At 66.1% G+C, this 57,671-nt stretch carries 44 protein-coding genes (1 of these 44 cut by a window edge); 31 read left to right on the forward strand and 13 right to left on the reverse strand.

Going from position 1 to position 57,671, the window contains the following annotated elements; translation table 11 throughout:
* The 3 genes from APT59_RS15980 to APT59_RS15990 form a co-directional block, all read left to right on the forward strand.
* On the forward strand, window positions 1-545 hold the 3' portion of the coding sequence (locus APT59_RS15980) for a heavy metal response regulator transcription factor (RefSeq protein WP_059315754.1). Its footprint begins 127 nt before the window's first position; only the last 545 of its 672 coding nucleotides appear in the window; its start codon lies beyond the left edge, outside the window; the stop codon is at window positions 543-545.
* A complete protein-coding gene (locus tag APT59_RS15985) occupies window positions 542-1,924 on the forward strand; it encodes a heavy metal sensor histidine kinase (RefSeq protein WP_059315755.1) in 1,383 nt (460 codons plus the stop codon). Before APT59_RS15980 ends, APT59_RS15985 begins: the two co-directional genes overlap by 4 nt.
* A gap of 140 nt (window positions 1,925-2,064) precedes the next feature.
* Complete coding sequence (locus APT59_RS15990) at window positions 2,065-7,197, forward strand: DUF4011 domain-containing protein (RefSeq protein ID WP_059315756.1); 5,133 nt, start codon at window positions 2,065-2,067, stop codon at window positions 7,195-7,197.
* A gap of 743 nt (window positions 7,198-7,940) precedes the next feature.
* Here APT59_RS15990 and APT59_RS15995 read toward each other — a convergent pair.
* Window positions 7,941-9,296: an OprD family porin gene (locus APT59_RS15995; protein ID WP_059315757.1), complete on the reverse strand. Its 1,356-nt coding sequence runs from the start codon at window positions 9,294-9,296 to the stop codon at window positions 7,941-7,943.
* 156 nt (window positions 9,297-9,452) lie between these two features.
* On the opposite strand from APT59_RS15995, the gene APT59_RS16000 reads away from it, so the two are divergent.
* Entirely contained in the window at window positions 9,453-10,388 is a 936-nt protein-coding gene (locus APT59_RS16000) for a DNA/RNA non-specific endonuclease (RefSeq protein WP_059315758.1), read from the forward strand.
* On the opposite strand, the gene APT59_RS16005 is transcribed toward APT59_RS16000, so the two are convergent.
* Complete coding sequence (locus APT59_RS16005; protein ID WP_059315759.1) at window positions 10,385-11,566, reverse strand: MFS transporter; 1,182 nt, start codon at window positions 11,564-11,566, stop codon at window positions 10,385-10,387. The two genes, APT59_RS16000 and APT59_RS16005, sit on opposite strands and share 4 nt — an antisense overlap.
* Window positions 11,567-11,661: 95 nt before the next feature.
* Between APT59_RS16005 and APT59_RS16010 the strand changes: the two genes are divergently transcribed.
* Window positions 11,662-12,219, forward strand: coding sequence for a TetR/AcrR family transcriptional regulator (locus tag APT59_RS16010; protein WP_059315760.1), 558 nt, complete (start codon window positions 11,662-11,664; stop codon window positions 12,217-12,219).
* Window positions 12,220-12,317: 98 nt separating this feature from the next.
* On the opposite strand, the gene APT59_RS16015 is transcribed toward APT59_RS16010, so the two are convergent.
* Together APT59_RS16015 and APT59_RS16020 are read right to left on the reverse strand one after the other, a co-directional pair.
* Window positions 12,318-13,325: a hypothetical protein gene (locus tag APT59_RS16015; protein WP_059315761.1), complete on the reverse strand. Its 1,008-nt coding sequence runs from the start codon at window positions 13,323-13,325 to the stop codon at window positions 12,318-12,320.
* Between the two features lie 125 nt (window positions 13,326-13,450).
* Entirely contained in the window at window positions 13,451-14,722 is a 1,272-nt protein-coding gene (locus tag APT59_RS16020; protein ID WP_237140620.1) for an Nramp family divalent metal transporter, read from the reverse strand.
* Between the two features lie 292 nt (window positions 14,723-15,014).
* Here APT59_RS16020 and mntR point away from each other — a divergent pair, with 292 nt between their 5' ends.
* Window positions 15,015-15,464: a manganese-binding transcriptional regulator MntR gene (gene mntR / locus APT59_RS16025; protein ID WP_059315763.1), complete on the forward strand. Its 450-nt coding sequence runs from the start codon at window positions 15,015-15,017 to the stop codon at window positions 15,462-15,464.
* A 100-nt stretch (window positions 15,465-15,564) separates the two neighbouring features.
* Window positions 15,565-16,878, forward strand: a complete 1,314-nt coding sequence (locus APT59_RS16030) for a methyl-accepting chemotaxis protein (protein WP_059315764.1) — start codon at window positions 15,565-15,567, stop codon at window positions 16,876-16,878.
* A gap of 20 nt (window positions 16,879-16,898) precedes the next feature.
* Here APT59_RS16030 and APT59_RS16035 read toward each other — a convergent pair whose 3' ends face one another.
* Together APT59_RS16035 and APT59_RS16040 are read right to left on the reverse strand one after the other, a co-directional pair.
* A complete protein-coding gene (locus tag APT59_RS16035; RefSeq protein ID WP_059315765.1) occupies window positions 16,899-18,059 on the reverse strand; it encodes an MFS transporter in 1,161 nt (386 codons plus the stop codon).
* Entirely contained in the window at window positions 18,059-18,592 is a 534-nt protein-coding gene (locus tag APT59_RS16040) for a GNAT family N-acetyltransferase (protein ID WP_059315766.1), read from the reverse strand. Before APT59_RS16040 ends, APT59_RS16035 begins: the two co-directional genes overlap by 1 nt.
* Before the next feature lie 234 nt (window positions 18,593-18,826).
* Here APT59_RS16040 and APT59_RS16050 point away from each other — a divergent pair, with 234 nt between their 5' ends.
* From APT59_RS16050 to APT59_RS16085, 9 genes are all read left to right on the forward strand, one after another.
* Window positions 18,827-19,150: an ArsR/SmtB family transcription factor gene (locus tag APT59_RS16050; protein ID WP_059315768.1), complete on the forward strand. Its 324-nt coding sequence runs from the start codon at window positions 18,827-18,829 to the stop codon at window positions 19,148-19,150.
* 95 nt (window positions 19,151-19,245) lie between these two features.
* A complete protein-coding gene (gene arsB, locus APT59_RS16055) occupies window positions 19,246-20,292 on the forward strand; it encodes an ACR3 family arsenite efflux transporter (protein ID WP_059315769.1) in 1,047 nt (348 codons plus the stop codon).
* Window positions 20,289-20,714: an arsenate reductase (glutaredoxin) gene (gene arsC, locus APT59_RS16060; protein WP_059315770.1), complete on the forward strand. Its 426-nt coding sequence runs from the start codon at window positions 20,289-20,291 to the stop codon at window positions 20,712-20,714. Before arsB ends, arsC begins: the two co-directional genes overlap by 4 nt.
* 11 nt (window positions 20,715-20,725) lie before the next feature.
* Window positions 20,726-21,901: a chromate efflux transporter gene (chrA, locus tag APT59_RS16065; RefSeq protein WP_059315771.1), complete on the forward strand. Its 1,176-nt coding sequence runs from the start codon at window positions 20,726-20,728 to the stop codon at window positions 21,899-21,901.
* Between the two features lie 177 nt (window positions 21,902-22,078).
* Window positions 22,079-23,329, forward strand: coding sequence for a hypothetical protein (locus tag APT59_RS16070; protein ID WP_059315772.1), 1,251 nt, complete (start codon window positions 22,079-22,081; stop codon window positions 23,327-23,329).
* Window positions 23,330-23,474: 145 nt separating this feature from the next.
* Window positions 23,475-24,152 carry a type 1 glutamine amidotransferase domain-containing protein gene (locus tag APT59_RS16075; protein WP_059315773.1) on the forward strand — a complete coding sequence of 226 codons (678 nt, stop codon included), beginning with the start codon at window positions 23,475-23,477 and terminating at the stop codon, window positions 24,150-24,152.
* A 416-nt stretch (window positions 24,153-24,568) separates the two neighbouring features.
* Window positions 24,569-26,515: a putative bifunctional diguanylate cyclase/phosphodiesterase gene (locus APT59_RS16080; RefSeq protein ID WP_059315774.1), complete on the forward strand. Its 1,947-nt coding sequence runs from the start codon at window positions 24,569-24,571 to the stop codon at window positions 26,513-26,515.
* Between the two features lie 195 nt (window positions 26,516-26,710).
* Complete coding sequence (locus tag APT59_RS22465; protein ID WP_156428968.1) at window positions 26,711-27,664, forward strand: DUF5677 domain-containing protein; 954 nt, start codon at window positions 26,711-26,713, stop codon at window positions 27,662-27,664.
* Between the two features lie 397 nt (window positions 27,665-28,061).
* Window positions 28,062-31,838 (forward strand): hypothetical protein, encoded by a 3,777-nt coding sequence (locus APT59_RS16085; RefSeq protein ID WP_059315775.1) that lies wholly within the window; start codon window positions 28,062-28,064, stop codon window positions 31,836-31,838.
* Between the two features lie 191 nt (window positions 31,839-32,029).
* Here the strand turns inward: APT59_RS16085 and guaA are convergent, their stop codons facing one another.
* Window positions 32,030-33,607, reverse strand: a complete 1,578-nt coding sequence (gene guaA / locus APT59_RS16090) for a glutamine-hydrolyzing GMP synthase (protein WP_059315776.1) — start codon at window positions 33,605-33,607, stop codon at window positions 32,030-32,032.
* A gap of 87 nt (window positions 33,608-33,694) precedes the next feature.
* On the reverse strand, window positions 33,695-35,164 hold the full coding sequence (gene guaB / locus APT59_RS16095; RefSeq protein ID WP_059315777.1) for an IMP dehydrogenase: 1,470 nt from the start codon (window positions 35,162-35,164) through the stop codon (window positions 33,695-33,697).
* A 164-nt stretch (window positions 35,165-35,328) separates the two neighbouring features.
* Here guaB and APT59_RS16100 point away from each other — a divergent pair, with 164 nt between their 5' ends.
* The 6 genes from APT59_RS16100 to APT59_RS16125 all read left to right on the forward strand — a co-directional run bounded on the left by APT59_RS16100 (window position 35,329) and on the right by APT59_RS16125 (window position 42,716).
* Window positions 35,329-37,455: a TonB-dependent siderophore receptor gene (locus APT59_RS16100; RefSeq protein WP_059315778.1), complete on the forward strand. Its 2,127-nt coding sequence runs from the start codon at window positions 35,329-35,331 to the stop codon at window positions 37,453-37,455.
* Between the two features lie 379 nt (window positions 37,456-37,834).
* Complete coding sequence (locus tag APT59_RS16105; protein WP_059315779.1) at window positions 37,835-38,779, forward strand: iron-siderophore ABC transporter substrate-binding protein; 945 nt, start codon at window positions 37,835-37,837, stop codon at window positions 38,777-38,779.
* 59 nt (window positions 38,780-38,838) lie between these two features.
* Complete coding sequence (locus tag APT59_RS16110; RefSeq protein WP_059316928.1) at window positions 38,839-39,816, forward strand: FecCD family ABC transporter permease; 978 nt, start codon at window positions 38,839-38,841, stop codon at window positions 39,814-39,816.
* Window positions 39,813-40,826, forward strand: coding sequence for a FecCD family ABC transporter permease (locus APT59_RS16115; protein WP_059315780.1), 1,014 nt, complete (start codon window positions 39,813-39,815; stop codon window positions 40,824-40,826). The genes APT59_RS16110 and APT59_RS16115 overlap by 4 nt, the downstream gene beginning before the upstream one ends.
* Complete coding sequence (locus tag APT59_RS16120) at window positions 40,808-41,614, forward strand: ABC transporter ATP-binding protein (RefSeq protein ID WP_059315781.1); 807 nt, start codon at window positions 40,808-40,810, stop codon at window positions 41,612-41,614. Before APT59_RS16115 ends, APT59_RS16120 begins: the two co-directional genes overlap by 19 nt.
* Before the next feature lie 130 nt (window positions 41,615-41,744).
* The gene (locus APT59_RS16125; protein WP_059315782.1) at window positions 41,745-42,716 is read left to right on the forward strand and encodes a D-2-hydroxyacid dehydrogenase family protein; all 972 of its coding nucleotides are present in this window, start codon (window positions 41,745-41,747) and stop codon (window positions 42,714-42,716) included.
* Between the two features lie 252 nt (window positions 42,717-42,968).
* Here the strand turns inward: APT59_RS16125 and APT59_RS16130 are convergent, their stop codons facing one another.
* From APT59_RS16130 to APT59_RS16140, 3 genes are all read right to left on the reverse strand, one after another.
* The gene (locus APT59_RS16130) at window positions 42,969-43,856 is read right to left on the reverse strand and encodes an alpha/beta fold hydrolase (protein WP_059315783.1); all 888 of its coding nucleotides are present in this window, start codon (window positions 43,854-43,856) and stop codon (window positions 42,969-42,971) included.
* A 340-nt stretch (window positions 43,857-44,196) separates the two neighbouring features.
* On the reverse strand, window positions 44,197-44,967 hold the full coding sequence (locus APT59_RS16135) for a sulfite exporter TauE/SafE family protein (protein WP_059315784.1): 771 nt from the start codon (window positions 44,965-44,967) through the stop codon (window positions 44,197-44,199).
* A gap of 101 nt (window positions 44,968-45,068) precedes the next feature.
* The gene (locus APT59_RS16140) at window positions 45,069-46,133 is read right to left on the reverse strand and encodes an SDR family oxidoreductase (protein WP_059315785.1); all 1,065 of its coding nucleotides are present in this window, start codon (window positions 46,131-46,133) and stop codon (window positions 45,069-45,071) included.
* Between the two features lie 165 nt (window positions 46,134-46,298).
* Between APT59_RS16140 and APT59_RS16145 the strand changes: the two genes are divergently transcribed.
* From APT59_RS16145 to APT59_RS16160, 4 genes are all read left to right on the forward strand, one after another.
* Window positions 46,299-47,231 (forward strand): LysR family transcriptional regulator, encoded by a 933-nt coding sequence (locus tag APT59_RS16145; RefSeq protein ID WP_059315786.1) that lies wholly within the window; start codon window positions 46,299-46,301, stop codon window positions 47,229-47,231.
* A 236-nt stretch (window positions 47,232-47,467) separates the two neighbouring features.
* Complete coding sequence (locus tag APT59_RS16150; RefSeq protein ID WP_059315787.1) at window positions 47,468-48,535, forward strand: NAD(P)-dependent alcohol dehydrogenase; 1,068 nt, start codon at window positions 47,468-47,470, stop codon at window positions 48,533-48,535.
* Window positions 48,536-48,653: 118 nt separating this feature from the next.
* Window positions 48,654-49,514, forward strand: coding sequence for a neutral zinc metallopeptidase (locus APT59_RS16155; RefSeq protein WP_059315788.1), 861 nt, complete (start codon window positions 48,654-48,656; stop codon window positions 49,512-49,514).
* Between the two features lie 18 nt (window positions 49,515-49,532).
* Complete coding sequence (locus APT59_RS16160) at window positions 49,533-50,534, forward strand: hypothetical protein (RefSeq protein WP_059315789.1); 1,002 nt, start codon at window positions 49,533-49,535, stop codon at window positions 50,532-50,534.
* Here APT59_RS16160 and APT59_RS16165 read toward each other — a convergent pair.
* On the reverse strand, window positions 50,531-52,726 hold the full coding sequence (locus APT59_RS16165) for an ATP-binding protein (RefSeq protein WP_059315790.1): 2,196 nt from the start codon (window positions 52,724-52,726) through the stop codon (window positions 50,531-50,533). The genes APT59_RS16160 and APT59_RS16165 overlap by 4 nt on opposite strands.
* Window positions 52,727-52,818: 92 nt before the next feature.
* Complete coding sequence (locus APT59_RS16170; protein WP_059315791.1) at window positions 52,819-53,406, reverse strand: HAD family hydrolase; 588 nt, start codon at window positions 53,404-53,406, stop codon at window positions 52,819-52,821.
* A 98-nt stretch (window positions 53,407-53,504) separates the two neighbouring features.
* Here APT59_RS16170 and APT59_RS16175 point away from each other — a divergent pair, with 98 nt between their 5' ends.
* The 5 genes from APT59_RS16175 (at window position 53,505) to ppnN (ending at window position 57,513) form a co-directional block, all read left to right on the forward strand.
* A complete protein-coding gene (locus tag APT59_RS16175; RefSeq protein ID WP_059315792.1) occupies window positions 53,505-54,254 on the forward strand; it encodes a haloacid dehalogenase type II in 750 nt (249 codons plus the stop codon).
* A 67-nt stretch (window positions 54,255-54,321) separates the two neighbouring features.
* The gene (locus APT59_RS16180) at window positions 54,322-54,948 is read left to right on the forward strand and encodes a CatB-related O-acetyltransferase (RefSeq protein WP_059315793.1); all 627 of its coding nucleotides are present in this window, start codon (window positions 54,322-54,324) and stop codon (window positions 54,946-54,948) included.
* 69 nt (window positions 54,949-55,017) lie between these two features.
* Window positions 55,018-55,290 carry a hypothetical protein gene (locus tag APT59_RS16185; RefSeq protein WP_059315794.1) on the forward strand — a complete coding sequence of 91 codons (273 nt, stop codon included), beginning with the start codon at window positions 55,018-55,020 and terminating at the stop codon, window positions 55,288-55,290.
* A gap of 31 nt (window positions 55,291-55,321) precedes the next feature.
* Window positions 55,322-56,017, forward strand: coding sequence for a tRNA (N6-threonylcarbamoyladenosine(37)-N6)-methyltransferase TrmO (tsaA, locus tag APT59_RS16190; protein WP_059315795.1), 696 nt, complete (start codon window positions 55,322-55,324; stop codon window positions 56,015-56,017).
* Between the two features lie 119 nt (window positions 56,018-56,136).
* Window positions 56,137-57,513, forward strand: a complete 1,377-nt coding sequence (gene ppnN, locus APT59_RS16195; RefSeq protein ID WP_059315796.1) for a nucleotide 5'-monophosphate nucleosidase PpnN — start codon at window positions 56,137-56,139, stop codon at window positions 57,511-57,513.
* Window positions 57,514-57,671 lie beyond the last annotated feature (158 nt).

The raw sequence follows: 57,671 nt of genomic DNA on the forward strand, positions 1-57,671 counted from the left end.
GCCGCTACGACCTGGTCATCCTCGACGTCATGCTGCCCGGCATTGACGGTTGGCAGATCATGGAAGTCCTGCGCAAGAAGCACGACGTGCCGGTGCTTTTCCTTACCGCCCGCGACGGCCTGCAGGATCGCATCCGCGGCCTGGAGCTGGGCGCCGACGACTACCTGGTCAAGCCTTTCTCCTTCGTCGAGCTACTGCTGCGCATCCGCACCCTGCTGCGCCGCGGCGTGGTGCGCGAGCCCGAGCACTTCCACCTGGCCGATCTGCAGCTGGATCTGCTGCGGCGGCGGGTGACCCGTGGCGACGATCTCATCGTCCTGACCAACAAGGAGTTCGCCCTGCTGCATTTGCTGCTGCGGCGCGAGGGCGAGGTGTTGTCGCGCACCCTGATCGCCGCCGAGGTCTGGGACATGAACTTCGACAGCGACACCAACGTGGTGGACGTAGCCATCAAGCGGTTGCGCGCCAAGGTCGACAACCCCTACCCGGTCAAGCTGATCCATACCGTGCGCGGCATCGGCTACGTCTGCGAGGTACGGCCTTGAGCGCGCGGTCACCCTCGCTGATCCTGCGCGCCACCCTGGGCTTCGCCCTGGTGGCGTTGCTCGCCGTGGGCGGCGCGGGCGCCTTTCTCTACCACAGCCTGGAACGTACCGTGCTGGAGCGCGCCGACTACGCCCTGCTCGGTCGCCTGGCGCACTTTCGCAGCCTGCTCAGTGCCGACCTGTCCCTGGAGACCCTGGGCCGCAGTCCGCAGCTGTTCGCCAATATGCTGGGCAACGAGCAGGACGTCTTTCTCATCGGCACGCCGGGCGCCAAGCCGGTGATCGCCTCCAACCCGCTGCAGATCGCCCTTCCCGACCTGATCGTCATCCCCCAGACCCGGCGGCCGACCCGGGCCGACCTGCGCGAAGGGCGGCTGGCCGACGGTACTCGCTGGCGTGCGGCCCGGGTCGCGGTGAATACCCCCGAGGGACCGGTGGAACTGACCGCCGCCCATGTGCTGCGCAACGAGGACACCACCCTGGCCGATTTCCGTCTGGGGCTGCTCGGCGCCGTGACCCTGGCCTTCCTGGCTACCGCCGGGCTCGGCTATCTGCTGCTGCGCCGGGGCCTGGCCCCCTTGCGGCGCATCGCCCGCCATGCCGGTGGCATCACTCCAACCCGGTTGGCCGCCCCCCTGGAACTGGCCGATGCTCCACGCGAGCTGCAACCGCTGGTGGAAAACTACAACGCCATGCTGGCGCGGCTGGCCGACGGCTATGGTCGGCTGGTGCAGTTTTCCGCTGACCTCGCCCACGAGATCCGCACCCCGATCAATGCCCTCATGGGCCATACCGAGGTCGCCCTGCGCCAGGTGCGTGGCACCGAGGAATACCAGACGCTGCTGGCCTCCAACCTGGAGGAGCTGGAGCGCATCTCGCGGCTGGTGGAAAGCATCCTCTTCCTCGCCCGCGCCGATGACGCCCAGGCGGTACTGACGCCGCAACCGCTGCAGCTGGCCGAGGAGCTGACGCGCATCGCCGATTATTTCGAAGGCCCGGCCGACGAGCGCAGCCTGCGCCTCGTCGTGGCAGGCGGCGGTGAGGTGATCGCCGATCCGCTCATGCTCCGCCGCGCCCTGAGCAACCTGGTGGCCAATGCCATCCGCTACGCCGAGCCAGATGGCGAGATCCAGCTGCAGGCGGACGGCGGGCGCATCCGCGTCAGCAATGCGGGGCCTGCCCTGGCGCCGGAACACCTGCAACGGTTGTTCGATCGCTTCTACCGCGCCGACCCGTCCCGCCATCAGCCCCATGATTCCAATGGCCTGGGCCTGGCCATCGTCGCCGCGATCATGCGTCTGCATGGTGGGCGCGCCGAGGTCGAGCAGGATGCGCGGGGTATTCATTTCAGGCTGGTCTTCCCGACCCCGGTCGCCTGAACCGCGACCTGCCGCTCAAACCACGCAACCGCCCGTCACCAAAGGACTTTTTCCGCTTGCCCAGCACGGCTATGGGCTGCATCGACCCGCCCACTACTGTACATTCATCTACCTTAGGCAATAAGCAAGGGTGGTAGGCGATGAGCGTGGATGTCGAACTGGTGCTGGCCGGCAAGATCGGCTTCGCGGCGCACCAGAACGCGGTGCCCGTGCTGCGTGAATTGCGCCTCACCCACAGCGGCCCCGAACCCCTGGCCGACCTCAGCCTCACGGTGACTGCCGAGCCGGCTTTCGTGGTGCCGCGTACCTGGCACCTGGAGCGCCTCGATCCCCAGGGCACCCTCTATCTCGATGATCGTGACCTCGAATTCGACGCCGCCCTGCTCGGCAGCCTCCAGGAAAGCCTGGTCGCCCAGCTGACCTTCACGGTGCGCCAAGGTGACGAGATCCTGCAGACGCGGCGCTATCCGGTCGAGCTGCTGGCCCGTAACCAGTGGGGCGGCGTGGACAGCATGCCGGAACTGGCGGCGGCCTTCGTCATGCCCAACGATCCGGCGGTGGATCGCCTGCTGGGCGCTGCCGCCGAGGTCCTGCGTCGCGCCGGCAAGTCCACGGCGCTGGATGGTTACGAGGGGGAGTCGCGCCGCCGGGTCTGGGAGCTCAGTTCGGCGCTCTGGTCGGCCCTGTGCGGCTTGCAGCTGACCTACGCAGTGCCGCCGGCCAGCTTCGAGCGCCAGGGCCAGAAGATCCGCACGCCCGGCGCCATCCTCGACGGTGGCCTGGCCACCTGCCTGGATCTCGCGCTGCTCGCCTGCGCGGCCCTGGAACAGGCCGGTCTCAACCCGCTGCTGGTGATCACCCACGGCCATGCCTTCGCCGGGGTCTGGCTGCAACCCCAGGAATTCGCCCAGCTGCTCACCGACGATGCCGAGCCGGTACGCAAGCGGGTAGCGCTCAAGGACCTACTGGTATTCGAGACCACCCAGGCCACCGCCTCCCCGCCGCCGTCCTTCAGCCAGGCAGTGCAACTGGCCGAGCGCCAGCTGGACGACGACAGTTTCGTGCTGGCCCTGGACATCCGCCGCGCCCGCCTGCAACGCATCCGCCCACTGGCGGTGCCCGGACAGCTCGCCACTCCCCTGGACGGCTTGCTGCTGCCGGGTGAAGCCCTGGAAGAGGCCCCACCGCTGCCAGCCTTCGACGTGGACGTCGAGGCCGCGCCCACCACCCCGGTCGGTCGCCTGGCGCTCTGGCAGCGCAAGCTGCTCGACCTCACCACCCGCAACCGCCTGCTGCACGTGCCGGAAAACGCCCGCAGCGTGCCCCTGCTCTGCCCCGAACCGGCGGCGCTGGAAGATCGCCTGGCCGAGGGCCGGGCGCTGCGCCTGGTGCCGTTGCCGGACCTGGCGGTAAGCGGTCGCGACGCGGTGCTGCACGAGGCGCGTGAACACGAGAATCTGCAAGACGAGTACGCCCGTGGTGCCCTGGCCCGCGGCGAGGTGGTCGCCCCCCTGGATGCGACCAAGCTGGACGCGGCCCTGGTAGAGCTCTATCGGCGCGCCCGCAGTGACCTCGACGAGGGCGGTGCCAATACCCTCTACCTGGCGCTGGGTTTCCTGCGCTGGAAAAAGGCCGCCGACGATCCCAAGCATTACCGTGCCCCGCTGATCCTGCTGCCGGTGCGCCTGGAACGGCAGAGCGCCGCCAGCGGCATCACCTTGCACCTGTTCGAGGACGAGCCGCGCTTCAACCTCACCCTGCTGGAACTGCTGCGCCACGATTTCGACCTGGATATTCCCGGACTCGATGGCCCTCTGCCCGGGGATGGCAACGGTATCGACGTGGACGGGATCTGGACCAAGGTCCGCCGCGCGGTGCGCGACCTGCCCGGCTTCGAGGTGAGCAGCGAGCTGCTGCTCGGTCAGTTCTCCTTCGCCAAGTACCTGATGTGGAAGGACCTCACCGAGCGCAGCGACCAGCTGATGGAAAGCCCGCTGGTGCGGCACCTTTTGGAGCGCACCAGCGAATCCGGCGCCTACCTCAGCGGCGGCAGCTTTCCTCGCGAGCGCGAGCTGGATCGCCAAGTGACCCCGGCCGAACTTTTCACCCCGTTGCCGGCGGATTCTTCGCAACTGGCGGCGGTACTGGCCTCGGCCAGCGGCCAGGATTTCGTCCTCGACGGCCCGCCCGGTACCGGCAAGTCCCAGACCATCGCCAACATGATCGCCCACAACCTGGCGCTCGGCCGGCGGGTCTTGTTCGTCGCCGAGAAGCGCGCGGCCCTCGACGTGGTGTATCGCCGCCTGGAGGCCCAGGGGCTCGGCGAATTCTGTCTGGAGCTGCATTCGAGCAAGGCCTCCAAGGCCGAGGTGCTCAAGCAGCTGGAGCGCGCCTGGGACACCCGCGACGGCCTCGATGAAGAGGAATGGCTGGTCGAGGCCGCCGAGGTGGAGCGCCTGCGGGATCGTCTCAACGCCGTGGTGGAGCGCCTGCACCGCCGCTGGCCCAATGGCCTGACCCTGCAGCAGAGCATTGGCCGCGTCCTGCGCGACGCCGCCCCCGATACCCCACGCCTGGCGTGGTCCCAGGCCGATGCCCACGACGCCGAGGCCCTGGCCGAACTACGCACCGCGGTACGCCGCCTGACCCTGCATGCTGAGACCGGGCGCAGCCTGGCGGCGGATTTCGCCCTCTTGCCGGCGCATCCCTGGTCCAACGCCTGGCAGGACGCCCTGGTCACCGCTGCCGAACGCCTGCGCGACACCCAACACGACCTCCAGCAGGCGCGGCAACGCCTGCGTGACGTCCTCGGCCTGCCGCTGGCCGACCAAGTGGCGCCCCGCCGCCTGCTGGACTTCGCTGAACTGCTGCAAAGCGCCGCCGGCCAGGACCTGGCCTTCGCCTTCGGCCCTGGCGCCGCCGAGCGCCAGCGTCACCTGGGACGCGCCCTGGAATTGCTGGCGGACTACCAGGCACTGGAGCGCGAGCTGTCGGTACCCTATGCCGCCGAAGCCTGTCGCCGCGTCGCCCTGACCCAGCTGGAAACCGCCTGGGATGCCGCCGGCCGCCGCTTCTGGATCTTCGCCAGCCGCGCCCAGCGGCAGGTCACCCAGGACCTCGCCCGCCAGGGCGAAACCCAGGGTCAACCCGATGTAGCTGCCGACCTGCCGCGCCTGCGCCGCCAGCGTACCCTGCTCACTGAGCTGGACGACCTGGCGCCTACCCTTGGCAGCATCAGCGGCTGGCAGGGCGTCACCAGCGACCTCGACGCCCTGCTCGCCCGTCGCGCCCTGGCCGAGCGGCTCGGCACCGCGCTGCCAACCCTGGCGGAAACGCCCGAGCAGTTGCTGGCCCTGCGCCAGGCGGCAGCGCGCCGGTTGCAGCATCCCGAGGATCAGCCGGAGGACACCACCCTGGCCCCAGCCAGCAGTGCCTTCGCCGAGGCCCTGGATGCGGCCGAAGCCGCTCGCCAGGCATTCGCCGCGCAGGCGGGACTGGCCGGTGATACCGCCGCCGCCGAGCTGGTGCGCACCGCCGCCGCGCTGCTGCGTCAGCCGGGTCGGCTCAAGGCCTGGTGCGATTGGCAACGCGTTCGCGAGGAAGCCGAGGCGCTGGGCCTGACGGCGCTGATCGCCCGTGCCACGACCGCCGCGGCCGACGACCTCCCGGCCCTGTTCGAGACCGCTTATGCCCGCTGGTTCGCCGCCACCGCCCTGGACGCCGAGCCGCTGCTGCGCGATTTCGTCCCGGCCGAACACGAGAGCGACATCCTGGCCTATCGCCGGTTGGACGACCGGCTGCAGAATCTGGCCGTGCGCCATATCCGCGCCCTGCTCTGCCATGGGCTGCCGCCGAAGAACGACGCGGCGCGCCAGGGCGGCGGCTTCGCCGTGCTCAAGCACGAACTGCAGAAGCAGCGCCGGCACAAGCCGCTGCGCCAGCTGGCCCTGGAAATGGGCGACGCCCTGGCGCGGCTGGCGCCCTGCATGCTCATGAGCCCGCTGTCCATCGCCCAGTACCTGCCTCCGGATGGCGGCCTGTTCGACCTGGTGATCTTCGACGAAGCCTCGCAGATCGCTCCCTGGGACGCCGTGGGCGCCATCGCCCGGGGCGTGCAGGTGGTGATCGCCGGCGACCCCCGGCAGATGCCACCAACGCGCTTCTTCGACCGCGCCGCCGGCGAGGACGACACCGCCGAGGACCTGGAAAGCATCCTCGACGAATGCCTGGGCGCCGGCATCTATAGCCACAGTCTCAACTGGCACTACCGCAGTCGCCACGAGAGCCTGATCGCCTTTTCCAACCATCACTACTACGACGGCAAGCTCATCACCTTTCCCGCGCCGGAGATCCGTCCGAGCGCGGTGGAATGGCGACGGGTCGACGGCGTCTACGCCAAGGGCAAGGGCCGCCACAATGCCATCGAGGCCCAGGCCATGGTCGCCGAAGCGGTCAAGCGCCTGCTCGATCCGGCCTTCGCCGGCCTCAGCCTGGGCATCATCACCCTCAACAGCGAACAGCAGCGGCTGGTCACCGACCTGCTCGACCGCGCGCGCCAGCAGCACCCGGAGATCGAGGCGCACTTCGCCGAAGACCTGGCCGAGCCGGTGGTGGTCAAGAACCTGGAAACGGTCCAGGGCGACGAGCGCGATCTGATCATGCTCGGCATCGGTTTCGGTCCCACCGAGCCGGGCGCCAATACGATGTCGATGAACTTCGGTCCGCTGAACAAGGACGGCGGCTGGCGTCGCCTCAACGTGGCCGTGACCCGGGCGCGACGGGAGATGCTGGTGTTCTCCTCCTTCGATCCGGGGCTGATCGACCTCAACCGCACCAACGCCCGCGCGGTACGGGATCTCAAGCTGTTCCTGGAATTCGCGCAGCGGGGGCCCCAGGCCCTGGCGGCTGCGGTCAAGGGTTCCCTGGGCGGGCACGACTCGCCCTTCGAAGAAGCCGTGGCCCAGGCGCTGGAAGCCAAGGGCTGGCAGGTGGTGCCACAGATCGGCGTCTCGCGCTTCCGTATCGACCTGGGCATCGTCCATCCCGACCGGCCGGGCGACTATCTCGTCGGCATCGAATGCGACGGCGCCACCTATCACAGTGCCGCCACCGCCCGCGACCGCGACAAGACCCGCAGCGCCATCCTCGAAGGCCTGGGCTGGACGCTGTTGCGCGTCTGGTCCACCGAATGGTGGATCGACCGCGCCGGTGCCACCGAGCGCCTGCATGGCGAGATCGAGCGGCTGCTGGAGGAGTCGCGGGCGAAGGCTTGAGGGGCTGTTGGGCTTCGCTGCGCTCAGCGCCAACCTACGGCGGTTTACCTCATGCCGTAGGTTGGGCTGAGGCAGCTCCATCGCCGAAGCCCAACAATCCGGGCATGACCTTGGCACCGTTGGGCTTCGCTGCGCTCAGCGCCAACCTACGAGACACCTGCTCACACCGAGTCACCCCCTCTCCCTCTGGGAGAGGGCCAGGGTGAGGGCTGCCGATGGCCAAAGGTGGCAATTGGTTGAGGTTGTGGGAGTGTTGAGCTTAGCTGGGTTGAGATGGCTCCATGGCCGAAGTCCAATGTTCCGCGCTATACCCTGGCGCCGTTGATGGGGGCGACCCTCACCCCACCCCTCTCCCCGAGGGAGAGGGGGCGGATGGCGGCTTGTCCCCTGGTATCGCGCTGCCAGGGCGTCCGTAGCGTGGAAAACCGCACCGCGTTTTCCACTGTTCCCCCCTGCACCTGGACGCGAACAAGGCGCCGCCGTTATCCACCCCAGGCGGCATCCCTGCTGCGTAGGTTGGCCTGAGGCAGCTCCATCGCCGAAGTCCAACAAACCGAGCTCGACCTCGGCACCGTTGGGCTTCGCTGCGCTCAGCGCCAACCTACGGCGGTTTGCCTGGTGCCGTAGGTTGGGCTGAGGCAGCTCCATCGCCGAAGCCCAACAAGCCGAGCGTGACCTCGGCACCGTTGGGCTTCGCTGCGCTCAACGCCAACCTACGGCGGTTTGCCCACCACTCAGCGGTATCAGAGAATATTCAGCGGATACTCGGTGATCAGCCGCGTCTCGGCCACGGTGCCGCCGGTGCTCTGACTGCCGGAATGCCAGGCCTGGCGCAGGCGGAAGCTCAGGTCCTTGGCCGGGCCGTCCTGCAGGACGTACTTGGCCTCCAGATCCGTCTCGTGCTCCTTGTCGCCATCGCCATAGAGCCCGGCATAGGCCGAGTCCGCCGCCATCCGGGTGCCGTCGATGCCACTGCCGCGGGTATGCCGCACCATCAGGTTCAGCCCCGGTACGCCGTAGCTCTCCATGTCCAGGTCGTAGCGTACCTGCCAGCTGCGCTCGCCCGGACCATTGAAGTCGGAGAACTGCATCGAGTTGCCGAGCAGGATGGAATCACCGAAGGAACCCGGCAGCGGCGCCCCGAAGACTGCGTAGTCGAAGGGTTGGTCACCGTGGATGCGCTGGTGGATCAGGGTGAAGGTATGGGCGCCGGTCTGGAAGGCGGCAGCCAGCGAGCCGGCGGTGTTGGCGATGCTGCCGGCCTTGGCGCTGCCAGCGTCCAGGGTGCGATAGAGGTTGGCGTCGAGGGTCAGACTCCGCCCGGCGGCCAGCGGCAGTACATAGTTGAGGTTGCCGTAGTACTGGTCCCAGACGTCCTCGAAGTGCCCGGCGTAGAGCGAGGCGCTGAAATGATCGCTGAACTTGTAGACGCCCCCGGCATAGCTGGCCGAGGCTGCCTCGACCCCCGCGTAACCGGCGAAGATGCCGCCGTCCGAGCCGGTGGTGCGCGGCGCCGTGGCGGCGGTGAAGTGGCCGCCTTCCAGCACCAGGTGATCGACCTCCTGGCTCACCAGGCTCCAACCGCGTGCGGTCTGGGGAAACAGCCAGTTGCCACCCGCCGCCAGTACCGGCGCCGTGGGTTGCTGGTCGCCGTACTTGAGCACGGTGTTGGAAACGCGCAGCTTGACCGCCGCGCCGCCCTTGCTGAATTCGCTGCGCTGGCTGCCGTCGCCGTCCACCGGCATGTTCGGGGTGTTGGCATGGCCGTCGCCGCCATCCAGCTTGAGGCCCAGGTAGCCATAGGCGTCCACCCCGACCCCCACGGTGCCCTGGGTGAAGCCCGAGGTGTAGTTGAGCAGGAACGCCTGGGTCCAGCTGCGCGGGTCGCGGCTGTTGCGGGCCTCGGCGCCATGGCCGTCACCCTCGTTCTGGCGCAGGTAGTAGTAGTTGCGCAAGAGCAGGGTCAGGTCACCGTCTTCGACGAAGCCCTTGGCATCGGACTGCTGACTGGCCAGGGCGGCACCGGTGAGGAGCAGACCGGGCACGCCGAGCAGCCAGACGCTCTGACGGGCAAAGGGGGAAAACAGCGATAGCGTCATGGGCGGTTCACTCACAAGATCTTAAAGGGGAATCGTTAGGTCGCGAACGAGTTTGCCAGCTAGCGCCTGTGCATACCACTTCGCTGACCGCCGTCATCGTCCGGTAACCTGACCGTGCTGCGCTGGTGGTTCGCCCCTCGCCGCCCGTGGTTTCCCATGTCCAGCCAGTCCCCTGCCGTCGATCTCGCCTATCGTCCTCGTCTCGCCGATCTGCGTCCCTTGCTGCCGGAGCCCCTGCCCGGCCTGCGTGCCGAACCCCGCATCACGCCCGCCGTCAGCCTGACGGATCGCATGGGCTACCAGGCCGATTTTCTCGGCGGCTTCCTGGTCCCCTGGCCGCACCCGGGCGCGGCCCTGGCCAGCGATGTCTATCCCCTGCCCGCCTCCGCTGACCGTCTGGACTACACCCACTTTTCCGTGACCCTCTCGCGCAGCCGGCGAATGGCGCTCTGGGTCGGCGTCAATATCGATGGCGGTCAGCAGGTGGAGGTCAAGCGCGGCCGCGATGCCTGGGCCTATGACGGTCGGGTGCCGCTGGAGGCCCAGCTCGGCGAGGCGCTCTATGCCGACAACCTGCTCGACCGGGGTCATCTGGTGCGCCGCCAGGATCCCAACTGGGGCCCTGCGGCCATCCAGGCCAACCAAGACACCTTCCACTTCACCAACTGCGCCCCGCAGATGGCCGCCTTCAACCAACAGACCTGGCTGGAGCTGGAAGACTATCTGCTCGACAACACCCAGCGCTGGCAGGCACGCATCACCATCTTCAGCGGCCCGGTGCTGCGCCCGGACGACCGGGTTTATCGCGACGCCCGGATTCCCGAGGCCTTCTGGAAGGTGGTGGCCTATCTCGGTGACGACGGCAAGCCCTCCGCCAGTGCCTACCTCATCGACCAGCGCCGGGAGCTGGACGCGCTATCCATCGCCTTTGGCCGCCTGCGCACCTACCAGTGCAGCGTCTTGCGCATCGAGCAGCTGACCGGCATCGACTTCGGTCCCCTGGCCGACCATGACGGCTTTTCCAACGAAGAGCGCGCCACCGGCAGGCCCGTCGAACGGGCCATCCAGGGCCCGGCCGACATCCGGCTCTAGCCTGGCTGGACGCAGGCGCGCGACAGGCTGTTGCGCACCCCCAGCAACGCCAGCAGGATCAGCCCCGCCAGGTAGAGCTGAGCGGACCCGCTGAGGCCCAGCCAGGGCACCAGGGTGCTGACCGCCAGGGCCGGCAGGCAGAAGGCCAGGTAGCTCAAGACATAGAAGGCCGCCAGCAGGCCGGCTCGCTGGGCCGGCTCGGCCAGGGGCAGCAGACTGCGGGTGGCGCCGAGAAAGCCGCTGCCGAAGCCCGCTCCAGTTACCAGGGTACCCAGGGCGAAGAGCCCCAGCTGACCGCTGGCCACCGCCAGCCAGAGCAGCGCCGGACCGGCCACCAGGGTGCCCGCGCCCAGGCGCAGCAGCCGCGCGGCGGGCCAGTGGCGCAGGCCATGCAGGCTGGCGGCGCCGGTCAGGGTCAGGCCGGCCACCACTACCCCGCCCACCAGGATCGAGGAGGTGCCGGTGGCCGTCTTGATCAGCCCCGGCATCAGCGAGAGATAGAAACCGCCCACCGCCCAGACCGCCAACTCCAGCGGCAAGATCCGCCACAGCATGGCACGCGCCTGGGGCGGTATCGCCAGCTGAGGCCGGAGCGCGGCGAGCAGCCCGGGCCGGCGCGCCAGGGGATCGGGCAGGCGCAACAGCAACAGGCCCTGCACCAGGAAGAGCGCCAGGAACAGCCGATAGACCAGCTGCAGCGGAGCGGGCGCGAACTCCACCAGCAGGCCGCACCCCAGGGCGCCGCCGGCCATGCCCAGCAGGGGCGCCAGGCTGTTCAGCCAGGGGCCGCGTCCGGCATCCATGTCGAGCAATGCCGCGCCCAGGGCGCTGGTGGCGATACTGGTCGCCAGCCCCTGCAGGGCGCGGGCGAGCACCAGATCCGCCAGGCCCTGTACCTGATGGAACAGCAGCATGGCGCCCATCTCCAGTACCAGCGCCGCTAGGATCACCGGGCGTCGACCCAGGTGATCGGACAGCCGCCCACCCACCAGCAAGGCGGCGAGCAGGGTGAAGGCATAGACGGCGAATACCCAGGTCAGCCAGAAGGTGGAGAAGCCCCAGGCCTGCTGGTAGCTGGCATAGAGCGGCGTTGGCGCACTGGAAGCCGCCAGGAAGGTAAAGAGCACCCCGCCCAGCAGGATCAGGCGGGCGGTGGAAGAGCCATTCGCGGAGACCATGCCTATCCCTTAACGCTAATTAATTGCTTTAAAGCCTGAGCCCTTTGCGTACCAAAAGCAATGCGTTTGCGTTAAGGGACGGGTATCCTGTCGCCATGACCACCAAGCAAGCTCGTCCCGGCGGCCGCAGTGCCCGCGTCCAGCAAGCCATTCACGAGGCCGTCCTGGCGCTGTTGCGAGAGCAGCCACGAGACGCCCTGACGGTGCCCCTGATCGCCGCCCGCGCCGGCGTTACCCCTTCCACGCTCTATCGACGCTGGGGCAACCTGCCTAGCCTCTTGGCCGATGTCGACCTGCAGCGCCTGCGCCCCGACCAGCCGCCGGAGGACACCGGCAGCCTGAGAGGCGACCTCGAACGCTGGCTGGAACACTATGTGGACGACCTCGCCTCGACGCCTGGCCAGGCCATGCTCAGGGATGCCCTGGCCGCCACCGATCCGGGCTGCGCGGTGCGCTGCACCGAACCGACCCGGGAACGCCTGGAGCTGATACTCGAACGCGCCCGGTTACGCGGCGAGCCGGCGCCAGGTCTGGACGCCCTGCTCGACGGCCTGGTCGCCCCGCTGATCTATCGCACCCTGTTTGGTGCCGAGCGTCCGGCCATGCCGTTGTGCCTCGACCTGCTCGCCCGGGTGTTGCGGCCGGACCGGTAGCGAAAACCGCCCACCCGGAAACGACGATGCCCGAACCTTTTCAGGTCCGGGCATCTCGTCCAACGGCAGGACCCGAAGGGGTCCGCTAGCGGTCGCGTTTAGCCAGCGACTACCTTGTTGACGGGCTGGGTACGACGACCCAGGGCACCACCGATGGCCGCGACGATACCGCCCACCACCAGGCTGATCAGCAGCACCCAGCTGGCCTGGGAAACCTTGCGTGCGGCCACGTCAGCGGCTTCGCGAGCCTTCTGCTCGGCCTCGGCCTTGAGCTCCTGATACTTGGCATAGGCCTGCTGATAGGTCTGCTGAGCCTTGTCGACGATGGCATTGGCCTCGGCGTCGCTCTTGCCGGTACGGGCCTTGATCAGGTTGACCAGGGCCTGGCGATCGGCGGCGTTCCAGGCCTGGTCGCCACGCTGCTGCAGACGATCCAGCAAGGCATTGAGCTGGTCATCGGTCTGCTGCGGGTTGTTGGCGCTGTTCTGGGCAGTGTTCTTGGCATCCTGCTTGGCACCCTGGGCCTGCTGCTGGAGATTCTGCGGCTGCAGGGCGGGCTTGCCGGTCTGACGCAGCGCGGTTTCCAGCTCGTTCTGCAGATCACCCAGGTCGAGTTGGATACCCTGCTGACGCAGTTGATCCTGAACCTGGTTGGTCAGGGCCGGGGCCGCCTGGGACAGGCCGCTGCCAATCATCGACAGGCCACTGCCCGCCACGTTGACGCCGGTGCGCACCACGGCACTCACGGCGCTGGACACCAGATAGACGCTGACCAGGGTCACGGTGGCCCAGACCAGGATGCCGTGCAGCGCGCCTTCGCGTTGCGCCAGGCGACCGGCGATCCAGGCGCCGATGAAGACCGAGACCACGGCGCTGACACCGACCCAGATGCCGGTGCCCTTGCCCAGGCCATCCAGCGGATTGGCTTCCTGTTGCGGATCGATGGAGGCGGTGCCGATGGCCGTGCCCAACAGGCTGAGCAGCAAGGAGACGGTCAGGGCGATGACCACGCCCGCGATGATCGAGCTCCAGGAAATGCGCTTGAGCAGGGGGGCGGTGGCCCGGGTGGCCGGGTAGGCAGGTGTCTGGTGGGCGTCGTAGGACATGGCAGGTGCTCCGGAAGGATCATGGGAAGAAGTTATTGTGGTAACGGATGGATACCCTCGCGCTTTCACAAGTTCCCAAACCAGCATTCCAGAGCCACCAAAGGTCGTCTGACCTCAGATGTCTGCTAGCCCATCAGGATATCGGCCAGCAGCTTCACGTTGAGCACCACGATCAGCCCCGCCACCGCCCAGGCCAGCACCGCCGTGAAGCGCTTGATCACGAAGGAGCCCATCAGCTGGCGATCCGAGACGAAGCGCACCAGCGGGATCACCGCGAAGGGCAGCTGCATGGACAGCACCACCTGGCTCAGCACCAGCAGCTTGGCCGTGCCGCTCTCGCCATAGAGACCGGTCACCACCACCACCGGGATGACGGCGATACCGCGGGTGATCAGACGCCGCGCCCAGTCGGGGATGCGCAGCGAAAGAAAGCCTTCCATGACGATCTGGCCAGCCAGGGTCGCGGTTACGGTGGAGTTGATGCCCGACGCCAGCAGGGCGACCGCGAACAGCAGCGAGGCGATCCCCACGCCCAGCATCGGCGACAGCAGGTGATAGGCGTCCTGGATCTCGGCCACGTCGGTACGACCGGCACTGTGGAACACGGCCGCGGCGGTGATGAGGATGGCCGCGTTGACGAACAGCGCCAGCATCAGCGCCAGGGTGCTGTCTGCCACCGCCCAGCGCAGCCCCATGCGCCGCCCCTCCTCGGTTCGCGGATAGGCGCGGGTCTGGACGATGGACGAATGCAGATAGAGGTTATGGGGCATCACCGTGGCACCGATGATGCCAATGGCCAGGTACAGCGCGGCCGGGTTGGTGACGATCTCCGCCTTGGGCAGAAAGCCGTCGAACACCGCGGCCAGGGACGGCTGGGCCAGCACCATCTGCACGCCGAAGCAGACGAAGATCAACGTCAGCAGCGCGATGACGAAGGCTTCGAGCCAGCGAAAGCCGCGGTTCATCAACAACAGGATGAGAAAGACGTCGAGCGCCGTGAGGATCGCGCCCCACATCAGGGGAATGCCGAACAGCAGATTGAGGGCGATGGCCGTGCCTATCACCTCGGCCAGGTCGCAGGCGATGATCGCGATCTCGCAGGCGAGCCACAGCAGCAGGCTGACCGGACGCGAATAGCGGGCGCGGCAGGCCTGGGCTAGATCCAGCCCGGTGGCGATGCCCAGGCGCGCGGCCAGGGCCTGCAACAGGATGGCCATCAGATTGGACAGCAGGATCACCGATAGCAGCAGGTAGCCGAATTGCGAGCCACCCGCGAGGTCCGTGGCCCAGTTGCCCGGGTCCATGTAGCCCACCGAGACCATGTAGCCCGGGCCGACGAAGGCCAGCAGCCGGCGAAACCAGCTGCCGCCTTCGGGCACCGGAATACTGGCATTCATCCGCCCCAGGCTGGGCCGGGCGGACGACGAAGGCTCCTGCCAGGCAGGTTCGACGTAGCTGGCGGATTCTTTCATGGCTGACTCGTTCGGCAAGGTAGGACTACCCTTTGGAGAATTTAGCCTAGGCTAAAATTCACACATCCAGCAATAAAAAATCTCTATCTCATCCGTCGATAACGCCCACTGGCGAAGGAATCTTTGGTATTCGCCGGCAACTCGGTCAAAATGGCGCCCGAGCGCTTCCCTCCGAAGCGCCTTGGCTCTTGCGGAGAAGGTCATTCAGGTGGGCAACATGACAAAGGACGACGAACTGCTGAATCGGTTGGTCGATCCATCCATTCATATGGAAGGTTTTCAACAGGTCCGCGAGGCGCATCGTCAGGAGCTGATCGAAGACTATGTCGAGCTCATTTCCGATCTCATCCGGGACGGAGGTGAAGCGCGCCAGGTGGACATCGCCGCGCGCATCGGCGTCGCCCAGCCCACCGTGGCCAAGATGCTCAAGCGCCTGGCCGCCGCCGGCTTGATCGTGCAGCGCCCCTATCGCGGGGTCTTCCTGACGCCCGAGGGCGAAGCCCTGGCCGAAGCCAGCCGCGCGCGCCACCATGTGGTCGAGACCTTCCTGCTGACCCTTGGGGTAGACGCCGACACTGCCCGCCGCGATGCCGAGGGCATGGAGCACCACGTCAGCGAAGCCACCCTGGAAGTCTTCCGGCGCTTCATCGCCAGCCGCCAAGGCTGAGGCTACGGCTTTAGTCGAAAGTCGCGGCCTTCCCCTTCAGAAAATCCAGGCACCGTCGAAGTAGTAGAAGTCATACTTTCACTTCTGTCGGTGTCCTGCCATGTTCAATCGCCATCTGAAGACCGAGCTCGCCCAACTACGGGCCGAGGTCGCCGAACTGCGTCAACTGCACGCCGGCTTCGAAAGCCAGGCACTCAGTCTTACTGTCGATGACCGTGGCAACATCGAGCGCGTCAACGAGCGCTTCTGCCGCGAGATGGGTTACCGCCCCGAGAATGTGGTCGGTCGTCCGCTGGACGCCTTCATTCCCGAATACGTCAAACAATTGCCCTGCTACCGCGACCTCAAGAGCGCCCTCAGTCAAGGCACCCAGACCAGTGGCATGTATCGCCTGCTGCGCTCCAATGGCCAGGAGGCCTGGCTCTATTCGACCTGGCAGCCGCTGCGCGACACCCAGGGCCGGATCCACAAGACCATCTGCTTCGCCAACGATCGTACCGAGCAGGTTGAGACCTCCACCGAGCACTCCGGCCTGATCAACGCCCTGCTGCGCTCCACCGCCGTCATCGAATTCAACCTGGCCGGCGAGGTGCTCACCGCCAACGACCGCTTCCTGCAGGGCATGGGCTATTCGCTCAAGCAGATCCAGGGCAAGCACCACCGGTTGTTCTGTACCAGCGAGGAAGCCAACTCCGCCGATTACCAGGCGTTCTGGGCGCGACTGAACCGCGGCGAATTCATCGCCAGCCGCTTCAAGCGGATCGACAGCCACGGCCGCACGGTCTGGCTGGAAGCCTCCTACAACCCGGTGCTCAACACCCGTGGCCAGCTGTACAAGGTGGTGAAATTCGCCACCGTCATCACCGAGCAGGTGGAGCAGGAACAGGCGGTGGCCGAAGCGGCCAAGGTGGCCTTCGACATCTCCCAGCAGACCGACGAGAGCGCCCGTCAGGGAGCCGAGGTGGTGCAGGACACCGTCTCGGTGATGCGCAAGATCGCCGAGGAACTGCAGGTGGCCTCCAATGGCATCGAGGCCCTGGGCGAGCAGTCGCTGGTCATCAGCACCATCGTCAAGACCATCAGCGGCATCGCCGAGCAGACCAACCTGCTGGCCCTCAACGCGGCCATCGAGGCCGCCCGCGCCGGTGAACAAGGCCGTGGCTTCGCCGTGGTGGCCGACGAGGTCCGCCAACTGGCCGGTCGCACCAGCAAGGCCACCGAGGAGATCGTCGGGGTGGTGCAGCAGAACCAGCAGCTGGCGCAGACCGCCGTGGCCAACATGGCCGCCAGCAAGCATCAGGCGGAACAGGGCCTGCAGCTGGCCAACGCCGCTGGCACCCGCATCACCGAGATCCAGGACGGTGCCCAGCGCGTGGTGGGTGCGGTGGGTCAGTTCGCCCGTCGACTGAACTGAGCCCTGCCCTGGCTCCCGCCTCAGGCCGGAGCCGGACGCCGTCGCCCCAGCAGCCCCACGGCGGCCAGGGTCACCCCCAGGCTGACCAGCAGGCACAGCCCGAGCAGGCCACGGTCACCCCAGCTCTCCCGCGCCAGGGCATAGCACCAGGGTGCGGCCGCCGAGAGCAGGAAGCTCGGCGCCAGCAGCTTGCCGGTCAGGCGCGCATAGAGCGCCCGGTCGAACAGCTCCAGCGGCAGGCTGGCGCGCAGTACCGCCACCAGGCCATTGAGCGCGCCATAGAGAAAGACGAAGCCAGCGGTCAATAGAAGATGACCGTCGCTCGCCAGGGCCAGGGCGAAACTCAGCGGCAGCCCCAGACCCAGGAGCAGATTGAGCTGGCGCGCCGACAGCCGCTGTCCGGAGGCCAGTTCCGCCAGCCGTGCGCAAACCTGGCCGATGCCCCAGAGCGCGGCCACGCCGACCGGTACGCCCCGCTCGGCCAGCAGCGCCGGCAGATGGGCCGAGAGCCCCGCCGAAAGAAAGCCGATCAACGCCATCCCGGTGGCGAACAGCACCCCAGCCAGGCGTGGCGAACCACCCGCCACCGCGGGCGGCAACTCGGCACTGGGCAAACGTCCGCGGACATTGGGCAGCGGCACGAGCAACAGCAGGCCAGCCAGGGCGATGCCGGCATAGACCACCAGGCCCAGGCGCCAGCCCAGCACCTGCAGCAGCCAGTGGCCCAGGGGCCAGAACACCGCCGAGGCCAGGCCGCCCAGCAGGGTGATGCGCACCATCACCGCCCGCGAGCGCTCGCCCGCCAGCCGGGCCAGGGTGGCGAAGGCGGCGTCGTACAATGACAGCCGCATACCCACGCCCAGGGTCACCCAGGCCAGGTAGAACAGTGGCGCCGATTGAGCGGCCGCAAGGCCGAGGCAACCCAGGGCATCGAGCACCAGGCCGAGCTGCAGGGTGCGGCAGCCACCCAGGCGTTCGATCACCGCGCCACTGAAGGGCGACACCAGTCCCATGGTCAGCATCGCCAGCGAAAAGCCGCCATAGACCCAGCGCGCGTCCCAGCCGAGCCCCGCCGCCATGGCCGGACCATAGACTCCGGGGAGATAAAAGGCCAGGCCCCAGGCCAACAGCTGCATCAGCCCCAGCTGCCAGATGGCGCGGTCGCTCGGCATCGGCGTCATCAACGCGTACCCGGGGTGCGATCGCCTTCGCCCAGACTGAGCTGCATCAGGACCGTGTCCACCCAGCGGCCGTGCTTGAAGCCCACCGCCTCGAAGGTACCGACCATGCGAAAGCCCTGGCGCTGGTGCAGGGCGATGGAGCCCTGGTTGGCACTGTCGCCGATCACCGCCACCAGCTGGCGAAAGCCCGCCGCCGTGCAGGCCGCGACCACCTCTTCCAGCAACCGCCGACCGATGCCCTGGCCGCCGAAACCTTCACGCACGTACACCGAGTCTTCCGCGGTATGGCGATAGGCCGGTCTTGGACGGTAGAGCACGGCGTAGGCATAGCCCACCACTTCGCCATCCCGTTCGGCGACCCGGTAGGGCAGACCAGCCTGGCGCACGGCGGCGAGCCGACGTTCCAGCTCCAGGACATCCGGCGGCTCCAGCTCGAAGCTGGCGCAGCTATGCAGCACATGCTGGGCATAGATGGCCTGGATGGCAGGTAGATCGGCGAGGGTGGCGTCGCGCAGCTGCAGATCGGTGTTCACGGAGGCTGTCCATCCAGGGAGTCGAGGGAGCGATCATGCCGGGAGGACCAGCCAAAGACAAAGCTGTGCTCGACTAACCCTGGCCCTAGCAAAACCTCGGCATGCGCGGGCTCGATGTCATCCAGTTGCACCAGGTGGTGAGCGCGCTGCGCCACCTGCCCCGCTGACCGGCGGCACCGACTCACATTTAGCGCCACCTGTTCAATCATTCAACGATCCTTGTATTATTGAATCATGAATGAAGATCTCGCTGTATCCGCCCTTGCCGCCCTTGCCCACGCCCAGCGCCTGCGGGTCTTTCGAGCGCTAGTGGTCGCGGGGGCCGAAGGGCTCACTCCCAGCCTGCTGGCCGACCAACTCGACGTGGCGCGCAGCAATCTCTCCTTCCATCTCAAGGAGCTGGCCAATGCCGGCCTGGTCACGGTGGAACAGCAGGGCCGCAACCTCATCTATCGCGCCGCCTATGGCCAGATGAACGCCCTGCTCGGCTATCTCACCGAGCACTGTTGCGCCGGTGTCGACTGCGCGGTCACCGACACCGCCCGCTGCCTCTGCTGACCCGTCCGGGCAAAGCTCCTACCCCTGACCCTTCACCGACCTCCACCAGGCCCGCCATGAACAGTCCACCCTCCTGCCCGCCGACAGCCCCCCGCATGAACACCTTCGAGCGCTACCTCAGCCTGTGGGTCGCGCTGTGCATCCTGGCTGGCATCGCCCTGGGCCAGGTGGCGCCCGGTCTCTTCCGCTTCATCGGCCGGATCGAGGTGGCTCAGGTCAATCTGCCGGTCGGCCTGCTGATCTGGGTGATGATCGTGCCGATGCTGCTCAAGGTGGATTTCAGCGCCCTGGGCCAGGTACGTCATCACTGGCGCGGGATCGGCGTCACCCTGTTCGTCAACTGGGCGATCAAGCCCTTCTCCATGGCCCTGCTCGCCTGGCTGTTCATTCGCCAGCTCTTCGCCCCCTGGCTGCCGACCGAGCAGCTGGACAGCTACATCGCCGGCCTGATCCTGCTGGCGGCGGCGCCCTGCACCGCCATGGTCTTCGTCTGGAGTCGGCTCACCCAGGGTGATCCGCTGTTCACCCTGTCCCAGGTCGCGCTGAACGACACCCTCATGGTGTTCGCCTTCGCCCCCATCGTCGGCCTGTTGCTGGGGCTGTCGTCGATCGCGGTGCCCTGGGCCACCCTGCTGATTTCGGTGGTCCTCTACATCGTGCTGCCGGTGATCCTTGCCCAGCTCTGGCGGCGCGCGCTGCTGCGCCAGGGCCAGGCGGCCTTCGACCGCGCCCTGGCTCGCCTGGGGCCGCTCTCGATCGCGGCGCTGCTGGCCACCCTGGTGCTGCTGTTCGCCTTCCAGGGGGAAGCCATCCTGGCGCAGCCGCTGGTGATCGCCCTGCTGGCTGTGCCCATCCTGATCCAGGTGCTGTTCAATTCGGCGCTGGCCTACTGGCTGAATCGCCTGGTGGGCGAGAGCCACAGCGTCGCCTGTCCGTCGGCGCTGATCGGCGCCAGCAACTTCTTCGAACTGGCCGTGGCCGCCGCCATCAGCCTGTTCGGCTTCCACTCGGGAGCCGCCCTGGCTACCGTGGTGGGCGTCCTCATCGAGGTACCGCTGATGCTGCTGGTCGTGCGCCTGGTGAACGGTTCACGCGGCTGGTACGAACGCGGCGCCCTCTCCTCCCGTCGAGACCTCCCATGAGCAGCGACATCACCATCTATCACAACCCCGCCTGCGGCACGTCGCGCAACGTGCTGAGCCTGATTCGCAACAGCGGCGTCGAGCCGACGGTCATCCACTACCTGGAGACACCGCCCGATAGGGCGCAGCTGGAACGGCTGATCGCGGACCTGCGCATGCCCGTGCGCGACCTCCTGCGCCAGAAAGGCACGCCCTATGCCGAGCTGGGGCTGGACGATCCGCAACTGGACGACGCGGCGCTGATCGCCGCCATGCTGCACCATCCCATCCTGATCAACAGACCCATCGTCGTGACGCCCCTGGGCACCCGGCTCTGCCGGCCCTCGGAGCAGGTGCTGGAGATCCTGCCCGAGCCGCAGCGCGGGCCCTTCGTCAAGGAAGACGGCGAGGTGGTGGTACCGCCTGCGGCGCCGCGCGGCTGATCGGGGCCGCCATGCGCGACATTGCCCGCGATAAGGACAGCGCCTGGCAGGTCTTCCTGATCTTTCTGCGCCTGGGCTGCACCAGCTTTGGCGGCCCCATCGCCCACCTGGGCTATTTCCGCCAGGCCTTCGTCGTTCGCCGGCGCTGGCTGGACGAGCCCGCCTACGCCGAACTGGTCGCCCTTTGCCAGCTCTTGCCCGGCCCCACCAGCAGCCAGGTCGGCATGGCCCTGGGTCTGGGCCGCGCCAGGGGCTGGGGCCTGCTGGCGGCCTGGCTAGGCTTCACCCTGCCCTCCGCGCTATTGCTGATCCTCTTCGCCCTCGGTCTCGCCCGCTATCCAGAGCTGGCCGACTCGGCGGCGGTGCATGGCCTCAAGGTTTTCGCCGTGGCGGTAGTGGCCCAGGCGGTCTGGAGCATGGGCCGCACGCTGTGCCCGGATACCCGGCGCCGCGTCGTCGCCCTGATCGTTGCCGGTCTCACCCTCTGGCTGCCTGGCTCAACCGGTCAGCTACTGGGGCTGGGGCTTGCCGCCCTGGTCGGTCGCCTGGCACTGGCGCCGACTGCCACGCCGCCGGCCCTGGTCCTACAAATGGGACCCTCCCGGCGCCTGGGTGTCGTCGCCCTGCTGCTGTTCCTGCTGCCGCTTCTGCTGTTGCCCGCCTGGGGTAGCCTAGGCGAGGGCGTCTACCGCGCCGGCGCCCTGGTGTTCGGCGGCGGCCATGTCGTGCTACCGCTGCTGCAGGCGGTGGTGGTCCCCACTGGCCTGGTCAGCGATGGCCAGGTGCTGGCCGGCTATGGCCTCGCCCAGGCCGTGCCCGGACCGCTGTTTACCTTTGCCGCCTACCTTGGCGCCCTGGTGCCCTCGGCGCTCCCCGCCTGGTTCAACGGCCTGCTCTGGACCCTGCTGATCTTTCTGCCCGGCACCCTCCTCCTGCTTGCCGCCCTGCCCTTCTGGCAGAGCCTGCGCCAGCACCTCGGCTGGCAACGCGCATTAACCGGGCTCAATGCCGGCGTGGTCGGCCTGCTGCTGGCGGCGCTCTACGATCCGGTCTGGACGGGTGCCATCCACGACCTGCTGGACGTCGCCCTGGCCGCGCTGGCCCTGGCGCTGCTCTTGCGTACCCGCTGGTCCCCGGTACTGATCGCGCTGTTGGTCGTCCTATTCGTCAGTCTATTGAACTTTTAGCGCACTACCGTTTGGCGGCGTGCCACTAGTGGCCCGATGAAATTGCGGTGTGGTTCGCTGTAGCTCCGTGAAAAGCTAGGCACTGTCGGCGTGACGTTCAGCTGTCAGAAACGTCTTGCCTTGCGCGAGAACGTGTCCAGCGAGCGCTCGGCCTGACATGCATTAAGGATGACCGCCATGACCTACAAGAATCCCCTGGACACCGCCGCTCCTCTCTTCACCTCTGCCTTCGCCAAGGCGCCCCTGGCCGCCGCGCCTGCCAAGCCGGCCGGCACCGCTGATGGCGTCACCTACTACGCCTTCCACAGCCAGCCGCGTCTCACGCTCGACATCAATGCCGCCCCCGAGCAGGTAGGCTTCGCCAAGACCTTCGATGCCAAGGGCCCGCACTATGCGGCCGGCTCGACCCTGAGCGAACTGACCCTGACCGGTCATTGGGAAGACCAGGTCACCCGCCTCGACGGCCATACCCGCGGCGCCACCGCCAGCGATAGCACCCTGGATTCAAGCATCGCCAAGCTGACCGTCAGCCTCACCGACGTGCCGACCAATCAGTTCAATGAAAGCGATCTGATCACCCTGGACAACTTCGATGGCCTGCAGACCTTCGACGGCTCTACCTCCACTGCCGGCCTATCGATTGACTTCCTGCATGGCTACACCGAAGGCCATGACTACGCCTATGCCAGCCAGAGCGCCTTCCTGAAGAGCGTGATCACCGGCAGCGGCAAGGACTCGGTGAGTGTCAGCACCATCGCCGCCGCGGAACTGGACAGCGTCGCCTCCCTCGCACACTCGCGGGTCAAGGCCATCACCGTCGATACCGGCGCCGGTGGCGATCAGATCGGCGCTCACATCCAGCAGGCCGACGTCATCATCAACGCCGGCGCTGGCAACGATTACGTCGACCTGCTGTTCACCAAAGGCGTAGCCGCCCACAACGCCAACCTGAACGGCAGCTACGGCCACGGGGCCACCATTACCCTGGGCGAAGGGCCCGATTACCTGAGCCTCGAACCCAGTCTGGTCAACTTCGATGGCAGTAGCAGCGCCGCCGCCAACCGTTCCCTGGCCGCCAACCATGTGACGGTCACGGACTACAACGCGAACGATGACCACATCATCTTCGGCTTCGCGGTGTACGACGAGAAAGCCGTGGTCACCATCCAAGACGCCGCCCTGGCGCAAGCGACCAGCCTGTTCGCCGCGCTCAACACCGTGACCCAGTCCACCACCGGCCTGGTCAATGCCGCCGTCTTCCACTACGGCCAGGACACCTATGTCTTCCGTGACGCAGGCTACGAAGGCCAGGTCGACAACTTGGACTCGCTGATCCAACTGGTAGGCGTTCATAACCTTGATGACGTCGCCAGCACCGTCTCCGCTCGTGAGCGCTATGAGCCGGGCGGTAGCCTCGGCTGGGGTTGATCTACCTGAACGCCATGGCCGCCCCAACCGGGCGGCTCCCCTGCTGCTTCTGTGAGGTATTCGTGGCTTGCCGAAGAAGTCGGGCACTCACAGCGCGGACCCAGGGTCTGTCTAGCGATACCCTTTCGAACACGAGGAACGCGCGATGAAGATCCTGATGGTCCTGACCTCCCACGACCAGCTCGGCGACACCGGCAAGAAAACCGGCTTCTGGCTGGAAGAATTCGCCGCCCCCTACTACGTCTTCAAGGACGCCGGCGCCCAGATCGCCCTGGCCTCCCCGGCTGGCGGCCAACCCCCGCTGGACCCCAAGAGCGACGCCCCCGACGCTCAGACCGAGTCCACCGAGCGCTTCAAGAACGACCCCGAAGCGCAGCAGGCTTTGGCCAATACGGTCAAGCTGGCTGAAGTGCAGGCCGACGATTACGACGGCCTCTTCTACCCCGGCGGCCATGGCCCGCTCTGGGACCTCGCCGAATCCCGCGACTCCATCGCCCTGCTCGAAGCCTTCGCCCAGTCCAACAAACCCTTCGGCCTGGTCTGCCACGCCCCGGGTGTACTGCGCCACGTCAAGGCCGGCGACGGCACCCCGCTGGTCAAGGGCCGCACCGTAACTGGCTTCACCAACAGCGAAGAAGCCGGCGTGCAACTCACCGACGTGGTGCCCTTCCTGGTGGAAGACGAACTCAAGAAGCTCGGCGCCCGCTACGAGAAAGGCGCAGACTGGGGCGAGTTCGTGGTGGAAGACGGCAACCTGGTCACCGGCCAGAATCCGGCCAGTTCGGAAGCAGCGGCGGATGCCTTGTTGACCAAGCTGGGCTGAGCGTCCCGGACATGAAAAAGCCCGCCTAATGGCGGGCTTTTTCATGGTGGCCTATCACCACCTATTTAGCGGCGCGCATGCCAGAGACCTGACCGCAAGGCTGCGGATCAGCATCGTCCAGCCCCTACCGACACCTTGGACGCTCTGGTTCGCGAGCCTGTAACCTCAGGTCTCGCACCTTTCACCGATAGCGCTTGCCGGCGGTTGATCGTCAAGGCTGTTCGAGAGCGCTCGCTTACCCCTATTACGATTGACTAATCGAATGAGATCAAAGTGCCATTGGTCGTAAAGGGTGTGGAAATCCAAGGGGCGGCCGACACCCTCTCATAAGCGAAGCGTTTAGCCCTGCTTCGCCCAGACTGGAAAGGACATTCCGTGCGGCTATCTAACTGGTCGTATTTTCAGAGCATTGCCTGATGAAGAAAACCCTACTTGGCATGCGAGCCTTGATGTCCGTGCCCAAGGACAATCCTGGCCTGGTCAAGGCGCAATACCTTGCGCTGTCTCGCCAGCTGCCGATGATGTACTTCATCCTGCTGATCAACACCCTGATGCTGGCGGGCACCCACTATGCCGTCGCACCACGCTGGCTGGTGGTGTATTGCCCGTTGCTCATGACGCTGTTCGGCGTGATCCGGGCGACGGAATGGATCCGCACGCGCAATCAACCGCGCAGCCCAGCGCAGATGCTGACGGCGTTGAAACGTACCAATGGGCTCGCGCCTGTCGTGGCCCTGGCGTTCACCGCCTGGCCACTGGCGCTGTTTCCCTATGGCGACAGTTACACCCAGGCGCATGTCGCCTTCTATATGGCGATCACCGTCATCGGCTGCATCTTCTGCATGATGCACCTGCTGCCCGCTGCCCTCGCCACCACCGCCGTGGTCAACACGGCCTTCGTGGTGTTCTTCGCGTCCACCGGCATCATCACCTTCGTAGCCACGGCGATCGACGTCCTGCTGGTGTCCATCGCCATGCTGATCATTCTCAGGGCGCAGTACGCCGACTTCACCCGCCTGGTGAACATACAGGCGCAAACAGCCAAGCTCAGCGAGGAAAACCTCAAGCTCGCCAACCAGGACAGCCTGACCGGCCTGGCCAATCGGCGGCAGTTCTTTGCCCGCCTCGATACCCTGCTGGCCGACGCGCGCGCGCAGGGGACCCGCCTGGCCGTGGGCCTGATCGACCTGGACGGCTTCAAGCCGGTCAACGACATCTATGGCCATAGCGTGGGCGACCGGCTGCTCTATCAGGTCGGCCAGCGCCTCAGCGGACTGCTCGATGAGGACGTCCACCTGGCTCGCCTGGGCGGCGACGAATTCAGCCTGATCATCACCCGGGTCTTGAACGACGAGCAGCTGCGGACCTTTGGCGAAAAGGTCTGTGCCAGCCTGCGCGAGCCCTTCCTGCTGGTGGTCATGCCCATCCAGATCAGTGGCTCGCTGGGCATCGCAACCTTTCCCGACCAGGCCTTTACCGCCACGGACGTCTATGAACACGCCGACTACGCCCTGTACCAGAGCAAGCGCCACCGCCCCGGCACGGCCTGCCTGTTCAGCACCGCCCATCGCCAGCAACTCAATCGCGAAGGCCTGACCGAACAGGCCCTGCGCCGAGCCGATCTGGAACGCGAGTTCTACATGGTCTTCCAGCCCATCGTGGACATCCACAGCAAGCAGACCGTGGCCTTCGAGGCCCTGGCCCGCTGGGAAAGTCCGGAGCTGGGCAACGTGCCGCCCGGTGACTTCATCCCGACCGCCGAGCGCGTCGGCATGGTCAATCGCCTCACCCTGCCCTTGCTAGGCAAGGCACTGAAGGCGGCCGCGCAATGGCCTGCCGGTATCCGCCTGGCCTTCAATCTCTCCGCCCACGACTGTGGCTCGGAGGACGCCGCTCAGCAGATCGTCGAGCTGATCAAGCGCAGCGGTTTCGACCCGGCCTGTCTCGACCTGGAAATCACTGAAACCGCCGCCATCCAGGACCTGCCCCAGACCCAGCGCGCCATCAGCCGCTTTCGCGAACTGGGCTGCGGCATCTCCCTCGACGACTTTGGCACCGGCTACTCCAGCCTGAGCCAGATCCACGCGCTGTCGCTGACCAAACTCAAGGTGGACCGCACCTTCGTCACCGACCTCCACCTAGACCCGGCCAGCTTCAAGATCGTCAAATCCCTGATCGCCCTGTGCCAGGACATGCAGCTGGAATGCATCGTAGAAGGGGTGGAGACCGCTGCAGAACTGGGTGCGCTGAAGAATCTTGGATGTACGCGGGCGCAGGGTTATCTGTTCGCCAAGCCGATGCGGGCGAGTGAGATTAGGGGTTGGTTGGAGGGGGAGCATTTGGCTGAGGTGCTGGAGGTTTGATTTGTCGAGAGGGCGAGGTGCGATAGGCGCTTATGCTCTAGCAGCAACTCGAGTTCGATCTTGTCGCCTACGACTACCCCCCTTACCAGCAGGCTTGCGAAGGGCCTCCCAGTACTCCATCGAGGGCCTCTCAAAGAATGCGAGGCAACTCGATGAATACGAGGCCCATAGAACACTACCAGAGGGCATTTGAACGTGCTAAACCTAGATAAAACACGACAAGAAATACATGAAACCATTGACTCAAAAAACGAGCTAGCTCTAGCAAAGGTGCGTGGACAGCTGAGCTGGTTATCGCACACAGATAAAAACTATAAAAACTCAGAAAAGACCTGGATCCTCAAAGCTCAGGAGGGAACACTTGAAAAGTTTCGAGACATATATAGAATATCAAGGCTAGAAAGCGACATAGAATTAGTGTCGCTTGCACGCAATTTATTTGAAAACATAATATGGCTAAAGCTTTTCAATAAAGATCACGGCTACGGCTTAGTGTTCTACTATCAGCTACTTAATGAACAAATAAAGAGCCAAGAGCAAGTCATCAAAAAAGCTCAAGGCGAGATCGAGCTATTCGAAGAGCTGGCAGAAGAAGACAAACCCGACCTTGAAACATACGAAAATTTAATGAGCAAGGGTGATATCTCTGAAGCAGGTATAGATACTGTGGAAAAGTTCCTCTCCGATCAAAGAGCCGCAGTGGACTCTAAAGCCAGAAATTCTTTTTCAATATATGCCGAAGCTGCAAAACAAAATGGCTATTCTTATCAAGCTCATCTAATAAAAACCAAAGTCATCCCACATCACCAGGAACGAATATCCGTATTGCAAAACCACCTTGAGGATCTAAAAAAATCACACACTGAAGCCGACCTCTCAAAGCTAAAGGAGCTTGGACTAAACATACGATGGAATTGGCACGATAAGGCAAAAAATGTTGGGATGTCTGATCATTACTATTTTCTCTACGCTTTCACAAGTCGATCCTTACATTGCACAGCGATGAACGTCATAACTCCAAAAGCTCTAGACGATAGCGAGAGAAATCTTTTGCTGGACTACATCTTTATCACCAGCAAAAATTGCTACAACGAGATAGAGTCAATTAGTTACCACGGAAAGGTCAACTTAGTTCACGTAGATATATAACAGCCACAGCTAAGCGCCTTGCCTCGCTTTGTCTATTGCAGTGCTGTCCACATGCAGAGTACAAGAAGTGTTATCCGAGTGCTGAAATGGATCTCTTCTTCCTTTCACAACTTCTGTGCCGATAGCTCACCGCATACCCGATTCTAGCCTATGAAAAATTAACGAGACAGTATTCCCGCCCCGCATTAAAAATACAACTAAATCCAACTTTATATCTCACTATCCATTCCGTGGCTACCGGCGTGGAGCACTAGGTCGGCAAGCCAGTCGCCGGAATAATGCGTGGCGACGGATCAACTGGCAGTTCGGTCGCGTCCGTGGCGGACCAACTATCGCTTGACTGCTCTTTATTCTCCCGCATGCTCTCCAATATTTGATGAAAGGGGTTTCGGGGACGATGTTCGAAATTACTGGCGCACAAGTCGCGAACCTCAATGACGCCGATCTGCGGACATTAGTCGCGCGTCTTGCCTTGGCAGAGTTGCGGGCGCAGGGTTGCCCCAGTTCGTCGGTAACGGCTGGTGGCAATCAGGATGCGGCCGATGGCGGCCTTGATGTCCGGGTCGAGTGCCCGTCCGCACTGGTGATGCCGGATTTCGTACCGCGCCAGCACGTAGGGTTTCAGGTGAAAAAGCCCGACATGCCGGCGAGCGCAATCCGCGATGAGATGCGTCCTGGCGGCGTACTACGGCCGGTCATCGCCGAACTCGCCGCTCGCTCGGGTGCCTACATCATCGTCAGCGCGCAAGGGTCAGTCGCAGACAAGCCCCTGAGCGATCGTCGCGATGCGATCCGAGCGCAGCTCGAAGATCTGCCTGAGGCCGAGCAGTTGCATAGCGACTTCTATGATCGCGACCGGCTAGCGACATGGGTCAATCACTATCCCGGAATTGCCGCTTGGGTCCGCACGCGGCTCGGCATCGGTATGTCTGGCTGGAGCAGCATCGGCGATTGGTGCGGCGTCGGCGTGAGCGAAGAGACGCCCTATCTCTTCAACGACAAGGCTTGCCTAACCGATGAACGAACGAGCGATCGCGAGCAACTCACCATTGGTGAGGGTATCGCTCGGCTTCGCGTTTCTCTGACCAACGCTCGCCAATGTATCCGGTTGATTGGCTTGTCCGGTCTCGGAAAGACTCGTCTCGTGCAGGCACTGTTCGAGGATGGTGTCGGCGAGGCAGCGCTCGACCCGGGGCTTGCCGTTTATACCGACTATTCGGTCGAGACTGACCCAACCGCCCGGGACATGGCGCGCCAGCTAGTTATCGCACGGCAACGTGCGATCCTGATCGTCGATAACTGCAATCCGGCGACGCACAGCGAACTTGCCCGCATCTGTTCGGGAGCGGGGAGCCAGGTCAGCCTCCTCACGGTCGAATATGATGTTCGCGACGATGAGCCCGAGCGTACCGAGGTCTTTCGCCTGCAATCAGCATCGCCCGAAATGGTGGAACTGTGGCTGGAAAAGACCTTCCCTAATGTGACGCAGGTGGACCGGCGCACGATATCGGAGTTCAGCGACGGTAATTTCCGTGTGGCGCGCGCGCTCGCCGAAACCCTCGGGAAAGGCGAGACCCTGGGAAAGCTCAAGAGCCGTGACCTCTTCGAGCGGATTTTTCACCAGCGCAACGAGCCCGACCGGGATCTCCTTTCCGCCGCCGAAGACCTTGCGCTGCTCTATTCGATCGATGGCGAAGACACATCGGAAAGCAGCGAACTTGCGCGGGTTGCTGCTATTCGCTGCGCTTCCATGGCGACGATATATGCGGCGCTGAACACGCTTCGTCAGCGCGGGATCGCGCAGCTGCGCGGACGGTGGCGCGCGATCCTGCCGCACGCGATCGCCAACCCGCTCGCCGGGTTCGCCCTCGAACGCATGCCCCCGGCCGATTTTGATCGCTTCTGCGCGTCGCTCACGGCGCGCATGCAGAAGTCCCTTTCGCGCCGCCTCGGCTATCTGCACGACAGCGCCGAGGCACGGGCCGCGGTCGAGCGCTGGCTCGGTGCCGACGGTCTTCTTGGCGATCTCACGGCGTTGGGCGAAGACGGCCTCCAGATCATCACGAATATCGCTCCGGTCGCGCCCGATGCCGTGCTCGCAAGGATCGAGCGAGACGTGGCGGGGCCGCGCGGCGCCGAGATACTCAATCCGCAGTCGAGCGACCGATGGCAGTGGATACGGTTGATCAAGCTCCTCGCTTACGATTCACCGCTATTCGACCGCGCTGCGACATTGCTTGCCCGGTTCCTTTCCGCCGAACCGCCCAATCAGAACAACAACTCGGCATCGGACATGTTGGCCGAGCTGTTTCACCTGTACCTGTCGGGCACCAAGGCATTGCCAGATCAGCGGCGATCGCTTGTGCGCCGGCTCGCGCAATCCGGTGATCCGGCTTTGGTGCGCTGCGCCGGCGTCGCCCTCAATGCGCTGCTGAAGGCCCACCATTTCAGTTCAACCAGCAATTTCGACTTCGGCGCCCGGTCACGCGACTATGGCTGGCACCCGCCAAAGCGTGGCGACATCTGGGCCTGGTACAACGGCGCGGTCGACTTGGCGGTCGAGCTTTCGCCAATCATCGAAAACGCCCGGGACCACCTTGCCCATAGCGTAAGGGAGCTGTGGCATTTCGGCGCCTGTCACGATGCGCTCGAACGGGCAGCGACCAACTTCTCTTCCGAGCGGCCCTGGATCGAGGGGTGGATCGGCTTCCGCACAGCGCTGCGTTTCGAGGGCGACGCTATGCCTGATGAGGTGCGCGCGCGTCTCACCGCGCTCATCAACCGCCTGAAACCCACCGATCTTCTCCATCAGGCCCGTGCGGTGGTACTGGGGCGCAGCAATTTCGGTTGGGATGTCGCTGACGGTGATGCCGACGACGGCGATATCATGAAGCCGTATGAGCGCGCCTCCCAGCTCGCGAAGGAGATCGGAACCGCGCTCGCGCACGACCCGGAGACGCGCGCTACCTTCATCGCCGAACTGCTCGTCGAACAACATCCGCAGCGCGCCTACGAGTGCGGCATCGGCCTGTCGGATGGCGCCGCCGATCTTGATGCGATTTGGCGGGAACTGCTGGGCCTCTTTTCTGCCGCCGATGTGGACAGCCGGAATGCGACGGTGCTGGGCGGGTTCATCCATGGAGCAAACGCCAGGGATTCGGCCTTCGCCGACGCCGCGCTGGAAGATGTGATCGAGAATCCCGATCTCGCCGCGAGCTTGCCCTATCTTCAGGCGCGTGTCGCTATCGATACCCAGGGCATTGCGCGGCTTCGGCGTGCGATTGAACGTGGCGTCCTGTCGGCGCGGATTTTTCACAGCATCGCTAATGGCAGCGTTGGCGAGTCTCCACCCGACGCGCTTGGGCCGCTGCTCACTGACATCGCCAGTCTCGCCGACGGCGTGGAGATCGCGCTCGATATCCTGCACATGCACTTCTACTGCGATCAGGAGGAGGGCCGACAACGCGCTCCATCCTTGATTGCCGTTGGCCGTGAGCTGCTGCTGCGCGCCGACTTCGGGAAGAAGCAGTCGTTTCGCGATTTTGGGCTGCATACCGTCATTCGGGTCTGCTGCGCCGGACCTGATGGTGCGGCGACGCTGCGCGAGATCTGCGCGCGGGTCCGGGTCGGGCTGGAGACCGTCTATCTCTCGTCCTACGATCTTGGTTATGTCTTGAAGGCGCTCTTCGAAACGCATCCCCTGATCGCTCTCGACGAATTCCTGCTTCCTGAGCTCCGGCCGAGGAATCAGGGACTGTTTGAGGGGGACTTTGGGTCTGGCACACCGGTGGAAGATGTCGGCGCCGAAACCCTTATTCAGTGGGCGAATATCGATCCCGATCGGCGCTATCCCATGCTTGGCAAAAGCATCCCCATGTTCAAGCGGCAGCACGGCGAAGAGGAGAATGGTGTCTCAACGCTTTTTCTGGAAATATTGGGCTATGCGCCAGACAAGCGGACGTTCCTCGATGATATGTGGTCGCGACTGCATCCGCGCAGCTGGAGCGGCTCGCTCGCCGATATCCTGGTTCAGCGTCGCGAGGCTATCACCACGCTGGGTGACAATGTTGGGGGCGAGGTTCAGCAATTAATCTCCGACATGCTGCCCAAACTCGAACGCTGGATCGAAAATGAGAGCAAGCGCGATCGGAAAGGCGAGGAGAGTTTCGAATAGTCACTGATCCATGCATCCCCAGCGGGGCTCTGACGCCGATCATCGCCTTCAGGTCGACGACTAATCGATTGGATTATTGAACCCCCCCCTAACCATAAACCGGATTTGCCATCACTCAAAACCAAAAGCCCGCAGTTACGCGGGCTTTTGGTTTTTCCTACTAGACGTACCGGTCTATGCCGGACGCGGGATCACTCCCACTCAATCGTCGCCGGCGGCTTGCTCGAGACGTCGTAGGTGACGCGGGAGATGCCGTCGATTTCGTTGATGATGCGGTTGGAGACCTTTTCCAGCAGCTCGTAGGGCAGATGGGCCCAGCGGGCGGTCATGAAGTCGATGGTTTCCACCGCGCGCAGGGCGACGACCCAGGCGTAGCGGCGGCCGTCGCCGACCACGCCGACGGATTTGACCGGCTGGAAGACGACGAAGGCCTGGCTGACCTTGTGGTACCAGTCGGCCTTGCGCAGCTCGGCGATGAAGATGTCGTCGGCGCGGCGCAGCAGGTCGGCGTATTCCTTCTTCACTTCGCCGAGGATGCGCACGCCCAGGCCCGGGCCCGGGAAGGGATGGCGGTAGACCATGTCGTAGGGCAGACCCAGCTCCAGGCCGATCTTGCGCACCTCGTCCTTGAACAGTTCGCGCAGCGGCTCGACCAGCTTGAGGTTCATCTCCTCGGGCAGGCCGCCGACGTTGTGGTGGGACTTGATGACATGGGCCTTGCCGGTCTTGGCGCCGGCCGACTCGATGACGTCGGGATAGATGGTGCCCTGGGCCAGGAACTTGATGTTGTCGAGCTTGCTGGCTTCGGCGTCGAAGACGTCGATGAAGGTGCGGCCGATGATCTTGCGCTTCTTCTCCGGGTCGGCTTCGCCCTCCAGGTTGGTCAGGAAGCGCTGCTCGGAGTTGGAGCGGATCACCTTGACGCCCATGTTCTCGGCGAACATGGCCATCACCTGGTCACCCTCGTGCAGGCGCAGGAGGCCGTTGTCGACGAAGACGCAGGTCAACTGGTCGCCGATGGCCTTGTGCAGCAGGGCCGCGACCACGGAGGAGTCGACGCCGCCGGAGAGGCCCAGCAGCACGTTGGCGCTGCCGACCTGGGCGCGCACCTGGGCGATGGCGTCCTCGACGATGTTGGCCGGGGTCCAGAGGGCTTCGCAGCCGCAGATGTCCTTCAGGAAGCGCGAGAGGATGCGCCCGCCCTGCTTGGTGTGGGTCACCTCGGGGTGGAACTGCACGCCGTACCAGCCACGCTCGTCGTCACCCATGGCGGCGATGGCGCAGCTGGGGGTGCTGGCGACGACGTGGAAGCCTTCCGGCAGCTTGCCGACCTTGTCGCCATGGCTCATCCAGACGTCCAGGCCGAGCACGCCGTCGTCGTCGAGGTGGTCCTGGATGCCTTCGAGCAGGCGGCTCTTGCCGACCACGTCGACCTTGGCATAGCCGAATTCACGGATGTTGGAGCCTTCGACCTTGCCGCCGAGTTGCTCGGCCATGGTCTGCATGCCGTAGCAGATGCCGAACAGCGGTACGCCCAGGTCGAACACCGCCTTGGGTGCGCGCGGGCTGCCGGCCTCATGGACCGACTCGGGCCCGCCGGCCAGGATGATGCCGCGCGGAGCGAAGGCACGGATATCGGCGTCGTCCATGTCGAAGGGGTGCAGCTCGCAATAGACGCCCAGTTCGCGCACGCGGCGGGCGATGAGCTGGGTGTACTGGGAGCCGAAGTCGAGGATGAGGATGCGGTGGGCGTGGATGTCTTGGGACATGGCCAGGTCTCGATAGCACTAGGTTCAGACGATTCGGGGCTGTCTAGACAGCCCCGAATCGCAACGATAAGAACAACAGATTAGGAATCAGCTAACGCGGTAGTTAGGCGCTTCCTTGGTGATCTGCACGTCGTGGACGTGGGATTCGGCCATGCCGGCGCCGGTGATGCGCACGAACTGCGGCTTGGTACGCATCTGCTCGACGGTGGCGCAACCGGTGTAGCCCATGGACGCACGCAGGCCGCCCATCAGCTGGTGGATGATCGCCGCCAGCGGGCCCTTGTAGGGGACGCGGCCTTCGATGCCCTCGGGTACCAGCTTCTCGGCACCAGAAGCGGAATCCTGGAAGTAGCGGTCGCTGGAGCCCTGGGTCTGGGACATGGCGCCCAGGGAGCCCATGCCGCGGTAGGACTTGTAGGAGCGCCCCTGGAACAGCTCGACCTCGCCCGGGGCCTCTTCGGTACCGGCGAACATGGAGCCCATCATCACGCAGTAGCCACCGGCGACAATGGCCTTGGACAGGTCGCCGGAGAAGCGGATGCCACCGTCGGCGATCAGCGGGACGCCGGTGCCTTCGAGGGCGGCAGCGACGTTGGCGATGGCGGAGATCTGCGGCACGCCGACACCGGCGACGATGCGGGTGGTGCAGATGGAGCCCGGGCCGATGCCGACCTTGACCGCATCGGCGCCGGCATCAGCCAGGGCCTTGGCGGCTTCGGCGGTGGCGATGTTGCCGCCGATCACCTGCACCTGGGGGTAGGTTTCCTTGACCCAGCGCACGCGCTCGATCACGCCCTTGGAGTGACCGTGGGCGGTGTCGACGACGATGACGTCGACGCCGGCGGCGACCAGGGCGGCCACGCGCTCGGGGGTCTCGGAACCGGTACCGACGGCCGCGCCGACGCGCAGGCTACCGGCGTCGTCCTTGCTGGCGTTGGGGTAGGCCTTGGCCTTCTCGATGTCCTTGACGGTCATCATGCCCTTGAGGGCGAAGGCTTCGTCGACGATCAGCACCTTCTCGATGCGGTGCTTGTGCAGCAGCTCGCGCACTTCCTGCTTGTCGGCGCCTTCGCGCACGGTGACCAGGCGATCCTTGGGGGTCATGACTTCGCGCACCGGTACATCGAGACGGGTCTCGAAGCGCACGTCGCGGGAGGTGACGATACCCACCAGGTCACGGCCGGAGATCACCGGGACACCGGAGATGTTGTGCAGGCGGGTCAGGTCGAACAGATCGCGCACGCTGGCATCGGCGTCGATGGTGATGGGGTCCTTCACCACGCCGGCCTCGAAGCGCTTGACCTTGCGGACTTCCGCGGCCTGCTGCTCGACGGTCATGTTCTTGTGGATGATGCCGATGCCGCCTTCCTGGGCCATGGCGATGGCCAGGCGGGACTCGGTCACGGTGTCCATGGCGGCGGACACCAGGGGAATGTTCAGCTCGATGCCACGGGTCAGGCGGGTCTTGAGACTGACGTCTTTCGGCAGGACATCCGAATAGCCGGGGATGAGGAGAACATCGTCGAACGTCAGGGCTTCTTGGCTGATGCGCAGCATGGCGGGCGCTCCCGGGCGGGAAAATTTAGGAGCGCGACATTATACCTGCGCTTGGGGATGGGCAGCAACGCGCCTGACACCAACGGTCGGAGGATTCGATTTACTTGAGAATGACTATCACTTTAGAATCGCCGCCACTTTTCCCGACCGCCCCGAGAACGCCCTTGAACACGCCGCCCAGAGCCCTTCGCCGTTTCGCTCCCTTCGCTTTCAGTACCCTGGCCCTGGCGACCAGTTCGGATCTGCTGGCGGCGGCTGACACTGCCCTCGCCCCCATGGACATCTCCGCCACGGCCAGCGAGGCCGACCAGGGCTATCGCGCGACCCGCGCCTCGACCGCGAGCAAGAGCGACGTGCCAATCAAGGAAGAGGCGCAGTCGGTGCAGGTGGTGACGCCCGAGACCCTCGGCGACTTCGAGGTGCGCAGCCTGGATGACGCCATGAAGTTCATCAGTGGCGTGACCCAGAGCAATACCCTGGCAGGCACCAAGGACAGCTTCGTCAAGCGCGGCTTCGGTACCAATGCCGATGGCTCCATCCTGAGAGACGGGGTACGTTCCAGCCTGTCGCACAACTTCGACGCCACCGCCGAGCGGGTCGAGGTGCTCAAGGGGCCGGCTTCTCTGCTCTATGGCGCCCTCGAACCCGGTGGCCTGATCAACGTGGTCAGCAAGCAGCCGCAATACCAGCAGCGCACCCGGCTCAGTGGTTCGGCCTACAGCGAGGGTGGCGGCAACCTGGGCCTGGATACCACCGGACCGATTGGCGACACCGGCCTGGCCTATCGCCTGATCGCCGAACGCCAGAGCGAGGACTATTGGCGCAACTATGGTGTCAGCCAGCACAGCCTGGTGGCGCCGTCGCTGTCCTGGACCGGCGAGCGTGCCAGCCTGACCCTGGCCTATTCCTACAATGACTACTCCGGCCCGGTGGATCGCGGCACGGTATTCGTCAACGGGCATCCGGCCAACGTCGACTACAACAAGCGGCTGGATGAGAAATGGGCCAAGGGCGATGGCATCACCGAGACCGCCAGTGCGCGCTTCGAGTACCAACTCAGCGACGACTGGAAGACCCGGCTGATCTACGCCTGGAACAACGACAGGTACAGCCTGAACTTCGCCCAGCCCATCTCCCTGGCCGCCAATGGCAACCTGCTGCGCGCCGGCAACGGCGCCGACTACGACTACGAGACCCAGTACACCAGTTGGGACTTCATCGGCAGCCAGGAGCTGTTCGGCCAGCGCCACGACCTGCTGGTCGGCATCGATCACGAAGAAAGCAGCCAGTACCGCGGCAAGACCTATCGCAACAACACGGCGTCCCGCCGCAACATCAATATCTTCGCGCCGGTGTACGGCAACCTGGCGGCGCCCAGCCTGCTCAGCGCCGCCCAGAGCGATCAGGACAGCGACCTGGACTCGACCTCCCTGTACTTCAAGGACAACTGGCACCTGAACGACCGCTGGATCCTGGTGCTGGGCGGGCGCTATCAGCAATTCGACCAGTACGCGGCCCAGGGCCTGGGCAACGCCCATGTGGTCAACCTGGACAAGCGCGATCATGCCGTCGTGCCGCTGGCCGGCCTGGTGTTCAAGGCGACCGATGAGCTGTCGCTGTATGGCAATTACAGTCGCTCCTTCGTCCCCAACACCACGGTCGACGACCGCGGCACCACCTTCGAGCCCGAAGAGGGCCGCAGCGTCGAGGTGGGCGCCAAGTACGACCTGACGCCGGGCCTGAACCTCAACGTCGCGCTCTACGACATCGAGAAGAAGAATGTGGTGACCACCCGCACCGTGGGAGGCCTGAGTATCAGCGAGGCCGCCGGCAAAGTGGGTTCGCGCGGGGTGGAAGTGGATCTCACCGGTCGCCTGGCCGAGCGCTGGGACATGATCGCCACCTATGCCTACGATCACACCGAGGTGCTCGACGATCCCAGCAACGAGGGCAATCGCCTGCCCCAGGCGCCCAAGCACAGCGGCAGCCTCTACCTGACCCACCACCTGCAGGTGCCGTCCAACCTGGGTGGCTGGCACCTCGGTGGCGGTGCCCGCTACGTCGGCGAACGGGCCGGCGATGCGGCCAACAGCTTCTACCTGAGCAGCTACACCGTGGCCGACGCCTTCCTGCGCTGGGACCTGCCGGTGACCGGCTACCAGGCGCGGCTGCAGCTGAACGTCGACAACCTGTTCGACAAAGAGTACTACCCGTCGAGCGCCAACAGCCCGCTGCAGGTGGCGGTGGGTGAGCCGCGAACAGCGCGGTTGAGTGCCACGGTGAGTTTCTGATCGGCCGTTCCCTCACCCCAGCCCTCTCCCAGGGGGAGAGGGCGACAAAGCGTAAAGCAGGAGCACTGCCCCTAGGGTGGCTGAGGGCGCAGCCCCAGCCACTGATCGCCACGTGCAATCCCGTGGAAAACGCTTCGCGGTTTTCCACGCTACGAACAAGGATGCATCGCCTGTAGGAGCGGCCCATGGCCGCGATCCGCTAGAAGCCTACCGTCACCCCAACCCTCTTCCATGTAGGAAGGGGCGGAGGGTGGCCGGTCGGAGCGGCCTGGCTTCCGTAGCGAGTGCCAGCCCCGAGGTGATGCTCTATCCTAGCCGCCCCGTCACGGGGCCTCGGCCCGCCTGGCGGGCCTCTTTCGGTCTTCAGCCAGTCCCCGTCATGCTCGATCGTCGCGCCTTTCTCCAGCTTGCCACCGGTACCGCCCTGCTCGCCGGCCTGCCCGGTCGGGTGTTCGCGCGTGCGGCGGTCACCGATGGCGAGTTTCCACGACAGGTAGAGCATGTGGTGGGTAGCACCACCCTCCTCCGCGCACCCCAGCGGGTGGCGGTGATTTCCACCGGCCAGCTGGACGCCGCCCTGAGCCTGGGCATGATCCCGGCCGGCACCACCCGGGTGGACAATCGCGAATTGGCACCCAGCTATCTGCGCACCGCCTTTGCCAGCCGCGCACCGGAGCTGGAGGCTATGGTCGACCTGGGCAGTCGCCAGGCGCCGGACCTGGAAGCCCTGGCGCGACTGGCGCCGGATCTGATCGTGCTCAACCGCACAGTGCTCAAGGCCGGCGGCCTGGAGCTGTTCTCGCGGATCGCCCCCACGGTGGTAGCGCGCGGCACCGGTAGCAACTGGCGGTCGGACTTCCTCTTGTTGGCCGATGCCCTGGGGCGGCGCCAGCAGGCCGAGCGCCTATTGGCTGATCTGGATCGGGATCTGGCCGGCCTGACGCAGCGCCTGGGGACTCAGCCGCCCTCCGCCTCCCTGCTGTTTTCCAGTGGCGCCCGGCTGCGCCTGATGGGGGCGGATTCCTTCGCCGGTGGGCTGCTGCAGGCCATGGGCGTGACGCGCCCGGCGGCCCAGCGCTTCAAGGGCACCTCGCGGGATGTCAGCGCCGAGTTGCTGGATCTGGCCGACGCCGACTGGTTGTTCTACGCCGAGCAGGGCACCGCCCTGGCCAGCCTGGCGCGGCAGCCGCTGTGGCCGCGGCTGACGGCAGTGAGCCGATCCCGAGCCATCCGCGTGGACACCGATGCCTTTTACCTCAACGCCGGTCCCCTCGCCGCACGCCAGGTGGTAACGACGGTCGCCACCGCCCTGGGGGTGGCATGACCCAGCCGGCCCGCGTCACGCCCGTTATCCAGGGAGCCTCCTCTGCCCGAGGCGCCCTGGTGCTGCTCCTGCTGCTGATCACCCTGGCGCTGGCGATGGTGGCGAGCCTGGGCATAGGCGCCCGGCCGCTGTCGGCGGCGCACCTCCTGCACCTGCTCTTCGCGCCCGATGGTTCCACCGATGCCGTGGTGCTCTGGGAACTGCGGCTGCCGCGCACTCTGCTCGGGCTGCTGGTGGGCGCCGCCCTAGGCCTGGCCGGTACCCTGATGCAGGCGCTGACCCGCAATCCCCTGGCCGATCCCGGGCTGTTGGGCATCAACGCCGGGGCGGCCTTTGCGGTGGTGGCCGGGCTGTCGCTGGTGGGGCTGGACGATGCCCCGACGCGCCTGGCCTGTGCCCTGCTGGGGGCGGCCCTGGCCGCCGGCCTGGTCTATCTGCTCGGCGGCAGCGCGCCGGCTCGTGGCCAGCCGCTGCGGCTGATCCTCGCCGGCATCGCCCTGAGCGCCAGTCTAAACGCCTGCACCGGCATCATCACGCTGTTCGACAGCGCGGTATTCGACAGCTATCGCTTCTGGGCGGTAGGCGCCCTGAGCGGCCAGACACCAGGCGGCGCCCTCACTATCCTGCCCTTGCTGCTGATCGGCCTGCTGCTGGGCCTGCCCCTGGGCGGCCGCCTCAATGCCCTGGCCCTGGGCGACGACCTGGGTCGCGCCCTCGGCGCCCGCCCCGGGCAACTGCGCCTGCTGGCCTTCGTCGCCATCGTGCTGCTGTGCGGTGCGGCCACCGCGGTGGCCGGCCCCATCGGCTTCCTGGGGCTGGTGGTGCCCCACGCCCTGCGCCTGCTGGTGGGCGCCGACTGGCGCTGGATCCTGGCGCTGGCGCCCCTGGCCGGTGCCAATCTGCTGTTGCTGGCCGATACCCTGGGCCGCCGTGTGGCCCTGCCGGGCGAACTGGAGGCCGGAATCGTCTGTGCCCTGCTCGGCACCCCAGTGTTGCTCGCCTTGATCATCCGCTCCGCCCGCCGGGTGCGCCCTTGAGTCGCCATCGTTTCGCCCCTCGCCGCTCGGCACGCTTCAAGGCCTGCCTGTTGCTGCTCATGCTGGCAGCCATTGGTATCTGCACCCTGACCCTCAGCGGCGGCGCCTTCGCCCCGACGCCGCACCGGGTGGTCGCCACCCTCATGGGCCAGGGTGATGCCCTGGCCCGCCTGATCTTGCTGGACTTGCGCCTGCCACGGCTGCTGGCAGCCTTTGGTGTCGGTGCGGCCCTGGGCGCGAGTGGCGCCATCTTCCAGCGCCTGGCGCGCAATCCGCTGGCGAGTCCGGACCTGGTGGGCTTTACCGTCGGCTCGGCCAGCGGCGCCCTCATCACCCTGCTCTGGCTGCAACTGGGCGGCGCGGCCCTGATGCTGGGCGCCCTCACCGGCGGTCTCTTGGCGGCGGTGCTGGTGGCCGGGCTCGCCGGTCTGGCCGGCATCCGTGGCGAACGGATGATCCTGCTCGGTATAGCCGTCAGCGCCCTGCTCGCCTCCCTCAACGAATACCTGCTGACCCGCGCCGAGCTGGATGAAGCCCAGGAAGCCCGGCTCTGGCTGTTCGGCAGCCTGGACATGATGACCTGGAGCCGCACCCTGACCCTGCTCGCCGGCTGCCTGTTGCTGCTGCCGCTGGCCGCCTGGCTGGCGCGCCGGCTGCGCCTGCTGGAGCTGGGCGACGACTTGGCCCGAGCCCTGGGCCTGGCCGTGCTGCCCAGCCAGAATCTGCTGCTGGCCGTCGCGGTGGCCCTGGCGGCCCTGGCCATCGCCACCGCCGGTCCCATCGGCTTCGTCGCCCTGGCGGCGCCCCAGCTGGCCCGGCGCCTGATCCGCAGCGCCGATCTGGGCATCCTCACCCCTGCCCTGCTCGGCGCCTGCCTCACGGCGCTCGCCGATCTGCTGGCCCAGCGGCTGCTGGCACCCTTCCAGATTCCGGTCGGGCTGCTCACCGGCGCCCTGGGCGGCCTCTATCTGATCTTTCTGCTGAGCCGCGAATGGCGGCGGACCTCATGAGCCAAGACGCTTCTCCCAGCCGCCTCGCCGCCCACCGTCTGACCGTGGGCTATGGCGGCCAGCCGATCTGCGCCGATCTCGACGTGCGGCTGCCCGATGGCCGTTTCACCGTCATCATCGGCCCCAACGGCTGCGGCAAGTCGACCCTGCTGCGCAGCCTGGCGCGACTGATCCGCCCCAGCGCCGGCGAGGTGCGCCTGGACGGCCGGCTGATCCAGGACCTGCCCACCCGCGAGGTGGCGCGGCGCATCGGCCTGCTGCCGCAGAGCGCCGTGGCCCCGGACGACATCCTGGTCAGCGACCTGGTGGCCCGCGGGCGCCATCCCCATCGGCAGGCCTTCGCCGGCTGGACGGATGCCGACGAGGCGGCGGTGCAGCGCGCCCTGGAAGCCACCAATACCCTGGAACTGGCAGAGCGCGCGGTGGACAGCCTTTCCGGCGGCCAGCGCCAACGGGTATGGATCGCCCTGGCCTTGGCCCAGGAGACACCGCTGCTGCTGCTCGACGAGCCCACGACCTTCCTGGACATCGCCCACCAGGTGGAGCTGATGGAGTTGCTCTGCCGCCTCAATCGCGCGGGTGGCCGCACCCTGGTGGCGGTGCTGCACGACCTCAACCAGGCCTGTCGCTACGCCGACCATATCATCGCCCTGCGCGCCGGGCGGATTCTCGCCGAGGGCCCGCCGGCGCAGATCGTCACCCCCGAGCTGATCGAGGCGCTGTACGGCCTCAAATGCGCGGTGATCGAGAATCCCCTGGCGGGTACGCCGCTGGTGATTCCTTATTAAAAACAGGTCCCGGAAAACGCTGCGCGGTTTTCCAGGCTACCGGTAGCCTTGTCCACCGTCGCGCCACCCATCTTGTCGGACGACCTTGCAGGTGCTCCACTGGCGGTCCAGAACAAAAACGGAGCCCGCCATGCATATCGTCATCCCCGACGACTACCAGCACGTCGTCGAAACCCTGGACTGCTACCCCCTGCTCCAGCGCGCCGGGCATCAGGTGACGCTCTACCACGACGCCGAGCGTGATCCCAAGGTGCTGGTGGAGCGCTTCCGCGATGCCGATGCCCTGGTGCTGACCCGCGAGCGCACCCGCGTCGACGCCGAGCTGCTGGCGCACCTGCCGCGGCTCAAGCTGATCAGCCAGACCGGCAAGGCCACCGCTCATCTCGACGTGGCCGCCTGCACTCGCCAGGGCGTGGCGGTATGCGAAGGCAGCGGCTCGCCGGTCTCCACCGCCGAGCTGACCTGGACCCTGATCCTCATGGCTCGCCGCAAGCTCAAGCCGGCCATCGACGCCCTCTATGCCGGGCGTTGGCAGGTCAACCTGGGCGAGCGGCTGGATGGGCAGATCCTCGGCATCTGGGGCTACGGCAGGATCGGCCAGCGCCTGGCGCGCTACGGCCAGGCCTTCGGCATGCCGGTGCTGGTCTGGGGCAGCGAGGCCTCGCGTGCCCGCGCCGAAGCCGACGGCCATCGCGCAGCGACCAGCCAGGAGTCTTTCTTCGCCGAGGCCGATGTCATCAGCCTGCACCTGCGATATAGCGAGCGCAGCCGGGGCTGCGTGCGCGCCGAGGACCTGGCACGGATGAAGAAGACTGCCTTGCTGGTCAACACCGCCCGCGCCGGCCTGATCGAACCCGGCGCCCTGCTCACGGCGTTGGAACTGGGGCATCCCGGCCAGGCGGCGCTGGATGTGTTCGAGCAGGAACCCGTGGCGCCGGACGATCCCCTGCTCGCCCATCCCCAGGTGCTCTGCACGCCGCACCTGGGGTACGTGGAAAAGCACAGCTACGAACTCTATTTCGGCGAGGCCTTCGCCAACCTAGTGGGCTTCTTCGCCGGCGAACCGACCGGCCTGGCGAATCCGGAGGTGTTGGGGCGGTAAGGCCGGATGCGCGTGGATAAGGCTGCGCCGTTATCCACCCTACGCTCGAATCTTCGTAGGGTGGAAAACCGCGCGGCGTTTTCCACGGCTCTGGCTTTACCGCACCTGTTGGGCTTCGACGATGCAGCCGTCTCAGCCCAACCTACGAATCGGGTGCCTTTCAGCGTAGGTTGGCGTTGAGCGCAGCGAAGCCCAACAGTCCACGGCGCGGTCTGGCGTTGGGCTTCGACGATGGAGCCGTCTCAGCCCAACCTACGGAAGCCGCTCCCTTACCGCGGCGGCGAAGGCAGTGGACGCTTCCTGGGGGATGTTGTGGCCGCAGCCGGGTAGCACCTCGTAGCGCAAAGGCCCATGGAAATGCCGGGCTACAACGGTTTCGCCCTGTACCTTCGTCACGCCGTCGTCCGCACCGGCCAATACCGTGGTGGGCACGTCGATGGGTGGCTGCGTGGCGAGCCGGCGCTCGGTCTCGGCATAGGCCGGATCATCCGGCGCGAGGCCGTAGCGGTGGCGATAGGAGTGGATCACGGTGTCGACGAAATCGGGATTGTCGAAGGCCGCGGCGGTAAGCGCGTAGGTGGCATCACTGAAGTGCCAGCTGGGCGACCACAGTGACCAGAGCAATCGACAGAAGTCGCGGCGATGGGCCGCCAGGCCTGCGCGGCCCCGCTCACCGTGGAAGTAGTACTGGTACCAATAACGCAATTCCGCCTCCGGGGCGCCAGGCTGCGTAGCGGCGGTGGGGATGTCCTGGATCGGATAGCCGTCCCCCAGCACCAGCCCCGCGACCCGCTCCGGCCAGAGCGCGGCCACGATACCGGCGGCGCGACCGCCCCAGTCATAGCCAGCCAGGGTCGCCCGCTCGAGCCCCAGGGCATCGAGCAGCGCCAGGACGTCGTGGGCCAGGGCGGCCTGCTGGCCGGAGCGCGGGGTGTCGGCGCTTAGATAGCGCGTTGCGCCATAGCCACGTAGGTAGGGCACATAGACCCGGCAGTCCTCGGCGGCCAGTTCGTCGGCCACCTCATCGTAGGCATGGATGTCGTAGGGAAAGCCGTGCAGCAGCAGGACCGGCGGGCCATTTTCCGGTCCTTGGACCTGATAGGTCACGTCCAATACGCCTGCCTGGATGGAGGTGAGCATGGGAGTTCTCCGCAAAGGGGCTCTAGAGCGGAGACTCAGGTGGGCTTGGGAGTTCCCGACGTCGAGGCGTCGCGTGGAAAACGCCAGGCGGTTTTCCATCCTATGGCGTCCAAGAGCATCGCGGCCATGGGCCGCTCCTACGGGAGTATCCGTTTCCCGTAGGAGCGGTCGCTACGGCGCACCGGCATGGCCGCGATTAGCAAAGCGCAAAAACTGATAGCAGTGACGTAGGTTGGCGCTGAGCGCAGCGAAGCCCAACGCGGGGTGTCCGCCTCGTTGGGCTTCGACAATGAAGCTGTCTCAACCCAACCTACGGGTCTTCCGCGCCAGGATGACCTGGCTACCCCGCCAGATACCGTCCGATCAGGGTCACGCCAGAGACCAGCACCAGCCAGGTCACCAACCGGGTGAAGCGTTCGTGGGACAGGCGCCGTTGCAGGTGGCGACCGATCCAGCCGCCGAGCACCATGGCCGGTAGCAGGCAGACGGCGAGCAGCAGCAGGCTGCCGTCGCTGTAGGCGCCGGCGATCAGCAGCAGGACGATGCGGATGGAGGCGCTGCAGCCGATGAGGAAGCTCTGGGTGCCGCGGATAGCGTTCTTGTCTTCCAGGCGGCCGTTGAGATAGAGCGCATAGAGAAACCCGCCACTGCCGAACAGGGCGCCGCAGAGGCCTCCGACGCCACCTGCGGGGATCGACCAGGCCGGCGCCAGCTGGCGAAAACCCTTGGGCGTGAGCAGGCTGTAGGTGGAATAGGCGACCACGAAGAGCCCCAGCCAGAGCATCAGCAGCCGGGCATCGGTGCGCATCAGCAGGTAGGTGCCCAGGGCGGCGCCGAGCAGCAGCATGGGCAGCAATCGCCTGAGTTCGCGCCCGGCAATGGCGCGGCGATCCGGCAGCCAGTTATGAAAGGAGGCGAGGAAATCCAGCATCACCAGCAGCGGCACGATGCGCGACAGCGGCATCCAGCTGGTGAGCAAGGGACCTGCGACCAGGGCGCTGCCGAAACCGGCCACGCCGAAGATCAGATAGGCCAGGACCACGATGGCTTCGATGAACAGCCAATCGAGCGGACTGAAGGCGGGAATCAGGGCAGCGAGGGTTTCGAGCATGGGGCGCATCCTGCGACAGGAAATCGCATTCTGCGCCCGCGGAACGGCTCGTGAAAACCGCCGGCTGCCCGCGTTCACGGGAACCGGCGATCCAGAGCGACTCAGGGAATCAGGCGCTGGGCTCTGAGGCGGGTGAAAAGGTCGAGAAAGCTCGCCCGGGTGTCGCGATAGCCGAAGAAGCCCAGGTCACGGCTCTTGGTCATGTCGTTGAGGCATTCGATCTCGCGACCGAGGTCGGCGTCGCTGTGCCACCAGGAAGCGAGCTTGTCGACATCGGCTTCCACCAGGTCGTGTTCCTCGGCCAGCTTGCGCCACTGCGCCGGGGCCGTGTCCTTCATCCGCGCTTCCAGCGGCATGGGCTGCTCGGGATAGGGTGCCGGCTCCAGGTCGAAGAAGGCGGCGATCTCGCTCCACAGCCAGCGCCAGCGGAAGACATCGCCATTGACGGTGTTGAACGCCTGGTTGCGCGCCGCCGGTGCCAGGGCCGCCCACTCCAGCTGCTCGGCGAGCAGGCCGGCATCGGTGACGTCGGTCAGGCTGTCCCACTGGGTACGGGAGCCGGGAAAGACGAAGGGCTGGCCGGTGGCCTTGCACAGGGAGGCGTAGACCGCCAGGGTCAGGCCCATGTTCATGGCGTTGGTGCCCTTGGCCTGGCCGATCATGCTGTGGGAGCGGTGCACGCTCCAGCCGAAGCCATGCTGCTCGGCGGCGGCGAAGAGGATGTCTTCCAGGGTGTAGTAGAAGTTGGCGCCGGGCTGGCGCGGTTCGCTTTCGCGGAAGGGCGTCTCGGCCTTGCCACTGCCGTATTCCTCGAAGGAACCCAGGTAGTGCTTGGTGCCGGTGACCAGCGCCAGGTGCTGCAGCGGCGCGCCGGCCAGGGCCTGGCAGAGGTTGTTCATCATGGCGCCATTGGCCTCGACGTTTTCCTTCTCGGTGTCACGGCGGGTCCAGGTGCAGAAGAACACGTGGCTGATCAGCAGGCCGGCCAGGGCCTGGCGGGTGGACTCGGCATCCAGCAGGTCGGCGGCGACCGGGATGACGCCCTCCTGGGCCACGGGTTTACGGGCCAGGCCATAGACCGTCCAGCCCGACGCCACCAGGGTGTGGGCCAGGTTGTAGCCGGAAATGCCGGTAACGCCAACGATAAGAGCAGTGCCCTTGCGCATGAAACCTCCAATAGGGTTGAGGGAGAGCCTGCGGCAGTCGCAGGCGCTGTAGATAAGGGAGTGCCTTGTCTCAGGGTTGATTCCAGCCTATTGGAGAATTAACGGCGTATCCTGGGTATAAATTCCTCTTTCACTGGAATCAGATTCCGCAATAAGGAACTGCCCTTGTATTCTTCCGAACGCCTCAAGGGGCTCGACGTCTTTGTCACCGTGGCCGATCTCGGCAGCTTCACCGCCGCCGGCGAGCGCCTCAATCTCACCGGCTCGGCCGTCGGCAAGAGCGTGGCGCGACTGGAAAGCCGGCTGGGCGTGCGGCTGTTCCAGCGCACCACCCGCCGCCTGAGCCTGACCGAGGCCGGCGCCAGTTTCTATCGCACCTGCACCGGGGTGCTGGCCGAGCTGGAACAGGCCGAGCTAGGGCTGACCGCCCAGGAGGGCGAGCCCCATGGCCGGGTGCGCATCGACCTGCCCGCTTCCTATGGCCGCCTGCACGTACTGCCGCTGATCCTGGAACTGCTGCACCGCTATCCCCTGCTGCAACCGGATCTGTCCTTCGCCGATCGCTTCGTCGATCCGGTGCACGAGGGCATCGACATCCTGGTGCGCATCGGCGGCTCCGATGCCTGGCCGGCCAGCCTGGGGCATCGCTTCCTCGGTACCCAGCGCCAGGTCTTTTGCGCCGCTCCGGCCTATCTTGCCCAGCATGGCCGACCCCAGACCCCGACCGACCTGGTCGATCACCAGTGCATCGGCTTTCGCCAAGCCGACGGCCTGGTCAGCCCCTGGCAGCTGCGCGGCGAGCAGCCGGGCGATAGCGAACGCTGGGTGTTCCAGCCGCGGCTGGTAGTGGGCGATGGCGAAGGCGAGGTGCTGGCGGCGCTGGCTGGCCATGGCATCGCCCAGCTGCCGACCTGGCTGATCGCCGAGCACCTGGCCACTGGCGCCCTGGTCGATGTGCTGCCCGAGCATGCCGTCGACGGCTCGCCGATCAACCTGGTATGGCCGCGCAGTCGCGAGACCCTGCCCCGGGTCCGGCTGCTGCTCGACCATCTGGCCGCGCGCCTGTTGCCTACCGTGGCGCCGCGGATGTCCCGCTAGGCACGACCGGTCGACGGCTGCGTCGTACCAGGCCGTGCGCCACGGGAACATCGTCCCAGACACCCCGGTCGTAAAACGTCGTACCCCTGCCTGACCCGAGTTCCATCGATGGGCGGCATGACGATTATCGAGACGATCGATTGGCGCCGCCGTGCCTGGCTGCGCAGGATCGATGGTTTGCTAGCTGGCCAGGCCCGCCTGGCCGCCCCCGTTCCACCATCTAGATGAGGTATCTCATGAGCCAAGCCCAAGGCTACGCTGCCCAGTCCGCCGACCAGCCCCTGGCGCCCTACTCCTTCGAGCGCCGCGAGCCGGGTGCCCACGACGTGCAGATCGACATCCTCTTCTGCGGCGTCTGCCATTCCGACCTGCACACCGCACGCAACGAGTGGAACAACACCCTCTTCCCGTCCGTGCCCGGCCACGAGATCGTCGGCACCGTTACCGCGGTCGGTGCCCACGTGAAGAATTTCAAGGTCGGCGACAGCGTCGGCGTCGGCTGCATGGTCGACAGCTGCCAGCACTGCGCGCCCTGTGATGCCGGCGAAGAGTCCTATTGCGAGAACGGCTTCACCGGCACCTACAACGGCAACCTCTACGGTGGCAGCGAAAACACCCAGGGCGGCTACTCCGACCACATCGTGGTCAACGAGAAGTTCGTGCTCAAGGTGAGCCACACCGAGAACCTGGCCGCCGTGGCACCGCTGCTGTGCGCCGGCATCACCACCTACTCGCCGCTGGCCCACTGGAAGGTCGGCCCGGGCAAGAAGGTCGGCATCGTCGGTCTGGGTGGCCTGGGCCACATGGGCGTGAAGATCGCCCACGCCATGGGTGCCCATGTGGTGCTCTTCACCACCAGCGCCAACAAGAAGGACGACGCCCTGCGTCTGGGCGCCGACGAAGTGGTGGTCTCGAAGAACGAAGACGAGATGGCCGCTCATGCCAACAGCTTCGACTTCATCCTCAACACCGTGGCCGCGCCGCACAACCTGGACGCCTTCCTCACCCTGCTCAAGTGGGACGGCACCATGACCCTGGTCGGCGTACCCGCCGAGCCGCACCCGGCGCCCAGCGTGTTCAACCTGGTGATGAAGCGCCGCCAGCTGGCCGGCTCGCTCATCGGCGGCATCCGCGAGACCCAGGAGATGCTGGACTTCTGCGCCAAGCACGGCATCGTCTCGGACATCGAGCAGATCGCCATCCAGGACATCAACGAAGCCTATGAGCGCATGCTCAAGAGCGATGTGAAGTATCGCTTCGTGATCGACATGCAAAGCCTCAAGCAGGGCCAGACCGCGGCCTGATCCCGCGCTCCGTTCCGCCGACAACGCCCGCGCCCGTCGCGGGCGTTGTCATTTCCGGTAACGCATTTTTGGCGCGTCCTGCGGTCCTAGCGATGACGACAATAACGAGGCGGCCGCCATGCAGTGGGACAAGGGACAACGTAGCGACAATGTAGAACAGGCCAGCGGTGGACGCGGCATGAAGATCGGCGGCGGCCTGGGCCTGGGCGGCGTGGCCCTGGTGGTGGTGTTCGGCCTGCTCAGCGGCCAGAGCCCGACGCAGATCCTGGGCAACCTGATCAGCCTCAGCGGCCAGAGCGCGCCGAGCCAGCAGCAGACCACCGCCCCGGCGGACAATCGCCAGGTGGATTTCGTCCGCGTGGTGCTGGGCGAGACCGAAAATACCTGGACGCGCATCTTCCAGGCCCATGGCGAGCAGTACCAGCCGCCCAAGCTGGTGCTGTTCAACGGCCAGGTGCAATCCGGTTGCGGTGGCGCCACGGCGGCCAGCGGCCCCTTCTATTGCCCGGCGGACAGCAAGGTCTACCTGGACCTCACCTTCTTCCAGGAACTGCAGCAGCGCTTCGGCGCCGATGGCGACTTCGCCCGTGCCTATGTCATCGCCCACGAGGTCGGGCACCACGTGCAGAACCTCACCGGCACCACCAGCAAGATGGAAGCGGCCCGTCGCCGTGGCATCCCCACCGAAGGTGCCACCGGGTTGTCGGTGCGGCTGGAACTGCAGGCCGACTGCTATGCCGGGGTCTGGGCCAACGACGCCCAGAAACGCTTGAACTGGCTGGAGCCGGGTGACCTGGAAAAAGCCCTGAACGCCGCCAACGCCATTGGCGACGACCGCCTGCAACGCCAGTCCCAAGGTCGCGTGGTGCCGGACTCCTTTACCCATGGCAGCTCAGCGCAGCGGGTCAAGTGGTTCCGCGCGGGCTTCGACAGTGGCAAGGTGGAGAGCTGCGACACCTTCGCCGCCAAAGCGCTCTGATCCCTCGGGAGATCCTCGATGCATCGGCTGCTCGCGCTGTGCCTGGCGCTGGCCTGGGGCTCCGTCCTGGCGGCGCCTCACGAAGGCGTCGCCCGTATCGTCGACGACCGCCTGCCGATCGGTCAGGCGCAGGCCGCATTGCAGCTATCCACCGACTGGAATCAGCCGCACCCGGAAATTCGCCGCGCCCTGGTGATCGTCCATGGCCGCCTGCGCAATGCCGCGACCTATTTCCGCTCCGGCGAGACGGCCACGGCGGCAGCGGGAGCAGGCGCGGATACCCTGGTGATCGCCCCGCAGTTTCTCAACGAAACGGATATCCAGCGTCATCGATTGCCTGACGACCTGCTGCGCTGGCAAGGGAATGCCTGGATGGGCGGCGAGCCCGCCCTGGGCCCGCGACCCTTGAGCAGTTTCGCGGTGTTCGACGCCCTCCTCGCTCGCCTGGCGGACCGCCAGCACCTGCCCAATCTGCAGGAGGTGGTGATCGCCGGCCATTCCGGCGGTGGCCAGGTGGTGCAGCGCTACGCCGTCCTGGGCCAGGGTGGGCGCCAACTGGCCAGCAGCGGCATCCGCCTGAGATTCGTGGTGGCCAATCCGTCGTCCTATGCCTATTTCGATGGCCAGCGACCCGAGGCCCAGGGCCGGCTTGTGCCCTTCGCCAACGCGGCCGCCTGCGCGGACTTCGACACCTGGAAATATGGGATGCAGGGCTTGCCGACCTATGCCGAAGGGCGCTCTGCTGCGAGTCTGGAGCAGCACTATGTGGGCCTGGACATCACCTACCTGCTTGGCGCGCGTGATACCGACCCGCAGCATCCGGCGCTGGACAAAAGCTGCGCCGCCGAAGCGCAGGGCCCCTATCGTCTGGCACGCGGGCTGAATTACTACCGTTACCTGCAAGACCGTCATCCGGGGCTGCGCCAGCAACTGGTGGAGGTGCCCGGCGTCGGTCACAACGGCGATGCCATCTTCACCTCCGCCGAAGGCCGCCGGGCGCTGTTCGGCGTTGGCGGCTAGCCCTCGAAACCCAGTCGCTCGGTAGTACTGAGGATGTTCTGCACTCTGGCGACGAAGGCATCCAGGGTGAAGGGCTTGGCCAATACGGCCATCCGCTCACCGATCAGGGGCACGGGAGGCTCGCTGCCCGCCGCATACCCCGTGATGAAGAGGACCGGCAGGTGCGGGCGCAGGGTACGGGCCGCGTTGGCCAGCAGCCGGCCGTTCAGCCCCGGCAACCCGACATCGGTGATCAGCAGGTCGAAGCCCTCGCCTTCGCGCAGCGCCTCCAGGGCCGCGTCGGCATCGACCGCATCGCGATAACGCCAACCCTGGTCGACGAACAGCTGCACCAGCAACTCGCGAATGACCGCATCGTCCTCCACCAGCAGCACCCGGACGCTGGGCAGCGTGCGGGCCGCCTTAGCGCTGGAGGCGGCCAGGGGCACGCGGATCGGCGGGGCCGGATGACGCGGCAGCAGCAGGCTCACCCGACAGCCCTGCCCCGGCGTACTGGTCACGTTCACCTGGCCACGGGACTGCCGCACGAAACCATAGATCATGGACAGCCCCAGCCCGGACCCCTGGCCCACGGGCTTGGTGGTGAAGAAGGGTTCGAACACCCGCTCCAGCACCTCCGGAGGCATGCCCACGCCGTCGTCAGCGACCTCGATCAGCAGGTAGTCACCCGCTGGCAGCGCCGGGTCGGCGTCGCGCTGCACCCAGTTGCGCGCGCTGATGGTCAGGGTGCCGCCCGCGGGCATGGCATCGCGGCTGTTGATGGCCAGGTTGAGCAGGGCATTTTCCAGCTGGTGGGGATCGGCCTCGACCGGCCAGAGCCCTGCGTCCAGCTCGAGCTGGCAGCGAATCTGCGGCCCCAGGCTGTGCAGCAGCAACTCCTGGAAGTCGCCGATCAGTTGGGCCACGTCGACCGCCTGGGGATTGAGCGTCTGCCGGCGGGAAAAGGCCAGCAGGCGATGGGTGAGACTGGCGCCTCGCCCCACCGACTGGGTCGCGGTATCGAGCAGCCCGCCGACGCCAGCCAGGGCCTCCGCCGGCAACCGGCGGCGCAACAGATCCAGGCTGGCCTGGATGCCGGCCAGGAGATTGTTGAAATCATGGGCGATGCCGCCAGTGAGCTGGCCCACGGCCTCCATCTTCTGCGCCTGGCGCAGCAGCTCCTCGGCCTGGGCGCGACTGTGCATCTCTTCGCGCAGCTGGCGATTGGTCTCTTCCAGCTCGGCGGTACGCGCCTGCACCTGGACCTCCAGGGTGGCGCGCTCGCGGCGCAGCGCTTCCTCGGCCTCGCGACGGTCGTCGATGTCCTCGCTGGTACCGTACCAGCGGATCACCCGCCCAGCCTCGTCGCGGCGCGGATAGGCGCGGGTGCGCATCCAGCAATGGCTGCCATCCGCCAGCCGCACCCGATGCTCCTGATCGTAGGCCTGGCCGGCGCGGCACGCCGCGTCCCAGGCTCGCCGGGTCACCAGGCGGTCATCCGGATGCAGCAGCGACCAGAAACCCTCGGCCTGCAAGTCATCCTGGCCGGTCAGCTGCTGCCAGCGCGGCGAGAAGACCATGAGTCGGCCGCTGGGGTCACAGGTCCAGGTGTATTGCGGATTGAGCTCCACCAGGTGCCGATAGTGGTCTTCGCTCTCGCGCAGCTGCAGATCCGCCTGATGACGCTCGATGGCCAGGGCCGCGGTCTCGGTAACCAGGCGAAAGGCGTCGCGCTCGGCGGCCAGAGGGCGCCGCGGCTCCAGGAAATAGTTGGCGAAGGTGCCCAGCAGCCGGCCATCCAGGGCCAGCAGCGGCATCGACCAACAGGCGCGCAGGCCGTAACGTAGTGCCAGGTCCCGAGCGCCGGCCCACAGCGGATCGCGTGCAATGTCCTCGACATAGACGGCTTCGCGCCGGTAGGCGGCGGTGCCGCAGGAACCCGCCTGCGGACCTATTTCCAGCCGACCGAGATCGCGGCTGTAGGCGTCCGGCAGGCTCGGCGCGATCCCGTCCTGCAAGAAACGACCGTCATCGCTGAGCAGCAGGATGCAGGCATGCAGGCGCACCTGCGCCAGATGCTCCACCCGTTGCATCAAGGCATGCAGCACGTTGGCCAACGGCAGCCCGGTGGCAAGGCTTTCCAGCGTCTGGCGCTCGTACTGGCGCAGGTCACTGGCAGGCTGCTGATCGCTGGAAGATCGCTGAAGGCTCATACGACTGGCCTGGCATGAATCCAAAGTCAGCATCTTAGCCATCCCCCAGGCAACCGACAGACTATTTGCGCCTAGTGGACGTTTTAACAGCGTCAAAGCGCCGCCAGGATTTCCGTGCAGTCCTCGAAACGCTGGTCGCGCGATGCCGGCCAGGGATCGCCAGGCTGGTTGACCTGCAGCGTACGGCAGCCCGCCGCTCGCCCACATTCCAGGTCATAGCGGTGATCGCCGATCATCACCAGGCTGGTGGGCGCCACCTGCCAGCGCTCGGCGAGATGCAGCAGGCCACCCGGATGGGGCTTGGGCGGGGCCTCGTCGCGGCCGAGCACGGCGGCAGGCTCGAAGCAGTCTTCCAGGCCGATGGCCGCCAGGGTCAGCAACGCCAGGTCGCGCGCGTTGCGGGTCAGGATGCCCAGGTGGCACCCGCGTTCATGCAGCGCGCGCACCAGGTCCACGGCGCCCGGCGCCGGGCGCGCGGCGACGGCCAGTTCCCGTTCGTGCTCGAACAGCCAGGCGTGCTTGGCCTCGCGCTCGGTGGGCGGCAGGTCGGCCAGGTGATGCAGGATGTCGGCCTGCTCGGGAATGCCCAGGTGGCGGCGAATGGCGGCGAAGTCGTGTACCGCCAGGGTCAGGGTGCCGTCCAGGTCGAACACCCAGTGGCTGAGGTGACGCAGCGTCATGCGGAGATCCTTTGGCAGGGGTGACCTTCGGGCACTCGGGGGAACCCTGGTCACGGGTGTTCCGTCTGGTGGAGACAACCTTCTGCAGGAGTCTACCCATGACGACGACCGTTCGGGCGCTACTTTTCGATGTCTTCGGCACCGTGGTGGACTGGCGCGGCAGCCTGGTCAACGGCCTGCAGGGGCTGTCCGCCAAGCATGGCGTCCAGGGCGACTGGGAGCGGCTGGCCGATGCCTGGCGCGCCGAAGCCTACGAGGCCATCCTGCCGCAGATCGAAGCACGCAGCCTGCCCTGGCTGCCCCTCGACGACGTTCATCGCCTGGCACTGGACGAACTGCTGCCACGCCACGGCCTGGTCGGCCTGACCGATGCCGAGGTGGCCTGGGTCAATCGCCTCTGGCATCGCCTCGATCCCTGGCCCGATGCCGTACCGGGCCTGCAGCGGCTGCGCCAGGGCTACCCCGTCTGCGCCCTGTCCAATGGCAACGTCAGCCTCCTGCTGGACATGGCGCGGCATGCCGGACTGCCCTGGGACATGCTGTTCGGCGCCGATCTGTTCCGGCGCTACAAGCCGGCCGCGGAGGTGTACCTGGGCGCCTGCGCCCTGCTCGATCTGCAACCCGAGCAGGTGATGCTCTGCGCCGCCCACAACGGCGATCTGCAGGCAGCCAAGGAGCTGGGCCTGGCCACCGCCTTCATCCAGCGCCCGCGTGAAAAGGGTTCGGCCAGCGGCGAGGTCTCGGCCGGCGGCTGGGATATCGACGCGAGCGATCTGCAGGACTTGGCCGACCAGCTGGGATTGCCAGCGACCGGCATGGTCCCCGACCAAGACAGCAGCCAGCGCTGAACCCAGCGATTGAGCGACGCCCGAACGCTTCTGTATCCTGCCGGATACTCTTCGCCAGGGCATCGCCATGGGTTTTCTCGATAAGCTGCGCAAGAAACGTGAACGTCAGGCGCTGGCCGCCCTGCCCCGGCTGCACCAGCGCACGGCGCGTCTGCGCCGCGAGCTGCCCGATTACGAGATCGGCGCCGGCACCTATGGCGCGCCCAGGGTGTTCGATCTCAAGGAAGGCGCCACCCTGCGTCTGGGAAGCTATACCTCCATCGCCGAGGGGGTACGCATCCTGCTCGGCGGTCTGCACCGGCTGGACTGGGTGACCACCTACCCTTTCCCCGCCTTCGTCGATGGCCTGGCCCATATCACCGACTACGGCGGTACCCGCGGTGACGTGGTGATTGGCAGCGACTGCTGGATCTGTACCGATGCCCTCATCCTGTCCGGGGTCACCATCGGCCATGGCGCGGTGGTCGCCGCGGGCGCCGTGGTCACCCGCGACGTGCCGCCGTATGCCGTGGTGGGCGGCAATCCGGCGCGCTTCATCAAGTGGCGCTTTCCCGAGGCTACCTGTCAAACCTTACTCGACATCGCCTGGTGGGACTGGCCGGAGGCGGACATCCTCGCCGCTGGCGAACGGCTGTGCAGCCCGGACATCGAGGGTTTCATCGCCTACGCCCAGGCGCGCCATCCGGCGCCCTGATCCCCCTGCCCGGAACTCGGGACGGCTCCAGAGGCTCACCTTCATTAGTCACTCTTTTGAAGGTCATCCATGGAAATGCTCGATCTGCTGCAATGGCCGGCCATGGCCATCACCCTGCTCGCCGCCTGGCTGGTGGCCTCCCAGCGCCAGGGCCGGCGCAACCTGGGCTTCTGGGTGTTTCTCCTGAGCAACGGCCTGTGGATCGCCTGGGGCCTGCAGGCCGAAGCCTATGCGCTGATCATGCTCCAGCTGGGCCTGGCGGCGATGAACCTGCGCGGCGTGCGACGCAACGCGCACGATGCCCAGGCCGCCACGCTACCGGAGGGCCCGAGCAGGGCATAATGGTCGACCCCGCATCAGACGGCCCAGTCCCATGCAGCACAGCGTCACCCCCATCGGCCACGTCCGTTCCTGCTTCAAGGAGAAGTTCGCCATTCCCCGGCAGCCGGCCCTGGCGCCAGCCGCCCGCGGCGTGCTGGAACTGCTGCCGCCTTTCGACCGTCCCGAGGCGGTAGAGGGCCTGGAAGGCGTCAGCCACGTCTGGCTGCTGTTCCTCTTCCATCAGGCCCTGGAAAGCCAGCCGCGCCTGCGGGTGCGACCGCCGCGCCTGGGGGGCAATCGCTACCTGGGCGTCTTCGCTACCCGCGCCACCCACAGACCCAACGGCATCGGCCAGTCGGTAGTGCGCCTCGACGGCCTCGAACCAGGACGGCTGCTGCTCTCGGGCCTCGATCTGCTCGATGGCACCCCGGTGCTGGATATCAAGCCCTATGTGCCCTATGCCGACAGCCCTCCGGGCGCCCACAACGCCATCGCCGAGGCGCCACCGCCCGCACTGGCGGTCAGCTGGGCGGCGGCCGCGCGCGCCCAGGCCGAGGCCCATGGCCAGCGCCTGGGCGAACCCCTGGCCGAGCTGATCGAGCAGTGCCTGGCCCAGGATCCGCGACCGGCCTACCAGACGCCGACGCCCGAGCGGCGCTACGGAGTGCGGCTGTGGGATGTGGAGGTGCACTGGCACTATCCAACCGCGGCCTCCATCCAGGTGCTGGACGTCACCGCCACGGTCTGACACGGCCCCGTTTGCATTCCGGCGCCCGCGCCCCCAACAATGACAGTGCCGGATCGCATGAAGCGGTCCGCATCCGGCTACGGTCGCCGTTCGGCCGTATCACCGATAGGGAAGCATCTATGGCTCCAAGCAGACAGGTCATCAACGCTCAGGTCAGCCCCAAGGGCAGCCTGGAGACCCTTTCCCAGCGCGAGGTCCAGCAGCTCAGCGCCGCCGGCTCGGGCACGCTTTACCAGCTCTTTCGCCAGTGCGCCCTGGCCATCCTCAACACCGGCGCCCACAGCGACAACGCCAAGACCATCCTCGAGGCCTACCAGGATTTCGAGATCCGCATCCATCAGCAGGACCGCGGCGTCCGCTTGGAACTGGTCAACGCCCCGGCCGATGCCTTCGTCGACGGCGAGATGATCGCCAGCACCCGCGAGATGCTGTTCAGCGCCCTGCGTGACATCGTCTACACCGAGAGCGAGCAGAGCAGTCTGCGCATCGACCTGGAGAGTTCCGAGGGCATCACCGACTACGTCTTCCACCTGCTGCGCAACGCCCGCACCCTGCGTGCCGGGGTCGAACCCAAGATGGTCGTCTGTTGGGGTGGTCACTCCATCAGCACCGAAGAATACAAGTACACCAAGAAGGTCGGTCACGAACTCGGCCTGCGCAGCCTGGACATCTGCACCGGCTGCGGCCCGGGCGTGATGAAGGGGCCGATGAAGGGCGCCACCATCGCCCACGCCAAGCAGCGCATCCAAGGTGGTCGCTACCTGGGCCTTACCGAGCCGGGCATCATCGCCGCCGAGGCGCCCAACCCCATCGTCAACGAACTGGTGATCCTGCCGGACATCGAGAAACGCCTGGAGGCCTTCGTCCGCGCGGGCCATGGCATCATCATCTTCCCGGGCGGCGCCGGCACGGCGGAGGAGTTCCTCTACCTGCTGGGTATCCTCATGCACCCGGACAACAAGGACATCCCCTTCCCGGTGGTGCTCACCGGGCCGCAGAGCGCCGCGCCCTACCTGGAGCAGCTGCACGCCTTCATCGGCGCCACCCTGGGCGAAGCCGCCCAGCGCCACTACCAGATCGTGGTCAACGATCCGGTCGAGGTGGCCCGGCAGATGGCCCAGGGCCTCAAGGCGGTCAAGCAGTTCCGCCGCGAGCGTCACGATGCCTTCCACTTCAACTGGTTGCTGCGCATCGAGGAAGGCTTCCAGCGTCCTTTCGATCCCACTCACGAGAACATGGCGGCTCTGCAACTGACCCATGCCGTACCGCCCCACGAACTGGCGGCCAACCTGCGGCGCGCCTTTTCCGGCATCGTCGCGGGCAACGTCAAGGCCAAGGGCATCCAGTTGATCGAGGAACGCGGGCCTTACGAGATCCATGGCGATCCCGACATCATGCGCCCGCTGGACCGGCTGCTGCAGGCCTTCGTCGAGCAGCACCGCATGAAGCTACCGGGCGGCGCGGCCTACGAGCCCTGCTACCGCGTGGTCAGCTGAATCCTTTCACGCCGGTCTTTTCGGCCGGTTTTTCCCGCACTCGACCGTTCGTCATCACCCCGCTCGACGAACGGTCGCTTTGCCGGCCAAGTGCCATCACAAAGTCGCTAGCTAGCTATCTAGAGCGCTCCGCCTTGCTCGACCGGCGCGTTTCCAAC

It is taken from the genome of Pseudomonas oryzihabitans (genome assembly GCF_001518815.1).
Lineage (GTDB): Bacteria > Pseudomonadota > Gammaproteobacteria > Pseudomonadales > Pseudomonadaceae > Chryseomonas > Chryseomonas oryzihabitans_E.

What these genes read in the sequence shown, in the direction of transcription:
- APT59_RS15990 (WP_059315756.1), top strand. Translation starts at nt 2,065, where the DNA reads ATGAGCGTGGATGTCGAACTGGTGCTGGCCGGCAAGATCGGCTTCGCG.
- APT59_RS15995 (WP_059315757.1), bottom strand. Translation starts at nt 9,296, where the DNA reads ATGACGCTATCGCTGTTTTCCCCCTTTGCCCGTCAGAGCGTCTGGCTG.
- APT59_RS16000 (WP_059315758.1), top strand. Translation starts at nt 9,453, where the DNA reads ATGTCCAGCCAGTCCCCTGCCGTCGATCTCGCCTATCGTCCTCGTCTC.
- APT59_RS16005 (WP_059315759.1), bottom strand. Translation starts at nt 11,566, where the DNA reads ATGGTCTCCGCGAATGGCTCTTCCACCGCCCGCCTGATCCTGCTGGGC.
- APT59_RS16010 (WP_059315760.1), top strand. Translation starts at nt 11,662, where the DNA reads ATGACCACCAAGCAAGCTCGTCCCGGCGGCCGCAGTGCCCGCGTCCAG.
- APT59_RS16015 (WP_059315761.1), bottom strand. Translation starts at nt 13,325, where the DNA reads ATGTCCTACGACGCCCACCAGACACCTGCCTACCCGGCCACCCGGGCC.
- APT59_RS16020 (WP_237140620.1), bottom strand. Translation starts at nt 14,722, where the DNA reads ATGAATGCCAGTATTCCGGTGCCCGAAGGCGGCAGCTGGTTTCGCCGG.
- mntR (WP_059315763.1), top strand. Translation starts at nt 15,015, where the DNA reads ATGACAAAGGACGACGAACTGCTGAATCGGTTGGTCGATCCATCCATT.
- APT59_RS16030 (WP_059315764.1), top strand. Translation starts at nt 15,565, where the DNA reads ATGTTCAATCGCCATCTGAAGACCGAGCTCGCCCAACTACGGGCCGAG.
- APT59_RS16035 (WP_059315765.1), bottom strand. Translation starts at nt 18,059, where the DNA reads ATGACGCCGATGCCGAGCGACCGCGCCATCTGGCAGCTGGGGCTGATG.
- APT59_RS16050 (WP_059315768.1), top strand. Translation starts at nt 18,827, where the DNA reads ATGAATGAAGATCTCGCTGTATCCGCCCTTGCCGCCCTTGCCCACGCC.
- arsB (WP_059315769.1), top strand. Translation starts at nt 19,246, where the DNA reads ATGAACACCTTCGAGCGCTACCTCAGCCTGTGGGTCGCGCTGTGCATC.
- arsC (WP_059315770.1), top strand. Translation starts at nt 20,289, where the DNA reads ATGAGCAGCGACATCACCATCTATCACAACCCCGCCTGCGGCACGTCG.
- chrA (WP_059315771.1), top strand. Translation starts at nt 20,726, where the DNA reads ATGCGCGACATTGCCCGCGATAAGGACAGCGCCTGGCAGGTCTTCCTG.
- APT59_RS16070 (WP_059315772.1), top strand. Translation starts at nt 22,079, where the DNA reads ATGACCTACAAGAATCCCCTGGACACCGCCGCTCCTCTCTTCACCTCT.
- APT59_RS16075 (WP_059315773.1), top strand. Translation starts at nt 23,475, where the DNA reads ATGAAGATCCTGATGGTCCTGACCTCCCACGACCAGCTCGGCGACACC.
- APT59_RS16080 (WP_059315774.1), top strand. Translation starts at nt 24,569, where the DNA reads ATGAAGAAAACCCTACTTGGCATGCGAGCCTTGATGTCCGTGCCCAAG.
- APT59_RS16085 (WP_059315775.1), top strand. Translation starts at nt 28,062, where the DNA reads ATGTTCGAAATTACTGGCGCACAAGTCGCGAACCTCAATGACGCCGAT.
- guaA (WP_059315776.1), bottom strand. Translation starts at nt 33,607, where the DNA reads ATGTCCCAAGACATCCACGCCCACCGCATCCTCATCCTCGACTTCGGC.
- guaB (WP_059315777.1), bottom strand. Translation starts at nt 35,164, where the DNA reads ATGCTGCGCATCAGCCAAGAAGCCCTGACGTTCGACGATGTTCTCCTC.
- APT59_RS16105 (WP_059315779.1), top strand. Translation starts at nt 37,835, where the DNA reads ATGCTCGATCGTCGCGCCTTTCTCCAGCTTGCCACCGGTACCGCCCTG.
- APT59_RS16120 (WP_059315781.1), top strand. Translation starts at nt 40,808, where the DNA reads ATGGCGGCGGACCTCATGAGCCAAGACGCTTCTCCCAGCCGCCTCGCC.
- APT59_RS16125 (WP_059315782.1), top strand. Translation starts at nt 41,745, where the DNA reads ATGCATATCGTCATCCCCGACGACTACCAGCACGTCGTCGAAACCCTG.
- APT59_RS16130 (WP_059315783.1), bottom strand. Translation starts at nt 43,856, where the DNA reads ATGCTCACCTCCATCCAGGCAGGCGTATTGGACGTGACCTATCAGGTC.
- APT59_RS16135 (WP_059315784.1), bottom strand. Translation starts at nt 44,967, where the DNA reads ATGCTCGAAACCCTCGCTGCCCTGATTCCCGCCTTCAGTCCGCTCGAT.
- APT59_RS16140 (WP_059315785.1), bottom strand. Translation starts at nt 46,133, where the DNA reads ATGCGCAAGGGCACTGCTCTTATCGTTGGCGTTACCGGCATTTCCGGC.
- APT59_RS16150 (WP_059315787.1), top strand. Translation starts at nt 47,468, where the DNA reads ATGAGCCAAGCCCAAGGCTACGCTGCCCAGTCCGCCGACCAGCCCCTG.
- APT59_RS16155 (WP_059315788.1), top strand. Translation starts at nt 48,654, where the DNA reads ATGCAGTGGGACAAGGGACAACGTAGCGACAATGTAGAACAGGCCAGC.
- APT59_RS16160 (WP_059315789.1), top strand. Translation starts at nt 49,533, where the DNA reads ATGCATCGGCTGCTCGCGCTGTGCCTGGCGCTGGCCTGGGGCTCCGTC.
- APT59_RS16165 (WP_059315790.1), bottom strand. Translation starts at nt 52,726, where the DNA reads ATGAGCCTTCAGCGATCTTCCAGCGATCAGCAGCCTGCCAGTGACCTG.
- APT59_RS16170 (WP_059315791.1), bottom strand. Translation starts at nt 53,406, where the DNA reads ATGACGCTGCGTCACCTCAGCCACTGGGTGTTCGACCTGGACGGCACC.
- APT59_RS16175 (WP_059315792.1), top strand. Translation starts at nt 53,505, where the DNA reads ATGACGACGACCGTTCGGGCGCTACTTTTCGATGTCTTCGGCACCGTG.
- APT59_RS16180 (WP_059315793.1), top strand. Translation starts at nt 54,322, where the DNA reads ATGGGTTTTCTCGATAAGCTGCGCAAGAAACGTGAACGTCAGGCGCTG.
- APT59_RS16185 (WP_059315794.1), top strand. Translation starts at nt 55,018, where the DNA reads ATGGAAATGCTCGATCTGCTGCAATGGCCGGCCATGGCCATCACCCTG.
- tsaA (WP_059315795.1), top strand. Translation starts at nt 55,322, where the DNA reads ATGCAGCACAGCGTCACCCCCATCGGCCACGTCCGTTCCTGCTTCAAG.
- ppnN (WP_059315796.1), top strand. Translation starts at nt 56,137, where the DNA reads ATGGCTCCAAGCAGACAGGTCATCAACGCTCAGGTCAGCCCCAAGGGC.